Here is a 57,671-nt window from a genome sequence, read left to right on the forward strand (position 1 = left end):
GGACACCAATATAAGTTTTTACAACGAAAAATCCGCTTGTCGCCAACCGCTTCATTCAATCAAAATTAAGTTGTGGCGCCTTTTCAGCGCCCGCCGAAGCCTCAAATTTGCTCATGCGATTGAAACCAAAAACGGCGGCGAACATGTTGTTGGGAAAATGCCTAACGCTCTGGTTGTAATCTTGAACCACCTCGTTATATTGTTGGCGCGCCTCGTTAATCCTATTCTCGGTGCCTTCAAGTTGGATTTGTAAGCTTTTGAAATTTTCATTCGCTTTTAATTCTGGGTAGCGCTCCGCCACTACCATCAGTTTGCCCAAAGCCTGCGACAAGTTTCCTTGTGCGTTTTGAAACCTTTGCAGTGCCTCGGGCGTGAGATTATCAGCGTCCAGTTTTGTTTGCGACACCGATGCCCGCGCCCGCGTCACGGCCTCAAAGGTTTCGCGCTCGTGCTTGGCATACGCTTGGACAGTTTTAGCCAAATTTGGAATTAAGTCAGCGCGACGCTGGTAGGTAGCCTGCACATTAGCCAGCGCGGTGGTGGCAGCCTCCTGTTTGTTTACCAATCCGTTGTAAGAGCTACAAGCCCCGAAACATAGCAGGACAATAAGTACTACGAAGATAAGTGCTAAAGATTTTTTAGTTTTCATCTATATAACAATTTAAAAGTTTTCATATCACCAATGCCTTTTGTGCGTCTACCAGCCACCGCCAGCGCCACCGCCGCCGAAACTGCCGCCGCCAAAACTGCCGCCACTGGTGCCACCGCCCCAGCCTCCGCCACCGCCAAAGATAAAGGGTGGAAACCAATCGTCGTTGTCCTTTCGGCGATGACGCTTCTTTCGGGCCGATGGTTTTATTATACCCATCTTCTCAAGGATGCCGCAAATTATCAGTAGCACGGGCCGACCAAAAAATATCAAAAGCAGGAACATGATGACCAACCAGTCTTTCAAACTCGTCCCCTCGGACAGGTCCGCCCGCTCAATGCCAGCGCTCCCGGTTGCAAACTTGTTAAACATGGCCTTGGATGTCTCAAGCACCGCAAGGTCTATGTCGCCCACTTTCATATTCTTGACGATGCAAGCCCTGGCTATGTCATCACACTCAACATCCGTCAAATCGGCCTCAAGGCCTTTCCCGGGCGCGATGAAATACCTGCGATCGTTAACGGCTATGACGATTACCAAGCCACGCCGCTCCTTGCTTGTACCCACGCCGTATTGGTTTCCCAAATCTTCGGCCAACCGGAAACAATCTTGGTTCTTCACATTGCCCACCACGACAAAAACCGTTTGGACGCCACATTCCAGATGCAACCTCTTGAGATAGAAGTCTGAAGAATCGCGCGAGGCCGGCGTCAAGATATTCTCTGGGTCGCATACGTATCTGTCATGGTCTTGGAGATGAACCATGGGGATATTATCAGCAGACCAAATCTTTGCGTCAGCCGCAATGGCTGCCAACGCAAAAAAAAGCGCGAGGATGCTTTGCCCTATTTTGTTTGTCATCAAGAACGTCCTTTCAGAGTGCCACAATCATAAAACGGTTAGACATGTCACCTCTTGAGCTTGGCACACAACCACAAAATGATGACGGCGCCTACCACGGACGTGCCTATTTGGCCTGTCACGCCATGCCACTCGACGCCAATCCAGCCAAGCGCGTTGCCGCCCACAAAGCCTCCAGCGAGCCCCAAAAGCAAATTCACCAGACACCCTTGCCTCTCGCGCCCCATAATCAGGCACGCCACCGCGCCCGCCACGATACCTACGACAACAGTCCAAATCATAACCGTCTTTTTTACATATGGCAAAGATACATCATTTTTTGTTAACAATGCCAAAGGTTCTTCCATTTATTACAAGCGGGGCGGCTCTGAAACGAACTGTCTCGCCCTTTCGCCGATGGGTCAAACGCCCATCTTATATTGCAGGCGGTCAAGATCATGGTTCCACATGTATGTCACGCTTTCCTCATCGTCCGGCTCCGCGTAATCTGTTACGCGCAGCGCCAGCTCATCAGCGACATCCGGCGCCACCAAGGCTATTTCGGTGTAGGCCGAAGGGGCGTCCTCGTCCTCCCAACGGAACCTCAGCGATTGGTTTTTCACCTTTCTCAAGACAGTGGCGCGCCTGGTCTCGTATTCCTGCCCAGGTTTTCCCCATGTAAAAATGAGCTCCTCGCCCTCCTGCCTCACCTCTTCCGCTATCCATCGCGAAAGGCCCGCGGGGGTGGATATAAGTTCCCAGATTATAGATTTAGAGCGTGAGCGAAGAGTGCGCTCAATGGTAATCTTGTTTTTTTCCATTCAATGTTTTTTTTCATGGCGTTCGCCTTTAGAACAAAGCTTTTGCCTTTAGGTATAAGGATAGAATGATTGCTATTGTACATTCTCAATGTGCGCAAATATAGTTATTTTATGACAAACGACGATAAAAACACCGGAAAAATTTGGAAATGAGAAAATAATGTAATAACTTTGCACACGCTTTTCAGAAACAAAGAGAACTGATGGCGGGATAGCTCAGCTGGTTAGAGCGTCGGATTCATAATCCGGAGGTCGTGGGTTCGGGTCCCACCCCCGCTACATTTATTATTAAGGAGTTACATTAACGTAACTCCTTTTTTGTTTTCATTGGTGAACTTTTGGTGTCATGGACAGGGTTGCAAAAAGAAAGAGCAGAGAAAGTGATGGAAGATGCAGAATACTGGCGGTACTACAGGCATAACAATCCTAACACCTCCGATAGACTAATGAGGGAGTACAAACAGATTAGGATTAGATGATTAATATTCCTACCTCCATGGTTCTTTACAAGGACTTGTTGTCACTTTTTATCCTGTGATTAAACTACCTATAACGCATCATATTTGGGTAAGAGAATAACTACTTTTTTAGTTAATTACATAATATATAAGCATAACTAATAGCGCATAACTAATAGCGTAGGAATAGTTATTGAAGCTAATGCTTTGAAAAATGGTTTGCCTGAAAAATATAAATAGTCGACCCTCAAAAAGGCGACATCGCATTTTTGAAGGTCGACTAGTTAATAATTAAAGGAAGATTTAAATGTCTATTTTTTCATAAAGATAATTCGTTTTAAAGTTAAAATCATCGTAATTAATAAAAAAACAATGATAATGGGTAAAGTATAGAGTAAAGATTCTATGAAATCTAATTTTAGAAAGTATAAGAAAAAGGACATAAATCCATATGATATACAAAAGCCTATGATAAAGCAGTAGTTAAATGAAATGGGTTCTTTTAAAAGTTTTACTTCTTGATTGCAATGGTTACACCGAATACTATAATTAGTACCGTGTAAAAAGTAATGAGAACATCTGCTTATAGAGATATTCTTGTGGCAATATGGACATTCTCTGTTTCCCATCATTTCTGTAATAGATAGAGATTTTCTTATGCTGCAATAATAAGAAATTATATTTAAAGAAACAGCTATTAGGTATTAATTTTTGAATAAATCTTGTAGTTTTCCTCTCAAGGTACCAATAATGTAGCCTTTGGGGTTATTTTTCATCCTTGTTTTTTCTTTGAGTTCAGCAAGAATTCCGAGGATATTAGGGAGTTTTTGACACTCTTGGAACCTTCTAAAAGCAGAGTTATGTTAGGAAATTTATTGAAATATAAAAGTTTTGTCTATAACTACATAAAGCCATTACAAGAGCTTATAGCCTTTTATTTTGTTATATCCATCAAACAAAGTGAAGATACCCACTTGCAGCTTTATTCAAGATACGTTTGAGGGTTCCTTTGTTCTCCGTCGAATTATATCCTTTATCGGCATAGACAAGTGCTTTCCGTGGCAATTTAGCTTTCTTCAGGGGTGTTTCTAAGTGTTTAATATCACTTTCATTGGCTGCTGTCGTTTCCTCGGCAAGCACCATTCCGTTTTCATCCGTTACCGTGTGACGCTTGTAACCGAAGTGGAGCTTTCCCATCTTCTTTACCCAACGAGCTTCTGTATCTACGTTAGGCTTGACAACTTCTTTGAGCATCGCTTTCTCCGAAGCCTCTATGTTCTCACCCTCTTTTCTATCCTCAACGACTTCATAGCTCTTACGTCCACGGGGGCGACGGGGAGTATTCGTAATGCTGGCATCAACAATGGCACCACGCTTTACAATGATACCTTTAGCTTCTAATTGCCTGTTGAACTCATCAAGGAGCATATCGTATAAATCTGCCTCAACTAAGATATTGCGGAAACGACATACAGTAGTACTATCAGGAACAATATCTTCCATGCCAAGACCTGCAAAGCGACTAAAAGACAGGCGGTCGTTAACCTGATCTTCAACTTCTCCGTCGCTCCATAAGGTACAAAAATATTTGATATGGGAAAAGAAAGTAAAGAGTTTTGCAGAGGTCTCAAAATATTGGCGCATCAAGCGCGGCGAGATAACGCGTAGGGCGCGGGCAGGTCAAAAAAAAATGGGCCGCGCCACATGTTTGCAACCCGATTGCACTGGAAAAGGCGTAATTTTGCATTCAAAAAAACAAGACATGCTCGACAAAATCATCTCATTCAGCATACGCAACAAGCTCCTCGTGGCGATCATGACCGTCGCCTTGGTGGCGTGGGGCGTGTGGAGCGCGCTGCGGCTTCCCATAGACGCGGTGCCCGATATCACCGACAACCAAGTGCAAATCATCACGTCGTCGCCCACGCTGGCCACCCAAGAGGTGGAGCAACTGATCACGGCGCCCATAGAGCAGGCCATAGCCACGCTGCCCGGACTGCAGCACACGCGCAGCATTTCGCGATTCGGGCTGTCCGTGGTCACGGCGGTTTTCGACGAGGACGTGGACGTGTACTTCGCGCGGCAGCTCGTGAGCGAGCGGCTCAAGGAGGCCGAGGAGAAAATACCGCAGGGACTGGGCACGCCCGAGATGGCTCCCGTGAGCACCGGCTTGGGCGAGGTGTACCAATACATCATACACCCCAAGCCCGGCAGCGAGCGCAAATACTCGTCCAAAGACCTGCGCGAGATGCAAGACTGGATAGTGGCGCGGCAGCTCTACGGCACGCCCGGCGTGGCCGAGGTGAACAGCTTCGGCGGAGAGCTGAAGCAATACGAGGTGGCCGTAGACCCCAACAGGCTGCGCGCCATGGGCGTGTCCATCACCGACATATTCGACGCCCTGCGGCGTAACAACGAGAACACGGGCGGCGCCTACATAGACAAGGGGCCCAACGCATACTTCATACGTGGCATAGGGCGCGCGCGATCGCTGGACGACATACGCCGCATACGCGTGAGAAGCGAGCAAGGCACGCCCGTGACCATCAACGACGTGGCCGACGTGCGCATAGGCCACGCCGTGCGATACGGAGCGCTCACCTACAATGGTGAGGTGGATGCCGTGGGCGGTATCGTGATGATGCTCAAGGGCCAGAACAGCAACGAGGTGGTGAAACGAGTCAAGGCCAAGCTGCCCACCATCCAACGGTCGCTGCCAGACGATGTGACCATAGAGCCATACCTCGACCGCTCGGACCTTGTGGGGCGAGCCATCAACACCGTCGAGAGCAACCTCGTGGAGGGCGCGCTTATCGTCATTTTCGTGCTAACGCTCTTTCTGGGCAACATCAGGGGTGGCCTCATCGTGGCGTCGGCCATACCGCTGTCCCTGCTTTTCGCCCTCGGCATGATGAATCTCTTCGGGGTGAGCGCCAACCTGATGAGCCTCGGGGCCATAGACTTCGGTATTATCGTGGACGGCTCCGTGATTGTCGTGGAAGCCACCATGTGCCATCTCGCCGCCACCGCCGCCGGGACGAGACTCACACGCAGGCAGATGGACCAAGAGGTGTTCAGGTCTGCCTCGTCGATGTTGCGCGGGGCCGTCTTCGGTGAGATTATCATCCTCATGGTCTACATTCCCATACTGACGCTCGTGGGCGTGGAGGGCAAAATGTTCCGACCCATGGCGCAAACCGTGAGCTTCGCCATCATTGGCGCGCTCGTGCTCAGCATGACGTACATACCCATGATGAGCGCGGCCTTCCTGCCAAGGGCACACAAGCCCGGACGCACGCTCGCGGACCGCTTGATGGACCGGCTGGCTCGATTCCACCAACCACTTCTCGCGCGAGCCATACGGCTCAGGCTGTGGGTGATAGGCGCGGCCGTGGCACTCCTGGCCATGGCGCTGTTCACGTTCGCCCGCATGGGCGGCGAGTTCATTCCACAGTTGCAAGAGGGCGACTACGCCTTCCACTGCATACTGCCCCAAGGAGCGTCGCTGAAACAGAGCATGGAGACCAGCATGCAGGCCGAGCGCGTCATCCGGTCATTTGATGAGGTACGGATGGTAGTGGGCAAGACGGGATCCGCCGAGGTGCCCACCGACCCCATGCCACCCGAGGCCACCGACCTGATGATCATACTCAAGCCGCGCGACCAATGGAAGAGCGGTCGCACGTACGATGAGCTGGCCAACGACATAGAGAAACGACTGGAGGACATCCCGGGCGTGTTTTTCGAGAAAAACCAGCCCATACAGATGCGATTCAATGAGCTTATGACGGGCGTAAGGCAAGACGTGGCCGTCAAGATATTCGGCGAGAACCCGGACACGCTGGCCGAGTACGCCAAGCGGGTGGCTCGCGCCATAAGGTCGGTGGACGGCGTCACGGAGCCACAGGTGGAGCAAACCGTGGGCCTGCCACAAATAAACGTGACCTACGACCACGCCCGAATGGCCAACTACGGCATAGATATCAGCGACGCCAACGACGTGCTGTCCATGGCCTTCGCGGGGAAGAGCGCGGGCGTGGTGTTCGAGAACGAGCGACGGTTCGACTTGGTGGCCCGCCTCGACAGCGCGCACCGCGGCAGCATAGACGACGTGGCAGGCATGGTGCTGCCCACGCCGGTGGGGCTGGTGCCACTGTCGCAAGTGGCCGACGTGGCCTATCGCATGGGGCCGGCGCAAGTGAGCCGCGAGAATGGGAGCCGACGTGTCGTGGTGGGCTTCAACGTGAGCGGACGCGACGTGAGCCGCGTCGTGCGCGACATACAAGCCCGGCTGGACCAACAGGTGAAATTGCCATCAGGCTATTACTTCACCTACGGCGGACAGTTTGAGAACATGCGGGCGGCCAACGAGCGGCTCGCCGTGGCCGTGCCGCTGGCGCTGGTCATCATCTTCGTGCTGTTGTACATTGCCTTCAGGTCAGCCAAGCAGGCCACCATCATCTTCACGGCCATACCTATGGCGGCCATCGGCGGCGTGGCGGCCCTCGCGCTGTGCGGCATGCCGTTCAGCATAAGCGCGGGTGTGGGCTTCATCGCGCTCTTCGGGGTGGCCGTGCTCAACGGCGTGGTGCTCATCGGCACGTTCAACCAGATGAGGGCCGAGGGCATATCCAACCCACTTAGGCAAATCATGGAGGGTACCAAGACACGCCTGAGACCTGTGCTCATGACAGCCACGGTGGCCAGTCTCGGATTCCTGCCCATGGCCTTGAGCCAAGGGGCGGGAGCGGAGGTGCAACGACCGTTGGCCACGGTGGTGATAGGAGGGCTGGTCTCGTCAACCCTGCTCACGCTGTTCGTGCTGCCACTGCTATACCTCGCGGTCTACGCCAAGCGCCGAGCGTGGGTGGTGAGAACGCCCGGACGGACGGCGCTCGTGGTCATGGCGCTCGTAGCCACGGCAGTCCCGGCCATGGCACAAAACTCCACTCGGGCCTACACCATAGGCGAACTCACGGAGATGGCCATCAAGAACAACGGCACCGCGCGTGCCGCAAGACTGCGAACCGAGGCCGCGAGACTGGCCGAGGCTACCGCGGCCGACATGCCCAAGATGGACATTGGGGCGCAATATGGGCAGTATAGCAGCGTCAACAAGGATTACAGCGTGTCCGCGACGCAAAGCATACCGTTCCCCACCGTGTTCGCGGCCAGACGAAAGTTGTACCAAGCACAGACACAAGCCAAGCGCACGCAGGAACGGCTCGAGACCGTGGAGCTGAGACGAGGCACGCGAACGGCCTTTTGCCAGGCCTTGTACCTGCGACAAAGAAAAATTCAACTGGAACGCTTGGACAGCTTGTACGCCGACTTCGAGCGCGTGGCGAGACTGCGATTCGGCGCCGGAGACACCAAGCGAGCGGACATAGACGCGGCACGCACCAAGCGGGGCGAGATGGCCTTGCGCGCCAAAGAGAACGATGACGATTACGCCGCCGCCATGGAGACGCTTCGAGCCATCGCCGGCATAGAGGGCCGTTTCGACATAGAGCGACAAGGTCGCTACCGCCCCATGACCGCGGCCGACCTTGACACCGACACCGCCAGCGCGCCGGGCCACCCCTACGTGGAGGTGTCAAGAAACGAGGCGAAGGTGGCCAAGCTGGGCATAGACTTGGAGAAAGCAAACGCCATGCCTGAGTTTACCGTGGGATACACCAACCAATCGTTGGCCGGAATGCAGACCATCGACGGCGTGGAACGGTACGTGGGAACCGGCAAGAGGTATCATTTCGTGAGCGTGGGCCTGGCCATATCGCTGCCAACGGGAGCCTCCAAAGCCCGAAGGAGAGCCTTGGAGAGAGAAAAAGAGGCGGAGGAGACAGAGGCACGGCAAAGGCAAAGACAGCTTGACGCCGACCTCGCGAACGCCAAGCGAAGGTACGCCACGGCCTTGGCAAAATACGCGTACTACACCAACGAGGCCATGCCCACGGCAGAGCGCGTGCTCAAGGCCGCAAAGGCGGGATACCAAGCTGGAGAGACAGGATACGTGGAGTACCTGTACGCCATACAGGCGGTCACCGACACAAGGATAGAACTGCTCGCGAGCGTCAAGGAGGTGGACGCGGCGCTCATAGACACGCTGGCCCTCATGGGCAAGTGACGGGCGCCGGGGCCGGCCGAGAGCAAGAAGCGGCGCGAGACGGACAAAAAAATCGCGCCGCGCCAAATATTTGAAATACCCAAAAAGACAATGAGAACATACACAAAGACCAAGTGGGGCCTGATGGCGGCGTTAGCCATAGGCCTGACCATGACGGCGTGCAAGGACAAGGCGCCGAGAGAGCGAAACGAGAGCGAGAGCGCCCACGAGACGGCGCCCAGCCACGAGGGGCATGGCACGGAGACCACACTCACCCCCGAGCAAATGAGCGCGGCTGGCGTGACGACAGGCAACATGGAGCGAAAAGAGCTGACGGCCACGCTCAAGGCCAACGGCCAACTCATGGTGCCCAACACCAACAAGGCCAGCGCCAGCACGCTGTACAGTGGCGTGGTGAAAAGCCTGCTGGTGCAGGTGGGCGACCACGTGAGCCGCGGGCAGGTGGTGGCCACGGTATCAAACCCCGAGTTCGTGGAGCGGCAAAAAGACCTCTTGGCCATCAAGGGCAAACTGGCAATGGCCGAGCAGGAGCTGAAAAGGCAAAAGACGCTGAGAGAAAGTGACGCCGGAACGGGCAGAAACCTGCAACAGGCCCTCGCCGAGCTGCGCGTGCTGCGCGCCGAGCGAGCGGCCTTGGAAAAACAGGTGAGGCTCATGGGCATAGCCTCTGCCGCGCTCACCAACGCCAATATGCGCACCACCCTCGTCGTGAGGGCGCCCATCAGTGGCACGGTGAGCAACGTGTACGCCACCGTGGGCAGCTACATAGACCCATCAAAACCGGTCATGGACATGGTAGACAACTCATCGCTGCATTTGGACCTGCAAGTCTTCGAGCGAGACCTGCCCAAGGTGAGGATAGGCCAGACAGTGCATTTCACCATCACGAACAACCCCGTCGACGAGTACGACGCCACGGTGTACAGTATAGGCTCGTCATTCTCGGGCCAGAGCAAGACAGTGGCGGTGCACTGCAGGGTGAAAGGTAACAAGCGGGGGCTGATAGACGGCATGAACGTGACGGGCATAGTGAGCCTCACGCGAGCCACGACGACGGCCGTGCCCACAACCGCCGTCGTGGAGGACAGTGGCCGCGACTACGTGTTCGTGGTCAAGGGGGCGGCAAGCACAAGCAGTGGCAAGCGTGGCGCAACCACCTTCAAGAAAGTGGAGGTGATACGAGGCACCACCGAGGCTGGCTACTGCGCCGTCACGCCCGTTGCCGACTTGCCAGCCAACGCGCGCATAGCCACGCGGGGGGCTTATTTCATCAACGCCAAATTGGTGAACGCCGGCGAACACGAACACTGACCCACGTGACTGGCTGGCGGAGGCTCAATCCCGCGCGCGCCAGTCGCGAACCTCCTCGGCCAGCCGCAACACTTTGACACCATTGAGCGCGTCGATATACTCAGAGAGCATGGCGTCGAGCTGTCGGCGCACCTCGCGCGATGGGCGCGAGTCGCTGTCGCGCCCTTCATCGTGGGTGCGACGGCCCAACAGCGCGCTGACGGCCACGCCCATGCCAAGGTCGGAGGCGTCGCGATTGAGGGTGTACACGTCAGTGCCATCGTCTCTGTGCGTGTGGGCCACAAGGCGAGCGTCGACGAGCGCGCGCAGGGCACGCGTCAACTGGGCGTAGCTGTAATGGGTGGCCGAGAGCAAATGGTCGGCGTCGCAAGGCCCATAGCCAAGCCGCTGCCGATGGCACAGGTGGCTCAGCACCATGGAGGCCTTGCCCAAACGCTCCAAAAAGCTGTCCTCGCGGCTTTCCACGAGATACCCGTCGGTGAGCTCTTGGTTGGCCCGGCCAAGCTCGGCGAAACCGATGCAGATAAACCATGACACCTGCATCCACAGCATGAGCAGCGGCAAGGCGGCCAAAGACCCATAGACAAGGTTGTAGCTCGCGAACACCACTTGGAAATGGATGTAGACCGCTTGCAGCCCGATAACGCTCAAGCCGGCCAACAACGCGGGAAACCACACCATGGAGGGGCGCACCTTGGTGTTGGGCACGAAGGTGTAAAACAAGGTGAAAAACAGCGTAAGCACGGCCAAGGGCACCACGAAACCGATGACGCCGCGAAACAGCGGCGTGAGCAATTGGAAGTCGGGCAGACGGCCAAGCACGCTATAAAAAAACACGCTCAGGCCCGAGAACAAGATGATGACCAACGGCACGAGAAAGATGATAGACACATAGTCAAACGCCGCCTTGCCCCACGATCGCTCTTTCTTGACCGCCCAGATGCCGTTGAAGACACTCTCCACATTGTTGAACAGCGAGATGACGCTATAGAGCATGAACACCAAGCTCACGCCGATAACCACGCCTTGGTGGGTGTACTTGATGTACTGGCCCACCAATCGGATGATGGCGTCGGCCACGTATGGCTGGCTGGCGAACACGCGGCGCACCCACTCGGAGATGTAATCCTCGAAGCCGAAGCCGCGCCCCACGGCGAAAATCACGGCGAACACGGGCACGATAGCCATCATGGTGTTAAAGGTGAGCTGGGCCGCGTAGCCCCAATGGTTCTCCACGAACAGCCCCTTGAACACCATGTAGAGCCGTTGGGCCATGTACACCCAAGGATCTTGCCGAAACGACACGGTGCCCCTCTCCCAAATGCCTCGCTTGAAAAAAAAGATTATCCGGTTTGCGGACAGCGCCGGCGCGCCTCGGGAAACCCGCCCGCGCGCGTCGGTGCCCTTATTATCTGTCACTTGGTCTGCTTGTGGAGCTTGCTTGCCTGTCATAGCGTCAATGTCTTTAGTGGTGGTATTCTCTTCGTGGGCGAATACCTTTCGCCCCGCGCGCCATCGCGGCCGCTTGGCAAATGTATCATCTTTTTCGCTTTTACGCAAGAATATCAAGGTGAAAAATGCCTCTCGCCGTCTTTTCGCGGCGAGAGGAATGTCGCGGCGCGACGAAAAAACACACGCCAAACGCCACCGTTCTCAATGTTTTGGCGTATCTTTGCGGAAAGGACGAAATGAACAAGACAATTGGCAAAACAGAATATGAGTATTAAAGCAAAACCATTCATCAAATGGGTTGGCGGCAAAGGCCAGCTGATCGAACAATTGAAAACAAAACTCCCAGCCGACTTTGATAATTGGGAGGACGCAACCTATATTGAACCTTTTGTAGGCGGTGGAGCAATGCTTTTTTACATGCTACAACATTATCCCAATATCAAGCGAGCTGTCATAAACGACATCAATACAGATTTAACAGATTGCTATAAAACCGTAAGGGACGACGTGGAGCGCCTTATAAAATCTTTGAACGACATTCAAACGCAATATTTCGCATTGACAAATATAGACGCCAAACGCGAAATGTTCTTGAAAGTGCGTGAACGATACAACGAAAAAAAACTTGACCCAATAGAAAACACAACGAAGTTTTTTTTCCTGAACCGTACTTGTTTCAATGGATTGTACCGTGTAAACAAGAAAGGCCTGTTTAATGTGCCATACGGAAAATACAAACAACCGTTAATATGTGACGAGGAAACGCTCCGCGCAGACAGCGAATTGTTGAAACGAGTGGATATATTAAGCGGCGACTTTGAGCGGACTCTCGATTATGCACAAGGCAAGACTCTGTTCTACTTCGACCCACCGTATCGTCCACTTAGTGGCACGTCATGTTTCAACGATTACACCAAAGAATCGTTTAATGACACATCCCAAATAAGATTAAAAGAATTCTGCGACACCGTGGTTGCCGAGGGATACGACTTTATGCTGAGCAATTCTGATAGCAAAGGCAAAAACGAACAAGGTAATTTCTTTCAAACCTTATATGCCGATTACCATATAGAAAGAGTTATGGCATCACGCAATGTCAACGCGAACGCCGACAAAAGGGGGAAGATCACCGAACTTTTAATTCATAATTACGCGAAAACGGCAAGTAGTCTGAATAATAATAAAAAAGAACTTGTCATTTTCCATAATGCCAGCGAGCAACAAGCTTATGCTTAAAGATTTTGATATTTTTATTTCTCAGCTTAAAGAGACCAACCAAACATTAGACTTCTTCTGTGATTTTGAAAAAATTTCACGACATGTAAACGATATCAAGCTGAGCCTTTGCATGTTAAACAGTCTAATAGGAGCCATTGATTTACGAAAAAGCGTGGAAACTATTTGGCTAAGGGATCAATCCGCCTTCTCGGTTATGCCCATCCTCATTGCCGCAAGAAATTACAAGAACAAAAAGATATTAGACTCCGAAAGTAATTGCGTGGATATGGACGGTCTATTTTACTCAGTAGACTCTATCATGTCATTCCTTACAGGAACAGGACTGGGCGAGATTTTGCAAAAACGGGAAATAACCAATCTCGTTGACTATGTATTTGGTATTGAGACTGGCTTGGACACCAACGCGCGAAAAAACAGAAGTGGACACATCATGGAAAGAACTGTCTCCAATATATTCACAAACGCAAATATCACATTCAGGCGCGAAGTTTATTCAAGCGAATGGCCTGCCATCACACATGCATTAGGAGATGACCAGAAACGCTTTGACTTTGTAGTGGAGACACCATTCACGACATATTTGATAGAAGTCAACTTCTATAGCGGCGGTGGATCAAAACTTAATGAAGTGGCGCGCTCATATTCAGACATAGCGCCCAAGATAGATGCCATCGACGGATTTGAGTTTGTATGGATAACCGACGGCATTGGTTGGTGGGCCGCTAAAAATAAATTGCAAGAAGCGTATAATATTATTCCAAACGTCTACAATTTGACATCCGTGGAACAATTCATTAAAACCATCAAGAATAATTAAGGTGGAGCCAACATCCTTGCCGGTCAATTTATGAGGCCAAGTTTGGATTGGACTACGGGTATAGAACAGCAGAAAAATGTAAAAAAGATGACTATCATAAATTTTACAACGATAAACAGGTAGCGTATATACTTAACGGACTTTCCCGCCGCGCTGTTTCTTTAATTCAAAGAAAACAAAACATCACATAAACCAAAAAAAACATATTCTACCGAAAATGATATCATCTTATTATAAATCCAAGAACAACGATTTCCTTTTAGCTCACGGCAACTGCCTCAAGATCCTCGAAGAGTTTGACTTCAAGTTTGACATGATATTCGCAGACCCTCCTTATTTCCTGTCAAATGGCGGCATGTCATTGCAAAGTGGAAAGGTAGTCTGCGTGGACAAGGGAGACTGGGACAAAGGAAAAACACAAGAAGAAATAATGGCCTTTAACATGGAATGGTTGAAGTTGTGTCGTGACAAATTGAAAGACGGCGGCACAATATGGATAAGTGGCACCTATCATAATATTTTTTCCGTGGCAAACTGTCTCACGGCGCTTGGCTATAAAATCCTGAATGTCATAACATGGCAGAAAACAAATCCACCCGCAAACATATCTTGCCGCTTTTTCACATATTCCACAGAGTTCATCATTTGGGCCCGGAAGTTCAAGAAGATACCACATGTGTTTAATTATAACACCATGAAAGCCTTGAACAACGGTAAGCAAATGACAGATGTTTGGCGTATACCTGCCATTGGCCGGTGGGAAAAAACATGCGGCAAGCACCCGACACAGAAACCTTTGAGACTTTTGACACGGATCATCCTCGCTTCGACCAATCATACAGATTGGATATTAGACCCTTTTTGTGGCAGCTCAACAACTGGAATTGCCGCAAATTTGTGCGGACGAAGATATGCTGGCATTGAACTAAAAGCTGAATATTGCGCACTAAGCCAAAATAGGAGGGAGGAAATAGAGAATACTGACGGACGCATGTATCTGCAAAACCACATAGAGGATTTAAACATATATGACCATGAAAATACAGTTAATGAAAACATGGATTATTATGGTACACCACCATTTTAAAAAAATTGCCCATTATTAATTATAGTTGACATACCACCTACTAATCATAACCCATCACATGAGCCTCGCACACATACCACGCTCCACCCATCCCACCCACCGGCAGGCGCGCGGCTCAAAGAGCCATGCGCCTGTTTTTGTGTCGCGCGGTGTAGCTCACGTGCAGCCAACGAGGCACGGGCGCGCCTATGGGCTCCCAGATGAGCTGGTCGAAGTCGACGCGGGCCTTCACGAAGGCGTACATGCGGCGCCCCGTATCGGCGTCGGGCAGGACAATGTCGGCGGCCTCGCCCTTGGTGTGCTGCGACCCGGCCACGCCACCCACCATGAGGTTGAGCCTCGGCGTGCGAAAACCGCTCGATATTACGATCGGCCCAAACTGGCGGCGAAGGGGCTCCAGCACGTTCTGGGCCAAGAGGCGGAGCGACTGCTCCTGCTTGAGGTTGGGCATGTTGTCAATGTCTCGCTCGATGGCCATGCCCGAGCGCACCAGCTCGTAGAGCGTGAAATGCTCGGATAGATGCTTTCTCTGTTGATCTGTCATGATATTCTTGATTATTTTATAAAATGGTGTATAATGTCGCGCTCGCCTGCCAATCGGGCGTATCGGGCGAGCATGGATAAATCCGGGAAGCACCGCTCGCCTATGCGCGACACGATGCGGGCCATATGGTTGGGGGTGGGCCGGCCAACGACAGAGAAGATCCTGTCGGCCATCGCCTTGCGAGTGCACGGGCGGCCTTGCGAGTCGATGACGGCGCGCTGCATCCACGCTATGTTAACCATCTCGACCAAGTCGCGCTGCGTGCCCATCCAAACGAGCGAGCCACGCGGCTGGGACATGAGCCAACGCACGTCTGACAAGATGCGCGCCATGGGCGACGCGGCGGCGTTCATGGGGGGCGAGCAAATTGTGTGTTTAGTTTTTTCCATGTTCATCGTGATATTTTTTAAGTTGCGGGCGACTTTCCCTTTGTCATGGGGCGCCTCTTCTTGGTGTGGGCAAAGTTAGGGCGAAGCGCGTTTAACTCCAAAAAAACATTAAGCGTTTAAGATTAGTTAGAAAAACTGTGAAATGTAATTTCCACACCAAACTTGCCCGACCCTCATCCAGAACCACGCGCGCGGGCCGTTCAAGATGTAAAAAAAACAAACCAAAAAACAGACCCTCCGACACGTTGCCCGCGGACGCGAAAATCGCGAATTCCAACCAAGAAAGAGCCGCTCGCTTGGCGCGCGCCACACGGGCGCCATGCCATTGGCACCTATTGACGCGGCGTATCAGGCCCAATTGCGAGCCGGTTGGGTCTTGATGGCGCCGTGAAAAGTGCTTAAACAAGGCGCGATAAACACCCAATGGCAAGCATCGCAAATACAATTTTGTCAAAAACAATTTGTCCTCGCCAACAACTCGCTCGCATACAGGCGGTTGCCACGACGGCTCATTTTTGGCGTATTTGCGAGCCAAGGGAAGCCCGCTCAAGAACGCGCGAATTTTGAGCCACCTTTTGTCCGCTATTTTCATCGACGGAAACAGCCCGCGCATAGTGGCTTGACTATTTCCGAACGACACACTTGATGGCCGGGAAGATGGCCCGCGTGGAGGGCCAAGACATTTTGAGGCGCAAGACGATGGCCGTATCTTTGCAACGTCAAACAGACACAAACGAAGCTTCAAGAAACGCTGTGAGACCCATGAAAAACAAGTTTAACCCTTAAAAAAAGAAAGGAAAAACATTATGTCAATTCGTTATCGTAAAGTACAAGACAACCGAGAGAAAAGCAAAAACCGTGGCAAATGGTATGGCCGCGCCATCATCATGGACGAGATTTCCACCAAGGAGCTGGCCGACGAGATAGCCCACGCCACCACCGTGACCTATGCCGACGTGCTGGCCGTGCTGGCGGAGACCGCCGTGTTCATGCGCAACCACCTGCTCAACTCGCAGAAAGTCACCCTCGACGGCATCGGCTCGTTTCGCGTGGGCATGACCACCAGGCCAGCCGAGAGTTTCGAAAAATTTGACAGCGGCAACATCTCGGGCTACCACATTGTCTACACACCCGTGCGCACGTTCAATGTCACCGGCGTGAACAAGGCTGGCAACCGTACCGGCTTTTACGTGAAACCTCTCCTGCAAGGAGCCACGGCCAAGGAGGCGCCCTTGATCAAGAACGCCGCTTGCGCCAATCCTGACGCCAAACCCGGCCACGACAACGACACCACGACCGCCAAACCGGCCGAATAGGCGGAGCGGAACGGGGACTCGCGCGCGGCCCGGCCAAATCGGGCCGACGCCCGGCCAGCAGCTCTCGCGACAGCGATCGAACACGGCGGCCAACCCGTCACATACGGCGAGGCCGCCCTTCATTCCAACCTTTTAATATCAATGCCATGAAAAACAAACCAACGTGGAAAATCATGATACAGATACTCATCAGCGTGCTCACGGCCATAGCCACCACGCTCGGTGTCAACGCACAATGATTTTTACTTCGCGATTGTCAATCACAATTGTCAATTCACAATTATAAAAAAGCCGTTCGGTACGCATGAGACGCGCCGAACGGCATTTGTTTATTGACAATCGCCTAATTTAATTTGTCAAACCGCACTTATATTTTACCATCGAAGTTGTCGTCCCACATGTTGTCTTCCAGCTCAAAACGCTTGGCGTTGCCGTCGCCCGTGGCCGGGGTTTGTTCGTCTATGGGTATGCTTCTGTTATCCATCACGCCATAGCTCGCGCCCATCTTGATGACGTTGACGCGTGGCATGGCGTAAGCGCGCTTGCCGTTCGCGCGCGCCTTGTTGTTTGTGCTCTCTGTTTTCATATTGCGTTATTTTGCTATTTTCTTTCCTTTGATTACATAGACGCCGCTGGGCAGGGTGTCGAAGCTCGCGCCTACGTAGCGCCCATCAAGCGTGTAGATGCGCCGCGCGCCTTTCAACGCCTCGTCTTGCCGCAAGCGGTCCATCCCCATTGTCTCGTCTTCCATAAGGACGAAGAAGTGCTTGGCATTGCTCGGAGCATTGTTCTTTGGTTGGATGTAGCCACGGAATGGTGCCGCTGTGGCTGGCTTCATTGGCTTCGCGTTGCCAACGAGAGCCGCTGTCTTGTGCACTTTCCGCCATACGTCTATCCCTTTGCTGTCCGTGTTCAGCAACCAAGTGTTGAGATTGGCAGCCAATTCATTGTCAAGTCGCTCGGTGCCGCCCACGAAGTGGAAGTCCTGTTTAGGCTCAACAGCTTTATAACCTTGCGGCTTGAGCGTGCCGGCATAGACGTTGCGAAAAGCGGAAGTTGAAGGTGTCTCGGCGACTTCATTGCCATCATCATTTACCTTGACAGTACTACCCGACGCCGCAATCTCCACGTCAGTGGCGCCAAATTCCTTTGAGTTATGTTCCTTTCCGTCCACAACGCGCAGCAAGTAAGGCTTGTTGGCATCGAGCATGCTTTCATCAGGAATGGAACGGAACAAGTAATATTGCGTGTATTCCTTTTCTCCCTGAACAGGTGGGATGCAGTTGTCTTTCAGGTGTAGCTCGTAAGCGCGGATGCCTTTCGGCAATTTAACCTTGTAGGGCAGCAGCATGGTGAAGCAGTTCTTGCCGTCTTTCATGCCAGAGAAGTCACGATAGTTGGTGAGGGGCATTATTCCGCCATCTTCATCCTCTTCAAAAAAGAAAAAATCTCCATAATCATATGTTTTCGAGTCGTCAATATCCCACAACCAGTTCCAATCAGCGTAGCGAATCTTGCTTTGCTCTTCTCCCATTGGATCTGCGTCTACCTTCCATTTATTGTAGACAGCCTCGTTAGCCGTGAACTTTACGGGGAACTCGAAGTCGGCGCCATCCTGCACGCTCAGTTTAGCGCATGTGCCATCACTCTTTACAAAGTTCACGTCCTCTCCATCCTTGAAAGCGAAGTCCACGCCTTGGGGAAGGTAAACGATGGTGCGCGACAGCAATCCATTTGCGAAGTTAGCCTGCGTGTTTTGGTCATGCCGTGTCAATGTTTTATTATTTACCGCAGGGGCTTTTAGCGTATGTAGGTCAACGTACTCCAATAAAGGACAGTTGTTAAACACGCTATTGCCTATCTTGCAGCCGTCTGTTCCTTCCCATTTAATCCCTGAAAAACCAGTGTGATCAAAGGCAAAATCTTTTATCACTTTCACTTTATTGGATAGAATCAAGTCGCCCCTTAAATTCCAACATTGTAAAAAAGCGTTTTTCCCTATACTTTCCACTTCCGGAATGTTCATGGAGGTAAGGCTAAAGCAGCGTCTGAAAGCGTCGTCTTGAACACTTTTTACCGAGGCTGGGATAGTGATGTCTTTCAAGTCTCCACAAAAAGAGAACATGGCTTCAGGAACTGTCGTGATGCCATCCTGCAGGATTGCTTCTGTCAAGTTATAGCAATCGCCAAAGGCTACGTTACCGGAGTTGTTCTCGTAATATATCGACGATTTTTTTTCTTTGGGCAAATCGAACAACAGCTTATAACCTGCCAATGACGCATCTAGTTTTTTTCCTATATTTGCGGAAACCGGAACCGTCACGGTTTTCAGCTGGGAGCAATGCCTGAAACACATAGTTCCCAAGAATGTCACGTTTGGTATCTTGAGCGTTTTCATGCCGATGCATGACAAAAAGGCTGCATTGCCTATTGCCGTTGCGCCAGGGATGTTGACCTCTGTCAAACCGCTACCACGGAATGCCTGTTGTTCAATAGCCTTCAAGGATTTTGGGAAATTGATTTTTTGCAATGATTTTGTCATGAAAAACGCTTTGTATCCAATTTTTGTGATGCCTTCAGGAAGTTTCACCTCCGTGATGTTTTCTCTCTGCAAAGCCCTTTCGCCTATCTCGGTCACCCTCCATTCTTTACCCTCGTGAATGACAGGTTTGGTGAAATCTAATGTTCCACTCAACTGATTATCGTAGGCATACTCGTTATTTCCAGCACCCTCGGTTTCTTGTGTAAATTTTCTTTTGGACTCTACGCTGATGGTTTTTTTCGTTGCATCCAACACTTTGTAAACCAGACCGCCTGCTTCGAATTCATCGACAGCCCTTTGCGCCACCATTGGCAGGGTCATCATCAGGAGCAAAACGAGGAACATGCCGCGTCGTTTAGTCTTAAGCCTGTAAAGTTGTTTCATCTTTGAAAAAGTTTATATGTTTTGTGAATGTTCGGATGTGAGACAGGCGCGAACGGCCCATCGCGCAAGACCGCCCATGGCAATCGTGCGTCACGAAGTGGACTTGCCTTTGCGAACAAGGCAAGCGAGTGAGGAAAATATGTTAATATAATATAATAAAATAGGGGGGGGGGGTAACAACATTCGTTAACACTGTTGCCACCATTTTTCCACAGTTATTATACAAACGTGCGGCATCGGTATATGCGGATACATCGCCCATGCGCTGAAATATAGATTGTTATAAAATATTTGCAAAGATAGATAAAATTATTGTCACAAACAACTTTTTGCTAAAATATTTTGCAGATATCAATGTATATGCTAAATACTCTGAAAAAACCGAAATAAAACCGTGGCGGAAAATTGCCACCTTGGCCAAGAGCGGCCAAACGCCCTTGCGCATAAACCACGAGTCATGAAACGCGAGGTGATAATCGCGCGAAGCGACCGCGCTGTCCAATCCGCGCCGTCAGAAGACCAACGACATCCCCACCCGTGACATGACGAAGCCTGCCCCATACAAGGCAAGGCCACCCAAATCCGCCACCGCGCGTGAAACTCGGTGGCGGATTTGGGTGGCGAGAAAGTCGCCCCTCTCTCTCTCGCCAAGCTCCGCGCGCGTCGTTTGGCGCGCGCGGAGCCCTTGGCGCATGTCAAATCAGGCTGCCGCTATACAGCTCTTTCCTGATCTCCTCCTCATGGTCGTAGATAAAACGGGCCACGATGGAACTGAGTATGGCGGACGTGGGGAACTTTTCCGCGCCGGCATACTTGAGCCTGTCGAGCACGCTCTTGAGACTCTCGTCTATGTATATGGTGGCGAGACGGCCGCCGCCGGTCTTGTACTGCTGCGCCATGTCGAGGAAAAGCTCCCAGCTGTCCTTGGAGTCGTCCTTGACAATGTGATACTCTTTCATGGTGTTCTCCTTGGATGGCCTGCCCCTGCCATCGGCTGGCGAGGCGGCTGCCCCTGTCGCGCCGTCCGAATTGGCAGGGGTATGGCCAGAGGGCGCGGCAGGGTTGTCCGCGCGCTGACGGTCATGGAGAGACGCTGGCGTCACGCGTTCGGCATCCGCGGCACGTTCCGGGCCATGGCTTGACACCTGCGCTTGCTCTTGCCACGCACGCGATTGGGGCTCTCCATCGGTCGCCACCACGCTGTCATGCCGATCGTTCGCGCTGTCATCGGGCATGGTGTCGCGGCGTGGTCGCTCCTCCGCCGTCTCGGATTTCGACACGTCGTTACGCATATAGTCTGACACGCCGACAGACGCCTGTGTGGCGGCAACGTCAGCTGTCGGGCGTTGGGCCGCTCCCCCACCCTCTTCTTCGGCGGCGAGACCGCTTTCTTTTTTCTCAGACACGTTTAATGTTGGCTCGGCCACCATCGGCTCCTCATGGTCGGCACTCTTGGTCTCTGCCGTTTTTTGCTCTTCGTTTGCGCCATTGGCGTTGTCGTCAATCGTTCGCTTGGCGTAATTAGACGTACCCTCTTGCAGGTCGTGTACAAGTCCCTGTATTCCTCCGGGAAGCACCACTCTTGTTCTTTTTTTAGCCATAGGTTTATATTTTTATATATTTATATTTTTATATTTATATGCGTCTGCGCAAATATTTAAAAATGCATTTATACTTATGCATTTATATTTGGGGCATCACGCAATTTGCTTTGACGATTTTATCATTACACGAGCGTCGTGATACAAGTATGCCAAGCCATGTGCCAACCATTGTCAGCGGGCCTTAATCGTCTGGCCGTATTATCCGCCGCGTCTATTCTATAAACAAGCACGACCAAGCGTTTGGCCACGATTTGCCGACAACATGCCAACGCTCTGGCGGGCAACGCGTTGCCCGCGCCCCACCCTACTCTTTCATGCGACGTATCATAAAGTCGAAAGCGGGCTTGACAGCCTCACGTTGCGCCGGCGAAATCTCGAACGTATTGATACGTTTAAGCACCGCCCGCGCGGTGATGCGCGGCGTCACCGACCCCAGCTGCTTGAAGATGGCGTCTGTCTGTTTCCACATTTTCAGCTCGTCAGCAGTTCCTATGCGAACGTCTATGCGGTTGGGCACGAAAAACAATTTGGCGTCCATCTCGGGCACCGCGCTGCGTAAGGCGTTGATTACCTGCACGAAAGTGCCCGTAGAATCGAGCGTCTTCTCCTCATACTCGTATGGGCACACTATAAAATCAGCCTCCGTGAACATGGGCACCAAACCGTCCTCAGACACGTTGCCCGGCGAGTCGAACAGCACGAAGCCCTCCGTCTCCGAGGCCGACTCCATGAGTTGGTGCATGGTGTCGGGGTCTTGCACGTCAAAGCCCTGCACCGTGTACGGCTCCTCCACGCCCTCGTATATCTCCATGTCCTTGCGTCGTTGCATCGAGATAGACTTTTGCAGGTCGGTGTCTATGATGCAAACATCATGCTTTTTCCATGCAAGATAGTTGGCGAAAAGTATGCACAGGGTTGATTTTCCCACTCCACCCTTCTGATTGGCGAACACGATCTTGCGATTTTTCATATCATCCTATATATTAATGTAAAAAGACAAACAAATATATCCATGTGCAAATATAAGCATTTTTATTTGTTCAGGCAAACATATTTTAAATTAAATATGCCATTAAACATAAATATTTTCAGATATTCAAATTTTAAAATAAAAGATTATTTATGCTTTCACATATACATATATAGATATAAACACATTTGTATTTATTTATATATTAAAACAAAGACATCCAAGCCGACGCAAAAGTGACAAAACAACACACCAAGACAACAAACCGCTTATAATCAACCGCTTACATATGTATAAATAAATACACATATGTTTATATACACAAACATAGATATACATATATATAAATACAACAAAACAAAAACACTAATATATTTATATATACGTAATTTTATATATGGCAATATCAATATATACAAAAAATAAAAATGTCAATATATAAAGAAAGACAAATATAAAAAGACAAAAATATAGATATTTAAAAATACACAACTATACATAACTGTTTATATATATAAATAAGAAAATACAAAATCGAAAATATATAAAAATAAAAACATACAAAGATAAATATATAAATAAACAAAAAATGCGCAAGAATGTGCGCCGTGGCAAAACAAAAACACGAAAACAGGTGTCACGCACCGAAATAGATAAATAAATGTATACGGAAAGATATAAAAACGTACAAAAATAAAAATACAAAAAGATATAAACATACATATTTAAATATATATTTAATTATAAATGGAGATATATTTAAATATAATACATCTTTTATTTATACATGCTGATATATACATATATAAAAACATAAACAAATATATACGCACGAATATACAACGATGATAAAATCGATAACAAAAAGAAAAAATATTTTTTTTCAAAAGATTATTATATCATTATATATGTCTTTAGTTCATTGATATTAGTAGGGTTGTGTAAGTGATTGACACACCGTGTCTTACGACTGCGATTGGCGACAAGTTAGTAAGGTGGTGCGACATATAGGGAGCATTCGCGCGACATATTAGTAAGTTTGCTGCGACATATTAGTAGCATGTTTCAGACGGTGGCGACATATAGGGAGCATCTTGGCGACAAATAGGGAGCATGTCGGTGCGTTTTTGACAATATTTTTACATAATTAATACAAAAGCGCAAAATCTTGTTTGTTCCAGCAATCAGGCAGCAAAATATATGTAAAAAAGTGATATTTCTCAACTTGTTTATAATAAGCGCGTTGCGTACAAGTGCGACATATTGGTAGGGTAGGGCGTAAACCGAAATCGCAAAGATGGCGACATATAGGGAGTATGTTCTTCTTTATTTACAAAAACGATTATACGTTGAGCCTTTCCCATTATTTACGCGAAATGAATGGCAAGCGCGCGCGTTTTTCCTCCAATTCCTTGCCCAAGCCTAAAAAGATGGCTCAAAGAGCGATTATTTTCGGCCGAGGACCTTGCTGGCTCAAAATATTCGAGAAATGAGCAGGCTTTTTTATCAAAAAACAGCATGCGCGGCCATGTTTTTCGCTACATTTGGGCACTCAACACCTTCATGCCAATCGGCCCACAAACAGCATACATACATATCCCGAAATATTGAAGCATCAATATTTGTAATACATTTGTAATCATTATGTTATACTGTAAAATGCAATTGGTAGCAGCGCCAATCATCCGTCTACCTTGATTAACACTGAAAAACTATCGTGCTCAATTTGTCAGCCCCTCGTCGACAACCATTTTTCGTACACTAAAAATGTGCTGAAAAAACAGTCCAAAAAACAGGGACCAACGCCGCGAGTCTTGCCATCGCTATCTAATCACGTAGTGATTAGTGCTCAATCGCACGCCGTTTAAGTATTAAACGCGCCGTGATCGGCGCTCAAACGCGTGGCGATCGGCGTCTCGTCGCGGCATGCGCGCGCGGCCGCGCCCCTGCTTTTTTAGAGCGGCCGCCCTCGCTCCATCTTTTTTCGCGCTGCCGCTCGCCGCCGGCGCGCGCCGGGCATGGACGGTTGCCGCCGTGGCGGTGGGCCGCGCGGCGAAGTGGGGTGGGGCGGCGTGGCGACAAACATGGCAAAAAAGCGCGCCCTCCCGCTTGCGCATTGATTTATAGTTGCTATCTTTGTGAAGCAAACACATAAATGTCAGAACCATGCAAATCATCATATCGTGCGCCAAGACGATGATCGAGCGCGCCAATCCCCAAGTCGCTCCCATGAGCCGTCCCCGTTTTATGGCCGAGGCCCAGACCATAGCCGGCGAGATGGCTCGTTGGTCGGCGCAAGACGTGGCGCGAGCGCTGCGTTGCAATTCGCAAATAGCGGCCCAGACCCTTTTGCGCTATCAAAGTATCGTAGCCCACGCCAGCGAGGCAGCCTCACTGTCTGGCTACGGCATGCCTGCCGCGTTGGCGTACCATGGGCAAGCGTTCAAGCACCTCAAGGCCGATACCTTTTTGGCAGGCCAACAAGAATACGCGAACGAGCATTTGTGGATATGCTCATTCTTGTATGGGTTGTTGCGCCCGTTTGACACCATCATGCCCTATCGTTTGGAAGGCTCCGTCAGGCTACAGGTAACCGATGGCAAAACGCTCTTCGACTATTGGCGCACGCGCCTCACGAGCGCGCTCATCGACAGTGTCAAGGCCGACGACGGCATATTGGTGTTTTTGGCGGCCGAAGAGATGAAACGTCTTTTCGATTGGCGGCGTGTGCAAGAAGAGTTGACAGTGGTTCAGCCATTGTTCTACGAGGACGAGGGCTCGCGCCTGAAAACGGTCGTCGTGCGCGCCAAGAGTTGCAGGGGCGCCATGACGCGATACATATTGCTCAACAGACCATGCACCATCGAGATGTTGCGCGGTTTTGAGCTGGATGGCTATCGGTATAGACCGAACTATGGAGAGGAGCTTTTCCCACATTTTATCAAAGGTTGACCACTCTCCAGCCCATCGCCATTCCATCAGAGCGCCGCTCGCCGGTTGTTCGCATGCGTTCTTCACCACGTGCCGGGCGCGAAGCATTTGCCGAGCCCGTGCGCGGCAAATGTGGCTAAAAAAGCGCGCGAATGCGTTTTTTCAACTATTTTGGCCAAATAATGCCGATTATTTAAAAATTTTTGCTTAATATTGCAATCGCGACATTATCTCGGCGGAATTTCATTGGTGAGAACCGCCGTCGACGCCGCGATGGCGTCTCGCCAAGCGGATGTCGTTATATAGAAATTTTCTAAACATAACATATTATGGATATTGACCAAACCATGCAAGACGCGTTTAACGCGCAAATCAAGGAAGAGTTGTACTCGTCTCACCTCTATCTCCAGATGGCATACTGGTGCCGCAAGGAAGGTTGGCCAGGCTTCGCGCACTGGCTTTTCAAGCAGAGCGAGGAAGAGAGGGAGCACGCCATAGAGATGGCCAATTTCGTGACCGACCGCGGTGGCGAGGTTACCCTCACCGAGCTGCCCAAGGTGGAGATTACTTGGGAGTGCCCTAAATGCCTGTTCGACACCGTGATGGCCCATGAGCGGCAAATCACGGAGCGAATATACCAGTTGGCGGAGAAGGCCGAGGCCCAGCGCGACCGCGCCTCCATCAACTTGGTGGACAAGTACGTGGACGAGCAAGTGGAGGAAGAGGCCACCGTGCGTGGCATTCTCAACATGTTCAGCCACGGCGACCAATCGAGCGTGGCAATCATAGATGGCTTGGTAGGCAAACGCTAAGCGCCGGCAAGATGAGACGGCGCACCCTGTGGATAGTCGTTTCGGTGGCAATGGCCCTCGGCGTGGTGTATTTCTTTTTCGACCCCGCCGGCTCGCGCCTTTTTCCCCGATGCCCGTTCCTGTCGCTCACCGGCCTGCGGTGCCCCGGGTGCGGTTCGCAACGCGCCTTGCACAGCCTGCTTCACGGAGAGATAGCCCGCGCCGCCCATTACAACTTGCTGTTGACGCTCTCTTTGCCTTTCGTCGCCGCGGCGATCGTGGCCGATACCAATCGCGATCGGTGGCCGAGGCTTTACCGCCGCGTAAACAGCCAAGCCGCCATCTATGCCGCGCTCGCCGCGACATGCCTGTGGTGGGTGGCGCGCAACGCGCTGCAACTGTGAGCCGCGGCCCAAACACAATCATTTTATAAAACAACAAACCATATGAATCCAAACGCCAATACCCCCGCCGACGGTCGTTTTTATGACGATGGCCGTCAGCCCTCGTCTAACAACGAGCAGCCCAACATGGGCGCGAGCGACCCCAACGCTTCCTACGCCAACCAGACCGCGCATCCCGCGGCCGACCCCATCCCCACCAGCAGCTGTGGCACCTCCACCACGGGCTACCAATCGCCGCGGCAGCCTAATGACACGCCCCCCATGCCCAAGACATGGCTCGCCGAGTCTATCTTGGTCACGTTGTTCTGCTGCCTGCCTTTTGGCATCGTGGGCATTGTCAACGCCGCCGCCGTGAGCGGAGCCTACACGGCCGGCCGATATGAAGAGGCCCTGCAAAAGAGCCAATCGGCAGGCAAGTGGACCAAGATAAGTTTTTGGTGCGGCTTGGTGGGCATCGCGCTGTACATCATCGCGATTGTCGCCATGGGTTTCAACGGTCTTCTTGGCGATTGACAGTCGTCATCGCGTCACACTCACTCGCTTCGCGTGCCCACTACATCGTCTTGTGGGCCGCGCGCGTCGTGTTTTCACGCCAAACATTTGGCGGAGCGACAGAAAAGTTATATATTTGCACTTGTTAAACCATTCACCATTTTTGTAAGACTATTGCCTATCGACGCACATTTACTTCATCAATCAACGTTAAGAAAATGAAGAATCTCGCAACGATGACCGACGAGGAATTGGCATTATGCTATATGAACGGCAACAATCAGGCGTTTGATATATTGTTGGCGCGCAACCAATCGAAGATTTTTTCATACATATTGTATGTGGTACACAACCAAGACGCGGCCAACGACCTGTTCCAAGAGTCGTTTGTAAAAATCATCGTCAAGCTCAAACATGGCAAGTACGCGCCATCCGGCAAGTTCAGCTCATGGTGCATGCGCGTGGCCCACAACGTGATAATGGATTGGTACAGAGAGAAAAAGTCCGAAAACATAGCGGAGCCCACAGAGGGCAACGACCTCTCTAATATCAGCCATGACATGCTGTTGGACAGCTGCGTGGAGAGCCGTTTCGTCAACGACCAAGTGCTTGCCGACGTCAAGCGCATGATGGAGCACCTGCCCACCACGCAGCGCGAGGTGGTGTTCATGCGCTTCTTCCAGCAGATGTCGTTCAAGGAGATAGCCGCCACCACCAACGTGAGCATCAACACCGCCTTGGGGCGCATGCGCTACGCCCTGCTCAACATGCGGCGCATGGCTCGCGAGCACCATGTGCACCTGCAGATGATGTAGGTTGCGATAGAGGCGATAGGTAGTCGCGGCTGTCGCGCGCGGCGTTTTCACAGCCGTTTGGCTGGCATCAGTCTTTTCAGGTTGCTGATGGTCTCCACTGGGTTTGGCGCGCCAAACACGTAGCTGCCGCTCACCAACACGTCCACGCCCGCGTCCACGAGTCGCGGCGCCGTCTCGCCGTTCACGCCGCCATCCACCTGTATGAGGGCGTTGGAACCGCTCTCGTCTATCATGCGGCGCAAGGCGCGCGCGCGCCTGATGGAGCTCTCTATGAATTTCTGCCCTCCAAATCCCGGGTTCACGCTCATCAGCAACACCATGTCGGCGTCTTCTATGACATCCTCGAGCATGGCCACGGGCGTCGATGGGTTGAGCGCCACGCCAGCCCTCATGCCCTCCTCGTGTATCTGGTGTATGGCGCGGTTCAGGTGCACGCAAGCCTCGTAGTGCACGGTCATCATCATCGCGCCCATCTTGGCCGTTCGCGTCACGTAGCGCTCGGGCTGGGTTATCATGAAGTGCACGTCCAGAGGTTTGTCGCATATCTTGCGCACGGCCTCCATCACCGGGAACCCGAACGATATGTTAGGCACGAACGTGCCGTCCATCACGTCGCAGTGCAGCCAGTCGGCCTCGCTGCGGTTTATCATGTCCATGTCGGCGCGCAGGTTGGCGAAGTTGGCCGAGAGCATGGATGGGGAGACAATAGTAGGCATTGAAAAATTAAGGTTGCGATATTTGGTTAACAAATGGTCAAATACGAATATGGAATGTCATGATAGCGCCATGTCAGTTCATGCATTGTCGCGCGGGGTTGTCATGAGCGTCGTTGGCGCCATAGGCGTGGGCTATGTTGCGCACGATGTAGATAGACATGTCAGAGGGTCTTGGGTCCTTGGGCGTAGAATTTTTCATAGGCTGCTGTGTATATATATGGTGATAACGCCTTGCGGGTGGTTTTTATTACGTTTACGGCGAAATATATTAATTCTTCGTGTTTTTTAATGGCGTATTGGTTGCGGAAATAAAATAACTTTCGTAATTTTGTGTCATAACACATTTTGAACCATTAAATATAACATTTATGAACAAAATTTTACGCATTTCATTGTTGGTAACGCTCTGCATGTTTTTTGGCATGAGCTACGCCCAGACAAAATTCAATTTTGACGACGACGCCAATTGCTACAAGATGTTTGGGCTGAAAGGCCTGTCTAAAAACAAGGTTAGCGATGGTGATTTCACCGAGACAAAGACGAGTACGGCCGTAAACGGTATAACGCTGACGGTAAGTGCCGCCAAGGGCAGCGGTGTTCCCAATCGAATATGGAACAAGGCGCCTCGTTTGCGTCTGTATAGCGGCACGCTTACCGTGGCATCGAGCGATGCCCATATCAAGAAGATCGTGTTCCAGTTGCACAGCATGCCCAAAAGCGCTAAGTGGGGAGATGGAAAAAATAAGCAGAAAAAATACGAATACAAGCCTTGCACGGTCAATGTGGGTGCGTTGTCAGCGTACGAGAAAGACAAGTCCAAGGACGTGACGTGGACCGGCGACGCCCCGTCGGTGGAGCTTACGGTGATGGCCAACACACAGATAAGTAATATTTTGGTATACACCGACGCTCCTGTCAAGGTGGAGAAGGCCGCCGACATCGCCGCTTTCAAGGCCCTTCCTGTCAACACCGTGGCCGAGCTCACGCTCACCAACGCCCAAGTGGTATACGCATGGAAATCGAAGAGTGGCATCGAGCAGGCTTTCGTGCGCGACGCCACGGGCGCGCTCGTCTTCCACGCGACGGGTCTTGCCCTCAAGGCCAACCAGACGCTCAACGGCACCGTGACGCTGGGGCGCGACAAATACAAGGATGTAATCGAGGCCGTAAAGGTTGACGGCACCAACGCCGACAAGCTCTCCGTGACAGACGGCGCCGCCGCCGAGCCCAAGGCCATCGCTATCGGCGAGGCCGAAGCCAACCTGTACGACTTGGTGAAACTCACGGATGTCAGCATAGTAGAAGATAACGGCAAATTCTTTGCCGTGTCCGGCGCGGACAAAATGCAGATTTATAACGGTTTCCATCTCGGCCTCGAATTGTCCGCGGGCGAGCACCGGAATGTCGTGGGCATATTGTCCGTCTTTAATGGCAAGGCCCAAATCCAGCCTGTCAGCGCTCCCATCGCCACTGGCGTCCATGGCGTGAAGGTTGCCCATGAGAGCGACGCTCCCGCCTATAACATGGCCGGACAGCGCGTGGGCGCCGATTACAAGGGTGTGGTGATACAAAACGGCAAGAAGTTTGTGCGCAAGTAACGTCCGCCGCAAAACCCCAAAAAAAATCCACCGCTCGTAAGGGCGGTGGATTTTTTTTGGGCGCTTGGCTTGGCGTTCGCGCCGCGCGCGGCCGCGTCAGCCTTTCATTCGCCGCATGCACTGCCGCAGCGAGTCTGTCCAATAGGGAATGTCGAGGCCAAAAACTCGTTTTATCTTTGTCTTGTCAAGCACCGAGTAGGCGGGGCGTCTCACCGGCGAGGGGAACTCGTCGCTGTGGCATGGGCGTATGTCGCAATCCGTGTTGCCTGCCAACCGGGCTATGTTCACGGCAAAATCGTACCAGCTGCACACGCCCTCGTTGCTGTAGTGGTACACGCCCGAGTGGCCCACGTACTTGCGGTTCTCCACGATGTCGAAGATGGCCGCGGCCAAATCGAGCGCGTAGGTGGGCGTGCCGCATTGGTCGAAGACCACGTTCAGTTGTGGCTTGGAGGCCGTGAGGCTCATCATGGTCTTGACAAAATTGTGGCCGAACTCAGAGTAGAGCCATGCCGTGCGTATGATGACGTGGTCGGCTCCCGACCGCTTTATGAGCTGCTCGCCGCGCAGTTTGGTCTGTCCGTACACACCCGTGGGCGTGCCTTGTTGGTCTTCGCGGCATGGCGTGTTGTACGGCTCGGCCCCAAACACGTAGTCGGTGCTCACGTGCACGAGCAGTCCGCCCACCTCGGCCATCGCCTCGGCGAGATAGCCCGGGGCCGTGGCGTTGAGCCGCTCCACGATGTCGCCGGCCGTCTCCGCGGCGTCCACGTTGGTCCACGCGGCGCAGTTGATGACGCACTTCACTTGGTTTTGTCGCACCATTTGCCTTATGTCGTCCGCGCTCGTGATGTCAAGGTGCGTGTATCCCTCGCACACGTCCGTGAAGATGTAATGGTCTTTGCTCTCCCGGGTCACGGCCTGCATCTCGCGCCCCAACTGCCCGTTGGCCCCGGTCACTAATATGTTCATGTCTTAAAGGTATAAATCGTTGTCGTAATCGAAGAGGTCGGCCGCGTCTCTCAGGCGCGGGTGGTGGCTGTCTTTGGCCGAGAGCGTCACCTGCTGGGCCGGCACCCGCCAGTCGACGCCTATGTCGGGATCGTCCCACGCGATGGCCCCCTCGCTCTCCTTGTCGTAGAAATTGTCGCACTTGTATTGGAAAACCGCCGTCTCGCTCAGCACGCTGAAGCCATGCGCGAAGCCGCGCGGCACGAACAGTTGCCGCTGGTTGTCGGCCGACAGCTCCACAGCCACGTACTGCCCGAACGTGGGCGAGCCGCGCCTGATGTCCACGGCCACGTCGAGCACCGTGCCCACGACGGCCCTCACCAGTTTGCCTTGGGCGTGACGGCCGCGCTGGTAGTGCAGCCCCCTTACCACGCCATAGGTGGATTTAGACTGGTTGTCTTGCACGAAGCGCGCGGGTCGCACACGCTCGTCAAATTCTCGCTGGTTCCACGCCTCGAAAAAATAGCCGCGGTCGTCGTGGAACACCCGTGGCTCTATGATAACCACGCCCTCGAGGGCGGTAGGGATGATTTGCATATTAAAATTTTTTGATGACTCATGCAAAGGTAAAAAAAAATGGCCAAACGGCGCGCCAACAACCTAAAAAAAGCCCAAAAATTGTCTCGTTAGCATATATCTTCGTATCTTCGCGGTTGAAAAGCGGCAGTTATTCGCCACATCTATTTAAAAACATAAATTTATCATGAATCTCAAGACATTCTTACTGTCTGTCGTCGCCGCCGGCATTGCCAGCCTGGCCTCGGCACAAACCCAAGTCGTGGCCCATCGTGGCTACTGGAAATCCGAGGGCGCCGCGCAGAACAGCGTCGCCTCGTTGCGCGCCGCCGCGGCCATCAAGGTGTACGGGTCGGAGTTTGACGTGCAGCTCACGGCCGACAAGAAAATCGTCGTGAACCATGACGCCGACTTCCAAGGGCGCGTCATCGCCAAGACCAAGCTGGCCGACTTGCGCAAGCTCCGGCTGGCCAACGGCGAGCCGCTGCCCACACTCAAGGAGTATCTCAAGGCCGGCAAAAAGTTGCCCCGGCTCAAGATGGTATTGGAGATAAAAGAGCAAGTGGACAAGTCCGCCGAGGACTTTATGGTGGACAAGGCCGTAGCCATGGTCAAGGCCATGCGCATGGAGAAACAAACCGACTACATATCGTTCAGCATGCGCGCGTGCGAGCGGTTGGCCCGGCTCGCCCCCGGCTCGTCGGTGTCGTATCTTGGTGGCAAGCTCTCGCCAGCCCAGCTCAAGGCCAAGGGCGTGAACGGCATGGACTACCACTACAACGAGTTCAAGAAAAACCCACAGTGGGTGGCCGAGGCACACGCCTTGGGCATGACCGTCAACGTGTGGACGGTGGACGACATGAGCGTGGCGCGCCAGATGCGCGACCTCAAGGTGGATTTCATCACCACCAACCTGCCGCTTGAGGTAGCCGGGATAGTGAAGTGAGCCGGCCGCGCGGCCGCTCGCTTGGCGACATGAAAAGAGGTTGGCGCAGGATGCTGCCAACCTCAAAACGGTCTATTTCGCTAAAAAACTTAATTAAAATCACTAAACGAAATCGCCGTAATAACCCAAAAGCAAATATAACCTATCTTTTCCAAGATAGCAAATATTTTAGCAGTATAATTGCTTTTTTAACAATTAGCCTGTTCGCTCGCCCTTCCTCTCGCGTGTCTTTTTCTGTCAATTGGTTCGTCAAGACGCGCCATGCGGGTTAACCGTGAGCGCGTGGCTGAGGCTTGGACGGCATTTAGACCGGCAAACGCCAAGGCCCAATCGCGCGCTGATTGGGCCTTGTGAGCGTGGAGTGGGGCGCGCGCCAATGGCGTGGGCGTTTCACTTGATGACGTTGACGCGCCATGTCACGCCAAGGTCGAGTATGGACTGCCTGTCTTGTAAGCAGCCGTCGGGATTGGTGTTTTTGCCAAAGCAATAGCTGTAGTTGGCGTGCAATCGCACGTTCTTGTTCTTGAGGGGGTAGTATTCCATGCCGGCTCCCACACGCGTAATCTCTGTTCCCTCGTACAGGGCGAGGTCCGCGCGTGGCTTGTCTTGGTGGTCCGTTTGTTCCGGCGAGGGCTTGGAGGGGTCGGTGTCTTTGCCGGCGCGGTTCACGTCGTAGCTCGCCTTTGCCCACAGGTTGAGTCGTGGCGTGGGCTGGTAGTCCACGCGGGCGGTCATGGAGCAATCTTTGAAGAGGAACGTTTGGCCCGTAGTGGCTCTGTTCATATAGTCTATGCCAAGCCGCAAATTGCGCGTCAGGCGCAGGCTGTTGCCAAAAGACAGGTAGTTGATAAACCTTCCGGGGGCGTACTCCATGAAGTTGACAGACCAGTCGGTGCGCAGTATGCCGTGGTTGCCATACCATATCAGGTTGTAGGCATACATGTCCGAGGCCTTGCCGCCGCTCCGGTTGTACGCCTTCTGGAAGGGGCTTTCCACCATTTGCAAGTAGAATTGGTCTTTGCGGTTGGTGGTTTGGTAGCCCAGCCACCAGCCCCACTCGTAGCATGGGAAGTTGTAGCAAAACTCGAAAAGCTGGAAGCAGTCTATGGGCGCGGGGTCAAATTCCCACGGTCCGCAAAGCACCGCCCATTTTCCACCCGACAGCGTCCAGTTGGTGTTGACGCGATAAGTGAGGAAGAGCCAGTCTATGGCGTCGAAGAAAGTGTATTCTTTGTTGATGCCATTGAGCCGTTGCCGGTATTTGTAGGAGAATTTGGGCGAGAGGTTTCCGTTGATGAGGATGTTGAGGTTGTTTCCTTTGAAACCGGTGTTGTTCGCGTTTTTCACTCCGTTGATCGATTCTCGCCGGTAGTCCGCGCGCGCCTCCACGGAGAGTTTCGCGTCCGCGCTTTCCTGCGCGTGGAGCGCGGTGGTGAAAAAGAGCGGCAAAAGCAGGTATGTTCTTAATTTCATAATGTGTTTAATAAAAAATAGAGTGGCAGCTTGTTTGCTGTCTATACATCGCCTCCAAAAGACGGTGTGATAGCTTTAGTATTCGCCTGTGCGCAGCAGTCCTTTCTTGTTCCAAAGGCCATACACCTCGCTGACAATGTCTGATGTGATGAAGGTGGAGAGCTTCTCTTTGCTCATGAAATCGATCAGGGTTGAAAACTCTTCTTTGGTGAGGACGATTTCGAGTTGCATTTGTTTTTCGTGAGAATAGCCTCCGATAACCTCGTGCAGCGTAACGCCACGGTTAATGTGATTGATAACGAAGTCTTGTATTTTCTGATAGTCTTTGGAGATGATATATACACGGGTCTTAGAATTGATGTCTGCCATAAAGTGGTTGAGTATTAATCCATTGAGCCATGTTCCAATGAGGCCGATGATGACCAGTTCCACGGGGTTTATGGCAAATGCGGTGCAACAAATGGCACCTCCTGCCAACATCACGGCCGTGCCAAGTTTGACGTGTAGATACTTGTTGAAAATCTTGGCGAGGATGTCAAGTCCACCCGTTGAGGCGTTGATGCTGAACAGTATGCTCTGTGATGCGCTCAGGATAAGGACAAAACAGAGCAAGTCGAACCACGGGTTGGCGACGGCCTGCCCGGCTATGTAGGTGGTGAAGAGCGAATCGTGCATGGGCACGATGGAACCGATAAAATCAATCATTGGGCCCAATATCAACGCGGTGTAGACGGTTTTGGCGCCAAACTCGTTGTCAATGAGCAGAAACGAGAGCACAAGCAAGATGGCATTGATAATGAATATCATCGTGCCTACAGAGACGAAAGGTAGCAACTTGGCAAGAACCAAGGACAAACCGGTGATGGAGCCTATAATGAGCTTGCTGGGAATGAGGAAGAAATAAACGCCCATGGCGGCCACAAACATACCTGCTGTCATAATGATTAGTTCCATCCAGAACTTACGGGTGCAGACTATTTGGCCGATTTGCCTCATTGAGTTTTGTAGTTTCTCGGCGATAGTCGTATCGCTTTTTGGTTTGTTGTTCATATGGGTTTAAGTTAATAGTTTCAGGTTTATAGTTCGGGCAACTTGTATCGCGCAAGTCTTTGAGTTTTCTCTTCGATAGCGTTAACATGATGGCGATCAACAACGAAGCTGTGCAAATTTAGCGTGTTTTTATCAATTCGCAAGTTTTTGATGATTTTTTTTAGGATGAAAACGCGAGAAATATGCCCTTGGGGTGAAAGATTTTTTGGCGTACAGGCAAGTATCGCTTAGAAATTAATTAATTTTGTGGTTGTTATTCAATGAGCATTGTACCACATAAACACCATTTGAAATGATAATCAAAGTATCTGGAATGTGCCATGCCGATAACATGCGCGAGGCGTCGGCATTGGACGTGGACATGATCGGATTGGTTTTTAACCAGCGCAGCCCTCGCAATGTGCGCATGCGCTCTTCGCGAGCGGGCATCCTTCCTGATTACTGCCAGGCTGGCATGCTTGCCACGCCGTGTGCCGACAAGGAGCGCGCGGCCGACATGCGCAAGCGTCCCGCCCGCGTGGGAATGTTCGCCGACGAAATGCCGCAGACCATCGTCTCTCGCGTGTACGCTTTCAAATTGGACTGTGTGCAGCTGCGCGGTGACGAGAGCCATGTGATGATAGAGAATTTGCGGCGCACCTTGGTGCCCGACATCGCGCCAGATATCAAGGTGCTCAAGACCGTGCGCTTGGGCTCGGCGGCCGACTTGGCGCAATGCTCCGCTTACGAGGATGTGGTGGATATGTTTGTCTTCGAGGGCTTGGGCGTCGAGGAGGCAGGCCGCCGGCCGTTCGATTGGACGTTGTTGGACGCTTACCGCGGCCACGCGCCTTTCTTGGTGGGTGGCGGCATAGGCGTCGATGATGCTGCGCGCGTGCGCAAGATAGCCCATCCGCGGTTCGCGGGAGTGGATGTGGGAGCTTGCTTCGAGACAGAGCCGGGGATGATAGACACGGCCAACTTGCGCCGCTTTATAGAGGATGTACGGGGCTGAGATTGCCCGATACGATAAACGGCAGGATGGCGATGGCATGAAAAAGATAGTGATTATAGACAATTACGACAGTTTCACGTATAATCTGGCGCATTTGGTCAGGTCGCTTGGGGCTGACGTGGATGTTTTGCTCAACGACCGTTTTGTCATGGACGATTTGGCGGTTTACGACAAAATCATTCTTAGCCCGGGGCCCGGCGTGCCGCGAGAGGCCGGCCAACTGATGGAGGTCGTACGCCGTTACGCGGGGCGGAAGCCCATTCTTGGCGTGTGCTTGGGCCACCAAGCCATAGCCGAGGTGTATGGCGCGCGGTTGGAGAACCTTGGCGCGGTGTTTCATGGCGTGGCCACCGAGGGTTCGCGCGTGGATGGAGAGCCGCTCTTCGAGGGTGTGCCAAAGAAGTTTTTGATGGGTCGTTATCATAGCTGGGTGGTGAGCAGAGAGGGCTTTCCCGATTGTTTGGAAATAACCGCCGACACGCCCGACGGCCAAATCATGGCCTTGCGCCACCGCCACAAGGACGTTCGAGGCATACAGTTTCATCCAGAGAGCGTGCTCACGCCGATGGGAAGGCGGATTGTAGGCAACTGGCTGGCCTTGTGAATAGTGAACGGCGTGTTTTATATGGCCTTGCAGCACCAGCGCGTCACCTTGAGCATTACGCCCAAGCCGGGAACCTCTTTTAGCAGGAAATAACGCTTGTTGGAACGCACCAGCCTGCCACGCAAGCCTTTTAGCGGTCCGTAGGCCACTACCACCTCGGCGCCGGCCTTGAGCCGCGCTTGCTCCTCGCTGAGGTATTTTTTCTCAAGTATGTCGGGGTTGCACATGGCTTGGAACTCTGACATTTGACGGTCCGGAATTTCGTAGAAACGATTGGATCCCACCTCTTTTTTGATGACGCTTATGGGATAGCGTATGTCTTGGATGAGATGGCGCAAGGCCGATTCTTCGTCTTTTTTCTTGATAAAGAGCAGGTTGCGCACCACGGGCCGTAGATGTTGCTTGACATGTCGACGCGAGTCTTCCACGCCAACCAGCTCCATGGGTATGAAAATCTCGTAACCGTGCGCTTGGAGAGTGTCGGCTATTTCTTCCTGGCGCGAGCAAAAGATGCGTAGCGCGTACCACGGCGAGTTGTCGGGGGCGCTGTTGGCTTCTGTGGCGCCTGTCATGGTCTTGCCGTTCACGGTATGTGGTGGCTGTGCTTGTGTCATTTTTGATCAAAATTTAACAAGGTGTCATCATGAAATGTGTAGTCTATTGTCATTTTTTACATTTTGCGTCGCAACCGTCAACAAGTCTTTTTTTTTGTCGCGTGGCCGTCTTTTGTCAGTCCATACGGACCACCGCGAGCCTTGCCCAAGACGACGGCCAAATCGAGAAATGGGCACGCGGCCGTTCGCGACAGGTCGTAAAAGCTGAGTTGCAAAAATAGTTTTTTTTTCTTTGGCTGCCAAACAAAAGTAGGCTAAGTGTTGGAATTTTTCCTTTTTATTGCTGTGCAGAGCGGCGATTTAGGGATAACCCTATGTTAAAGTAGGGAAAACATCCACGGCGTTTGGCATTTTAAAGTTATCTTTGTAAACGGTTAAAAAGAAGAGATTTATGAAAAAGACCTTTGTTTTGTTGGTGGCGGCCGGCGTCTTGTTTTCCGGTTGCGACAGCTATGCTGGCGCGGGCGCCTATGGTGGGTGCCAAATAGGTTCTATCCTTGGGTCGGCCATAGGTGGCATTGTCGGTGGCGGTAGAGGTTCTGACATCGGCGCCATCGTTGGCATGGCCGGTGGCGCCGTCGTGGGTGGCGCCATTGGCAGCGTGGCCGATCAGAAGCGCGAGCGCGAAATGGAGGCTTGTGAGCGTGGCCGCGCGGCTCGCCCGGCCGCCCGGCCGCAACGTGACGAAATGTACCAGGCCGGCGTCGCCGCCGCGCCGGGCCACGGCGACGACGGCTATGGCAGTGGTTTCGACGAGACAAACAGTGGCGATGACAGGTTGTACGATTTTAATTCGACAGACCGAGCGGACAATTACAATGGGCGGCAGCCGTGTGCGAGAAATCCCCAAGGGTGGAGCGTTGACGGCATCGCCGAGGGCGTGAGCTATAAGCCCGCGCTTGAAATTCGCGACGCTCGTTTCGTGGATGGCAACGAGAATGGTGTCATGGAGCGTGGCGAGACGTGCAAGCTGATATTTGAGGTGATAAACAGAGGCGACAGCGTTTTATATGATTTGACGCCCACCGTGGTTGAGGCTTCGGGCAATCGTGACATTTACATTTCGCCAAGCGCGCGCGTGGAGAGCGTCATGCCCGGAAAAGGCATTAGGTACACCGCCTTCGTTCAAGCCGGCCCGCGGTTAAGAACTGGGAAGGTAAAGTTGCGCGCCAGTGTGGTCCAAGGGTCGAAAGCCATCTCCAGAGTCTGTGAGTTCAACATACCAACCAAGAGGTAGCCGCTTTATCCTTTCATGTTGGTATGGGTGCGTGGGCGTGTGGGCGGATTGGCGTTAATTTTGTGGGGCCGAGCCAAAACTTGCCCGGCAAGCTAATTGTCGTTGTTTTGTTTTTCGTTGGCCATTCTTGTCAGTTTTTTCATGGCGGGTTTGTGCGGCTGACTGTTTCTCGCGGCCTCTCGAGCCATCATCTTTTTGTCGTTCTTGCCAATGGCGCCGTGGCTTTTCTTGTTGGTCTTGTTTATACCGCTCTTTGAGGGGTCGTTTTTGTCCACCCTGTTGTGCGGGGCGCTTGCACGGCGTGTTTGTGTGGCATGCTTGCGGTCTGGCGTCGCGTCTACATAATCTACGGAGCCGCCAATTAGCTCGGCCATTTTTAAATCTATCAATGGCAGCACTTGCTCGCTTTGGTCCATTCGGTAGGGCGGCCTAATCTTGTCTAACCGTTCCACCCTTACCATGGCCACACCTTGCGCGAGCATGCCTAACGCTCGCGCGGCGCCCCAGCTCAGGTCGATGATGCGCCCGCGTCTTAACGGTCCGCGATCGATGACGCGCACCACCACCTCCTTGTTGTTGGAGAGATTTGTCACCTTGAGCATCGTGCCAAAAGGATAGGTGCGATGGGCGCACGTCAAACTGTCGTGATGCAGCCTTTCGCCGCTGGCCGTCCTTGCCCCGGTGGCTTTCTTGGAATAATAAGAGGCTTTACCCCTGTGCGTTTGTGCCGCTACGGGAGTAAAGCCTGTAAAAATGATAATTATAAATAATAAGGTTACTCTATAATTCACGCGCTAAGGTTTTACACAATGCCTTGCGCCATCATGGCTTTGGCCACCTTCATGAATCCGGCTACGTTGGCGCCCTTGACATAGTTGATGTAATCGCCATCTTGCTTGCCGTACTTCACGCATTGCTCGTGGATGGAGTGCATGATGGCGTGTAGTTTCTTGTCAACTTCCTCCGCGGTCCATTGCAGGCGGATAGAGTTTTGTGTCATCTCCAATCCTGACGTGGCTACGCCACCCGCGTTGACGGCCTTGCCCGGGGCAAAGAGCTGCTTGGCTTGAGCGAACTTGTCGACAGCCTCGTTGGTGCATCCCATGTTGCTAACCTCGGCGACGCACAATGGCTTGGTAGCCAATATCTTTTCGGCGTCGTCGCCGTTAAGCTCATTTTGTGTGGCGCATGTGAGATAGATCTCCGCTTTTTGTTCCCAAGGCTTGCGACCGGCAACAAACTCGGAGCCCTTGAACTTCTTGGCGTATGGCGCGCAGATGTCCTCGCCGCTTGAGCGAAGCTCCAACATGTAGTCGATTTTCTCGTTGTCGAGGCCTGCCGGGTCGTAGATGTATCCGTCAGGACCACTGATGGTGATGACCTTGGCGCCGAGCTGCGTGGCCTTTAGGGCGGCGCCCCAAGCCACGTTGCCAAATCCGGAGATGGCAACGGTCTTGCCCTTGATGTCGATACCCTTGGTTTGCATCATCTCGTTCACGAAATAGAGCGCGCCATAGCCCGTGGCTTCCGGGCGAAGGATGGAACCACCCCACTCAAAGCCCTTGCCTGTAAGCATGCCTTGGAACTGGTGTGTGAGTTTGCGGTATTCACCGAAAAGGAAGCCTATCTCACGCGTTCCAACGCCGATGTCGCCTGCGGGGACGTCCTCATCGGGACCAATGTGATGGAAAAGCTCTTGCATGAAAGCCTGGCAGAAACGCATTACCTCTGCGTCGGAACGGCCGCGGATAGAGAAGTCGGAGCCACCCTTGCCGCCACCCATGGGCAACGTGGTGAGCGCGTTCTTGAATGTCTGCTCGAAGCCAAGGAATTTCATGATGCTAAGGTTCACCGAGTCGTGGAAGCGAAGTCCGCCTTTGTATGGGCCGATGGCTCCGTTGAATTGTACGCGGTAACCCGTGTTTACGTGCACCTCGCCATTGTCGTCTGTCCATGGCACGCGGAACATATACACTCGTTCCGGCTCAACGAGACGCTCAATGAGATGAGCTTTTTCAAACTCGGGATGCTGGTTGTATACATCTTTAATAGATTCCAGCACCTCTTTTACTGCCTGAAGAAATTCAGGTTCGCCAGCGTGTTTCCACATCAGGCCTTTTAATACTTGTTCAACTTCCATAGTACAAAGTAGTTATTACAATTTAATACTTTAAAGGTTAGTAAGGTTGGAACTGCCTCCCAATCAGTGTTGTTTCATAATGTCATTAAGACGACGCAAATATAATTGTTTCTGAGATAGACTCCAAATAAAACACAGAGAATTTTGCGGATTTAACTTACATTTTGTTTGTGTGCGTTACCATTCTTAAAATGTTTGTTTGGTGATGTTGCCATGTTGCCAAAGGTAAAAAAGGGACGCTTGACGCGCCTTATTTATAGAGGTGGCTCGTGGTTGGCGGTCCTCGTTGTCGCGTTTTGAACCTTGGGAGGCGAGCGAGGGGAAACGCACGTCGCGAGACAGTCGCTTGCCGCCCCCATGCGCCCTGATAAATCCGGGTGGCCACGCTTGACCCAAGGGGATGCTATGAAGGGGGGGCGAATGTATGTTAAAGATGAGGTGGCGAAGCCGTGGAACGTACCTATAATTGATGATGATGATTTACCGATATTTGGGTATTTTGCGCGATTTGTCTTTTTACTATCTTTGCAAAATCTAATTTAAATTAATTTTCGCATGAAAAAACTCTACTTCTTTTTAATGTTATCCTTGTTTATTGGCGGTGTGGCGAGAGCCCAGTCGGGCAAGGGCGTCATCAAGTTTAAGACCGGCAAGTTCGATCCCGAGAGTGGTAAGATAAAAGGTTTCAGGTGCGACATCCTCGTGAGGATGGACAACCCCACGGACCCTGACCTAAACACCAAGGCCCCCATCATAGGCAAGGACATCACCATAGAGGGTGGGGAGTTGGAGAACGCCTTGCCCAAAGGTGTGGCCGACCAGAAATTCAACCTTTGGGTTACCGCCCCCGAGGTGACGTTGCGCGGCGACTTCGTGGACGTGAGCTTGGCCAATTGCGACATGCAAGAGATAGACATAAGCGGTTGCCCCGACCTGTACAGCATACGCGTGAACGAAAACCCCATACACAAACTCGTCATAGGGACCAATCCCAAGCTACAGCAGGTGTGGGCCAGCTATTGCAAAAACCTAAAGGAACTTGACATATCCAAAAATCCCCTTCTCAACTCCGTGTCGGTCCAGGGGTGTGACGTGGAGCGGCTTGACCTGAGTACATGCCCGCTTATCACCAACCTGAACGCCGGCGAGAACCCGCGCCTGCACACCATAGACGTGACCTGCCTGCCGTTATTGCAAGAGCTGTGGGTGAACAAGAACAACATGACATCGCTCGACGTGTCGAAGAACCCCGAACTCGAATGGCTGGAATGCAGCGGTAACAAATTGCGAGGTCTCACCGTGGAGCACAACCCCAAGCTGAAATTTTTATCTGTGTGGGACAATGGTATCAAGGGGAAAGAGATGGACAACCTTATCAACTCGCTGGTACAGGAAGACGGCGAGATGGAGCGCGAATTCTGTGTCTATAACGAGCGATCCGGCAACAAGAACCTCTGCACCGAGGACCAAGTGGACGCCGTGGTTGAAAAAGGCTGGACAGCCAAGCAAGCCGTTTGGCAAAAGTTTGGCGACCAAGAGTTTTTTCAATGGGATATATTCTCGGGAACAAAAGTCCCGGACGGAATGTCTCGCGCCATGGTCTCGCGTGGTGGCGACGGCTCTTGGTACGACCTGCAGGGCAGGCGCGTGCGCAAGCCTTTAGCGAAAGGCGTTTATATTTATAATGGTAAAAAAATAGTAATCAGCAAATAGAATGACCTCATGTCGGGCAGGCAAGGAAAAACTTGCCTACGCCCGGCTTTAATAGCACCATGACAACAGACATTTTTCCCCTTGCGTGGCAGCGAGCGGCGTGGCCGCTCGTGGCGGTTTGCGCGATGTCGCTCGCCTCGTGTGGCGACGAGTACGCCAACGACCGCTCTGTCTCGTCGGCCTACGTGCTGGACGTGAGCAGTCCCTCGCCCGCGTCGTTCGACAAGACAGAGAGTGGCAACTACACTGTCAAGAGCTACCGTCAGAGCGCGGACAAGAAACAAGAGTTTCCGGTGGCGTGGGCCGTGACGGGCTACGACGCCAACGACGACAACGTGTTTAGCATGGACGAGAAGCCCGATTGGCTCATCTCGCTGAGCAAGACGCGCGGCGAGGGTGGGCTGGAGGTGGAAAAAGGCAACGCCAAACTTGCGCCCACCCGTCTCGTGGACCATCTCGCCCCACGCAACGAGGCGCTGCGGCAGGCTGCGGAGCGAGGCTCCGCCGCGGAGCGCTATGACCTGTCGACGCATAAACCTGATGGCAGCCCCGCGCCGCGAAACACGGCTAATTGCTACCTCGTCAGTGCACCGGGCCATTACAAGCTGCCTCTTGTGTACGGTAATTCCATAGCCGATGACAAGACCAACGAGCGAGCTTATATCACCAAGAACAAGGGCAAGGGCATACTGTCTCACTTTGTGGACCACGAGGGCAGGCCCATAGAGACACCATACATCAACGCGCAAAACGCTGCCCAACCGGCGGTGGCCGTCAAGGTGATATGGGCTGACGAGCCGGCATTGGTGACGAATGCCTCCATACAAGGGAGGGGCGTCGACAGCTACTTGTGCTTCGACGTGGCGCGCGAGCGCATCAAGAACGGCAATGTGGTGGTGGCGGCGGTAGACAGCAAGGGCGTGTGCCTATGGTCGTGGCACTTGTGGTTCGCGCCCACCGACGCACTCGACGTGGTGACATGCCTAAACAAAGACAACGTGCCCTACAAGTTCTCGAAAGAGACGTTGGGATGGAAATACACCGAGTGGAAAGATCCTGTGGACGACCACGCGCGAACGGTGAGGGTGAGGATAGAGCAAGTGACCGACAGTCCGGACCGCCAAACCGATGTCGTCACCATCACGCAGAAAAGTGGAAGCAAGCGCGATGGCTACTCCACGTTTTATCAGTTTGGCCGCAAGGACGCTTTCCCCGGCATTGACAAAGGCCTGGCCGTGAGGGGGAAATACCGCAAGAACGCCGGCGATGTCATTTCCATCCCGAAAAGTATACAGAACCCCGCCTACTTTTACATAGACGGCGAGAGTTGGGGCAAGGATTTCGGATGGCTCAACCTGTGGTCGATGGACAACACTGGCACTGGCATCAATGACAATCCGGTGGTCAAGACCGTTTACGACCCATGCCCACCAGGCTTCCGCCTGCCGTCGGCCGGTGCTTTCACGGGATTTAATTTTACCGGACTGTTTACCGGGCGCGAGGAAATCAACGCCTCTGGTTCATGGAAAAGGGGGTGGCAATTCAATGGCAGGGTAAACGGCCATGCCGCCACTGTGTATTTCCCAGCATCGGGCTGCCGGAAGCATAACGACGGCTGGCGAAAGGACATAGGCCGCAGAGGATACGACAGGGAAACCAAAGATGTGTACAACGAGCAGTGGGTGGGCTATTACTGGACGGCCATGCCGTCAAGCCCAACTATTGGACGGGCCATGTACCACACGCCGAACGCCGTGGCGCCTATATTCGCCCATTACAGGGCCTCGGGTTTCTCCATACACCCCGTGGCCGAATAAGCCCCAAGCATTTTTAACCATCCAGATCACCAAGACAAGCATGACTACAAGAAGACCATTAGCCAGCGTGATGAGAAATGTCGCGCTAACTTGCGCTCTTTTCATGGCCCCCACCGCCCTCTTTGCCCAAATAGACGGCAGGGTGGTGGCCAAGGGAACTAACGCGCCCATTATGGGGGCGAGCGTTAGCGTGACAGGCAAAAAGAAGGCTGGCACCGTGACGGACAAGAATGGACGTTTCAGCCTGAGTGCGCCACCCGGAACCACCATCAAAATATCGCACATAAGTTACAGGGCCATCAAGGCGCAAGCCAAGGCCTCGGGCACCTATTACCTCGCGCCCAGGGTGAACACGCTGAACGATGTGGTGGTGACGGCGCAAGAGGATCACGGGCTGTCGAGTGCCTCCACCATCAGAAGGCACGCCATGGACCACTTGCAGCCATCAAGCTTCGGCGACTTGCTCGAGCTGCTGCCGGGAGGGAGGGCCAAAGACCCCCAACTGAACGTGCCCAACATCATCAAGCTGAGGGAGGTGCCTGTCAGGGACAAGAGATACAACACCACATCGCAAGGAGTGCGGTTTATCATAGACGGCGCGCCCATCAGCACCAACGGCAACATGCAATACCTGGACGGAGCCGACGACCGCACGTCCACGAAGCGCAACTTTGCCAACGCTGGCGTGGACATGCGCACATTGGGAACGGACGACATTCAGGAGGTGACCATCGTGCGAGGCATACCTTCTGTCAAATATGGAGATCTCACCAGTGGTCTCGTCAAGGTGAAACGGCGCAAGGGAGGCAACGACATATCAGCGAGGTTCAAGGCTGACATGAACTCCAAGCTCTTCTACATAGCCAAGGGCGTAGAGTGGAAGCCGGCCAAGTTCTCAATTAATTTCAGCGCGGACTACCTCAACAACAAGTTTGAGCCGCGCAACCCGTTGGAGAACTACCAACGGCTCACGTTCTCCGTAAGATTTAACAAGGCATGGAGCACCAACTCGCACGACATCAGCTCCGCGCTTAACCTCGACTATGGCGGATCGTTTGACAATGAGAAAGTGGATCCGGAGTTTAACCACGGCGGCGAGGACAAATACGTGTCGGAATACAACCGGTACGCGGCAAGCTGGACATTCAATCTCAACAGTAAGAAGGAGCGTTCCTATTTCAGGGACTTGGAACTGACGGCTTCTTACTCTTACCAAAAAGACTGGCTGGCGCGCACGCGAAGGGTCAACGTGACCAGTGGCACGCCTTCTGCCATGACCATGACGGAGGGAGAGAGCGACGCCGTGTTCATCACCCCATACCGTTATACCGCCACGCACACCGTGGACGGCAGGCCCACGAACCTCTTTCTCAAGGCCAACGCCACATTCGCCGTGCCAAAAACAAAACATCCCAACAGTCTCATCGTGGGCGTGGATTACGACATGGACCGAAACTTGGGTGCCGGCCAAGTGTATGACCGGTTGCACCCTGTGTATACGGGCGCCTCGTTCAGGCCGCGCAAGTACTCGGACATTCCCGCCACGCAGATGCTGTCCGTATACGCCGAGGAGCAGGCCACTTTTGCCATAGGCGGCAACCGTCTCGAGATAGAAGCGGGAGTGCGCGGCGAGACCATGCTGGGACTTGGCAAGAGATTTGACATCAGAAACAAAGTATACGTGGACCCACGCGTGAACATGGGCTGGACGTTCCCACAGATAGACTTGGGGCAAGACCCACTTGTCTTCACGCTGACGGGCGGAGTGGGCAGGCACACCATGTTCCCGACCATAGACCAGCTCTACCCGGAGCCGGTGTACATGGACTTGGTGGAGATGAACTATTTCCATACCAACGCGAGTTACAGGCGCATGTACCTTATGACATACGTCATAGACCCCACCAATAACCACTTGGCCCCCGCGCGAAACCTTAAATGGGAGATAAGGGGCGACATGGATTGGGGCGGAAACCGACTCACGCTGACATACTTCAGAGAGGACATGAAGTCTGGCTTCAGGTTTATGGACGTGTTCTCGCCATTCGTTTACAGGGAGTTTGACACGGATGTCATAGACCATGAGACGGTAAAGGCGCGTCCCGACGTAAACAATCTGCCGTACAAGACCGTGGCCGACCTGCGCTATTACAGCGACACCTCCAACGGAAGTCGCACGTTCAAGCAGGGAATAGAGTACACCTTGTCCACCATACGCTTCCCCATCGTGAACACGCGACTAACCATCACGGGGGCGTGGTTCAGGACAGAATATCACAACTCTCTCCCCATTCAGTACAAGCCATCGTTGCGTCTGAACGGCTCCGCGCTCAACTTGGTGGGCATATACAAGGATGACGACGGCTACATACGAGAGATGACAAACACCAATTTCACTTTCGACACCGACATACCACGACTGAAATTGGGCTTCAGCCTTTCCGCGCAGTGCGTGTGGGTAACTGGCGAACAATCCATGAAAAAAGAAAACGTTCCCCTGCAATACATGGACGAGTCGGGGAAAGTGAGGCCTTTCGTCGAGGCCGACAAGCACGATGAGTACAAACAGTTTTTGGTGAGGCACCAATACAGCATGGCGGCGTTTGAATGGCAGACCATACCTTTTGAGATGAACCTCAACCTCAAGGCCACCAAGAAATTGTTCGGCGACAAGATGCGCATCGCCCTGTTCGTGAACAAACTGTGGGACGCGCACCCGGATTACGTGCGTAAGGGCATGACGCTGCGCCGATATGTCACCCCTTATTTTGGACTGGAAACTAACATAAAATTATGAAAAAAATTTTTCTTGCCATCGCAATCGCGGTCATGGCCATGACAACGCAAAGTTGCTTGCACGGCTACGAGGACTACGAAACCACAGCCGTGGTGGAGGTGGTCATTCCGGACAGCATAGAGTTGGTGCAAATGCAGGGTACGATAACCCTGCGAAACCTTAGCAATGGATACAAATACTCCTCGTCGGCGTTCAACCTGTCGAGCGTGCAAATGGATCTCATGCGAGGCGCTTACTCGCTGGAGGCGGAGGGAACGCTTAGGTTTGTGAACAAAAAAGACAAAGAAAAAAACAAGGAGGTGAAATATTTCCGTTCCTCATCCGACTATGTGGAAATAACGGACCATCCCACCACGATCAAGGCCAAACTTATCTTCATGTAATTTATGGACATACGCAAGCACATACTATTGGCGGCATTTATCGGCATATCCTGTGAGACTTGGTGCTCTCCCAAAGACACCACCGCCGTAGCCGAGCACAACGACAGGTGGATAAACCTGCTCGCGGCATACAGGGACAACCCCTCTTTCATGGACGGAGCTTTCCGGACATCGTACTCCGAACTGGGGCTTAAGGTCGACTTTGGCCATGAGAGCAAAGCACTCATCCAACAAATGGGCGATCGGCACCTGTTGGGAAAGGCCTACGTGGACTCTTACCTCAAGTTGGGCAAGAAAGGAACGGTGTGGGGCGGGGCTTCCTACCAAATGGGAGAAAAGCGAAACTTACGTTTTTGCTCCACCTCTGACTATGAGTTGCTTTACCCCTACGTGATGGCCGACACCGTGGGCGGAAACATGCGAAACGAGCAATATGCCTTTTTCGGCGGGTACTCGCTGACGACGGGCAGGTGGGCGATAGGCGCGAACCTCAAGTTCAGGGCCGAGCACGAATACCGCATGATAGACCCGCGACCGCGCGGCATAGCGACAGACTTGCGCATGGCCGTGGGAGCCAACGTGTCTTTGTGGAGATACAGGGTGGGCTTGGGCGCCGGCGCGAATATATACAAGCAAACGAACGACGTGGAATTTTACAATGAGCTGGGCGTGAAGCCCGAGTACCACATGACGGGGCTGGGCACCGACTACCTGCGCTTTGCGGGAGCCAACCGCACGTGCTATTACAAAGGGTTGGGATTCGCGACAGACTTGCGCCTGCGCCCAAGGAGCGGCTCGGGAGTCTTTTTGTCGGCCGAATACCAACACACGCCCTACAAGAAGATACTCACGGACCTCAACGCGCTGCCCATATCCACGTTGTACGTTGACCAATCGCGTCTGCTTTTGGGCTGGAAGCAAGAAGGAAGAATAGGATGGAGCGTGTTTGGCGCGATGGACGCGCGCCGGCGCCAGGGCGACGAGCATATAGCCGGAAGTGCTTCGGGGTCCGAGTACAAGTCGCTCATCACGCTGACCATGTACAGACATTATCTATATGATTATTATGTGGGAGCCGCCATGCACATAGGGGGCAAGCACAGGTGGACCCTTGAGGCCAAGGCCGGACAACAAGAACAAAGCTCGCGCTATATCATGCTGGAGCGCCTGATGGAGGTGAGAAAGGCCTACGTCCAAGCGAATTTGCAATATGTCGCGAGAATAGCGGGATGCGTGTTTTGCGAATGGGACTCGGCCATCACGAGAATGGTCAACAAATCAAGCAGGCGCGTTATGCCATACGCCACGATGGACAAGCTCACCACGGCGTTGACAGACGACACTTTTGCCGTGATGGCGGGTAGCTACACAAGCGTGTCCTCACGAATAAAAATAATGTACCAGCCCAAAATGTGGAAAGGAGCGGGGCCATTTGTCGAGGTGGGGGGTAGCCACGCCAAACTGTCAGACCGAGTGCATGCCGAGTTAAAGGCCACTGTAGGTGTGGCTTTCTAAGAAATATTGTTTTACCAATTAATAACCAAAGAAAAATGTATATGAGTCGATTAAAAACATCTATGGCTGTCGTGGCCTTCATGGGCTTGCTCTCAGCGTGCAGCGACAACGCGGACGAATTTTTGAACACAGATTCGAGGATGGCCAAAAATTTATCAGCCAACGTGTCAAGGGAGATAGTAAGCCATACTTTCACCTTTGACGTGCCGGCGGAGACCAAGAATGCGGACTTCGTGGACTGTAAGGCCATCTTGACCAACGTGGAAACGCAAAAGAAGGATACCATCAGCGTCTTCACAAAAAAAGGCAATCAATATACGGGCGAGCTGTCCATACAGGAGGGCACGTACAACATCGAGATGCAAGGCAAGGTGAAATATATCATCGATGTGAACAACTACAAGAAGAAATTGCCAAAAGCCATGATTAAAAAAAATATCAGGGAGGTGGAGGCTATGGTGAAGACAGACATGCCACCCATCAACATACAAAAGGGAGGTGACAAGAACACCAATGTGAGGCTGAAAGTGCGCAACCGTCACGAGGGCCTGCTCATCTCGGAGATTTTCTACGCTCACACCACAGACCCCGAAGGACACATATACGTTGACGACACATACATGAAAATAGCCAACAACAGCGACACGGTCATTTACGCCGACGGACTGGCGTTCGTGGAGACGTTTTTCACCAGCGACGACAAGCACGACTACCAGCCAGACATCATGAGCCAGGCCATGACCATCAATACCATATACGTGATACCCGGAAGCGGCAAGGAACATCCCATACAGCCCGGCAAGGAAATCACCATCGCGCTCACGGCAGAGGACCATACCAAGCATAACCCCAACTCCATAGACTTGAGCAAAGCCGACTTCGAGATTTACGACCAAAGCGAAGGCGACAAAGACATGCCCAACGTGCCCAACATGTTGAACTGGTATCCCGGTTTCACGGGTACTTTTGCTTTTCACGATAGGGGAGTGAAATCTTATGCCATTGTCAGCCCGATGGCAATGTATAAACAAAATATGGAAAATTTCCGCTACCAGTTCCAGTACCGTTTCAGCTTTAACGGATTTGGGATGGACATGAATGAGAATGAGTTTTTCATGCCAAACGCTTGGGTCGTGGATTGCGTGAATCTCTCCGTTGTCGGAGGAAACCATCAGTGGTTGTGCGCCTCGGAAACACTTGACAAAGGATATGCCCACTGTGGGGTGACCGACTTCGATGACGGACGATACAACCACTCCGTGGTGCGCAAGCGCGAGGGCCACAATTACGTGGAGGAAGACGCCAATATCAAAGGAGCTCCCGTGGAGTCGGAATGGTGGATAGACCAAAACTTGTCCCTTGGCGGCAAGTGGATAGACACCAACAACTCGTCAGAAGACTTCGTGAGCAACTCATGCCCCACATTCATGCAGATGAAATTGAAGAAGACGGGCATCAGGAGAATACACATGTAAACATCTTATATAAAGTCAGAGAGGAGGAGGGCAGCCGTCCTCTTCCTCTCATCAACCAATCCACATGAAAAAAAATATTCATCTCGCATTAATGGTTGTCGTCGTTCTTCTTTGCTCGTGCGTCAATGACGAAATGCCGGAGCAAGAGGCAAGAATGGTCAAACACACCATCTCGCTCACGATGCCATACGACGTGCAAGACCCCAAGCCGTCGAACGTCAGGGCCGAGCTGACAAACATACAAACCAAAAAGACCTACGAGGCCACTCACTTCAAGATGTCAGGGGGGATGCTCACTGACGAAATATCGTTGCCTGAGGGGCTCTACAGCGTAAAGGTGGACGGCAACCTGACGTACAAGATGGAAATCGTGGACCCGACCAAAAAGACCAACAAAAAGAATGCCGTTAAAACTCGCACGCTCAAGGCCACGCTCAAGGCCACGCGCGAGAACGTGAGAATAAAAGCCAGTGACAGTGTCGAGGACACGCGCTTGGCCCTCAACGTGTACAGCGCAAACGAGGGATTTCTCATCACGGAGATATATTTTACGGGTAGCACCACGCCAGACGGATACATGTACACCGACGACCAATACATCAAGTTCGGCAACAATAGCGACACGGTGATGTACGCCGACGGTTTGGCATTTATAGAGACCTTCTTCACCAGCGACGACTTGCACGACTACCAGCCCAACATTATGGACAAGGCCATGACCATTGTGACCATCTATGTCATACCCGGCTCCGGCAAGGATGTCCCCGTGAAGCCCGGGGAGGAGATCACCATCGCCATTACCGCCGAGGACCACACGCTCATAAACCCCAACTCCATAGACTTGAGCAAAGCTGACTTTGAGATTTACGACAGCTGCACGCACCCCGAAGGCGACCACGACGTGCCTGGCGTGCCCAACCTTGACAACTGGTACGGGGGCTTCGAGGGATGTTTCGTGTTCCACACGCGAGGTGTCAAGTCGTATGGCATAGCTCGCCCCATGGTGGACAAAAAAACGTACATGACCCAATTCCGCTATCATTTCGGCTACATATTCAGGCAGGGAGACTTTGTTGTCCCGATGAACGAATATGAGTATTACATGCCCAACGAGTGGGTGCTCGACGCGGTCAACCTGTCTGTGCCGGCGGCGCACGAGTGGCTGCTCACGTCACCGCGCTTGGACAAGGGCTACACTTATTGTGGACACGTGGACTTCGACGAGACGCGCTACACCCACGCGGTGATACGCAAACGGGTGGGACACAAGTACGTGGAAGAGTCGGCCATCATCAACAACGTACCCGGCACTTGGATGGTGGACCAAAATTTCGGCGAGAAAGGCAAATGGATAGACACCAACAACTCCACCGAGGATTTCGTGCCAAACGCCCAACCTTCCTATTTCGCCAAGAAACTCAGAAACCTTTAACCTGTCAAGCGGCGCGACCGCAAGACCAGAACCTTTTTTAAAACAAAAATGACAAAAACACTGTTCATACAAGCCCTTGTCGCACTGTCTGCCGTGTGCTTTCAGGCCCAAGCCACACCCGTCAAGATAGACAAGACCATCCGTTATGGAAAGCTTGCCAACGGCATGAGCTATTATATCCGCCACAACGCCCAAACCAAGGGTATCGCCGATTTTTACTTCGCCCAGCGCGTTGGCTCCATTCTTGAGGAGCCGCGCCAGCGAGGCTTGGCCCACTTCTTGGAGCACATGGCGTTTAACGGCACCGTGCACTTCCCTGGCACCGACAGCCGCCCGGGCATCGTCAAATGGTGCGAGAGCGTGGGCATCAAGTTTGGCACCAACCTCAACGCGTACACCAGCGTGGACCGAACGGTGTACAACATCTCGGCCGCCCCCGTCAAACGCGAGGGCATCATCGACTCGTGTCTGCTCATCATGCACGATTGGAGCCACAGCCTGCTGCTCGAGGACAAGGAGATAGACAAGGAAAGGGGAGTGGTGCAAGAGGAATGGCGCTCGAGACGGGCGGGGATGGCCATGCAACGATTGGCCGAGGAGGCCATGCCCATCATATACCAAGGCAGCAAGTACGCGGACAGCATGCCCATTGGCGATATGGGCATCGTGATGAATTTTCCCTACCAAGACCTCAGGGACTACTACCACAAATGGTACAGGCCAGACCTGCAAGCCGTCATCGTGGTGGGAGATATCGACGTGGACCGCATGGAGAAAAAAATACGTGAGCTTTTTGGAGGCATACCAATGCCCCGAAACGCGGCCCCGCGGCCAATCTTCCCAGTCCCTGACAACGAGAGGATGATCGTGCACACGGCCGTGGACAAAGAACAGCCCACCGTCAACTTCTCGCTTTACATGAAGCGAGACGTCACGCCAATGGACAAGCGCGCGAGCGTGGAGAATTACAAGGACGGATACCTCACCAGCCTTGTGCGCATGATGCTCAACGACCGTCTTGACGAGCTTACGCAAGACAGCGGCACGCCTCTTATCTCCGCGTCAGTGGGCGACGGCCATTTCTTCTTGGCCAACACAAAAGACGCGTTCGAAATATCAGGCGTTTTCAAGGAGGGACGCGTCGAGGAGGGCATCCAAGCCGTGGTGGGAGCCGTGCAACAAGCCAGGCAAACAGGATTTACCGCGGCCGAGCTGGAACGTGGCAAGGCCGTGTTGATGAACTACGCCAAGGTGGATTACGAGGACCGAAACGACAGGCGCAACGCCGACTTTGTGGAGCAATGCGTGGAGAACTTCCTTGAGGGTGAGCCTATTATAGCTCCCGAGGACGAGCTGGAGCTTGTGCAGGCACTTGACAAGACCGTCACCATCGCCGACGCGAACCGCATGGCACAAGAGATAATCACCAACAAAAACGAGGTGGCCACGCTGTACGCCCCAGACAAGGCGGGGGTGACTCTGCCATCCCACGACCGCATACGCCAACTTGTGGCCCAAGCCCAAAAGTCAAGCTATGCGCCATACGCCGAGAAAGCCATCGCCGAGAAGCTCGTGGCCCATCTGCCCACACCGGGGAGCATCGTGCGCGAGAAACCATACAAATATGGGTATACAGAGATTACGCTCTCAAACGGCATGCGCGTATACGCCAAAAAGACCGATTTCGAGACGGACGAGATTTTGATGAACGTTTTCAGCAAGGGAGGCAAGGACATGTACGCGAACCAAGACATGCCAAACCTTACATATCTCATATCGGGCGCGACAGCGGGAGGAATAGGCGATTTCACGGCTACGGGCCTGGAGAAGAGACTCGCTGGAAACACCGCCGACCTCATGCCCTTCATCAACGATGAGACAGAGGGCATGAAAGGCAGCGCGACCAAGAAAGACTTGGAGACGCTTTTTCAGTTGGCCTACCTTTATTTCACCGCCCCGAGACGAGACACGGCGGCTTTCAACAATCTCATGGACCAACAAAAGGAGTTTCTCGCCAACGCTTGTGTTAACCCTCTCATAGCGTACAACGACACGCTGCACGCCACGGCCTATGGCACCGACAGGCTTGAGTCGATGAGCCAAGACAAATTGAGACGCGTAAGCTACGACCGTGTCATGCAGATTTACAAGGAGAGATTCGGAAACGCCGCCGATTTCAGTCTCATCCTCACGGGCAATATAGACATGGACAGTCTCAGGCCTTTGCTGTGCCAATACATGGCGTCCTTGCCAGCCACGGGAGAGCGCGAGGATGTCGGGCGGCTCGGGGCGAGGTTGCGCGATGGCAAGATCACAAAGAAATTCATTAAAAGTCAAAAGACGCCGTCTACCATAACAACAATCGTCATCAAGGGAACCATGCCCTACTCGGACCGCAACGACTTGCTCATGGACGCCATCGGCCAGCTGTTGCGCATGGCCTATACCGACAAGGTGCGAGAAGACAAGGGCGGAGCTTACAACGTGGAGGTGAACGGCAGCCTGGAACGCCATCCAAGAAACGAGGCCCTGCTGCGCATCGCGTTCAGGACAGATCCAAAAAAATACGACAAGATCATTCCCATCATCTACCAACAACTCCATCTGCTTGCCAAACAAGGACCGTCACAAGCCGACTTGGACAAAGTGAAGGCTTATGAGCTGAAGGTGTACCATCAAGTGCTTCGGATGAACAATTATTGGGAATACGTGGTATACAACGACCTTTACAATGGTGTTGACCTTGACACAAATTTCTCCAACATTGTCAAAGAGACAACTCGCGACGACATCAAGAGCGTGTTGGCCAACCTTTTGGCGCAGGGTAACCAAATAGAGGTAACAATGACTTCAAACTGATAACAACACTTTAAACTTAAAATTATTATGAGACAATTTCTTTACACAGTTCTGATCTCTTGCGCGTTGTTTTGCGCGCAAGAGTCTATGGCAAACGCCAACTCTCCCCAAAATGTCACCCGGGCAACCGCCAAACCCAAAAAAGAAGACATGGGGATCATGAAATTTAAAAAGGTAGATCCCAAGACAAGACGGCCTATCTACATGACATTCACGCCTGCGCCCAAACGCGAGCGCAACTTGTTTCTTGAGGGAGACCCAATCATCAAATGGGAACTTCCCGGATATGGCAACCAAGAAAACATGGAAATATGGGGAGAGGGCACCTTCATCATCAGGGGCAACGTGGAAACACTTGATTTCAGGCAATGCTATTGCATCACCGACATAGATCTCACGGGCAACAAATACCTCAAGGAGGTCACTATCGGTATCGTGGGGTGTGACGAGCTGAGGATACCCGAGACGGTGGAAAAGCTCAAGGTCGTTAAAACACACATGAAACAAATCGTGATACCGGAGAACAGCCAATTGCAAAAAGTGGAGCTTTACCAAAATCAAGATTTTGAGGCCGTGAACATGGGCAAGTGCGACAACCTTACCTCTTTTGACGTGTCATACTGCCCCAAGCTCACCAAGCTCGTGTTCTCCGACTGCAAAAAACTCAATTTTGTCGACATGTCTGGCTGCAAGGGTCTTGGCCCCGACATGAGGATAACGGACATGCCCGATTTGGAACAGGTCTACATGGAGAACTGCAACTTCAAGACCGTGGACATGTCCAACTGCCCCCAACTTAAGGTGGTCAGCGTCATCGGCAACCCTCTTGATGGCGACGCCTTGGACAAGCTCGTGGCCACGCTGCCCACAATCCCCGGGGAACTCGATGGCAAGCACGCTTTGTTGCTAAAAAAAGAGGGCGACAACATGAAGTGCACAAGTGAACAAATGAAAGCCATGAAAGACAAGGGCTGGATGCCCATAAAAATCGTAGGAGAGGATTTCTTGCCCATGACCGACTCTGATTGCACCGGCGTTCGTGGTCTCAACATGGACAATCCCAAGGAAGACTTGTGGTTCAACATGCAAGGACAGCGCATACAGAAACCCACGGCCAAGGGGCTTTACATCCACAACGGCAAGAAAATATTGATTTCACAATAAACAAGGTATCGTGCTCGCGGTGTCTCCCGACGCGCTCGCGTGAGGCGCGCGGCACGATAAAAAGCAGACAATGTCACGGCGGCGAGGAGAAAAGCGCGCCGCGCGCGAATGGAGCGCGCCCGATAACCACCGCCCACATATTATCCATCACGCATGAGAAGTACACTGTTTACCATGACGTTCCTGCTCATGGGCCTCTGTCTTCGCGCCCAACAAGTGTCTCCCGGCGAGGCGCGGCGCGAGGCGGAGGCTTTCGCCATGGCGCGCCATACGCGGACGCGGGCCCAAGCCCATGAGAGCGTGTCGCTCGCTTTCAAGTCTGACGATGACGGTCGTCCCACCTCCTACTATGTCTTTAACGTTGACGGTGGGCGGGGCTTTGTCATCATATCCGGCGACAAACGAACGCCCAAAATTCTTGGGTACGCGGACAGCGGCCAAATAGACCGGCGCGACATGCCCGCCCCGATGGCCCTGTTGCTCAAGTCGTACCAACAAGATATACAAGCCATGCGTCGCGCGCCGTCCGCGCGTCGCGCCGTCCGCGCGTTGGCGTCTACGTCCGCGCGCCACGCCGTGGAGCCCATCGTCAAGTCTAAATGGAACCAATTGTGGCCTTATTATCTGCAATGCCCAATGGCGGACGGCAAGCCCACCCCCACGGGATGCGTGGCGACGGCCATGGCGCAAGTGATGTTCGCCCAGCGATGTCCGTCCACGCGGACCACGAGGCCCATACCGTCGGACCGTTACGAAGCCCACGCCACGGGCAAGGATTTCATGCCACGCCACGCTTTTGAATGGGACAAGATGCTCGACGACTACAAAAAAGGCAGCTCCGACGAGCAAAACCAAGCCGTGGCCTATCTCATGCGGCAATGTGGCGCGGCGGTCATGATGGACTATTCGCCGTATGGGTCCACCGCCCCCGACAATCTCATAGTGCCTGCCCTCGTCAATTATTTTGGCTATGACGCTGACGCCACGCTCGTCATCAGAGACTTTTATACCACCGAGGAGTGGACGGACATGATTTACGACGAGGTGGCCGCCGGTCGGCCGGTCATATACGTGGCATCCTCGCCCACAGACGGCACGCACGCTTTTGTGTGCGACGGCTACCGCCAAGGAGATTATTTTCATGTCAATTGGGGATGGGGCGGCTCGCGCGACGGTTACTTTCGCCTGTCCGTGCTCAACGCCTACGCCCCCGACGGTATAGGCAACACCGAGGGATACACCATCTTTCACTCGGCGGCCATAGGCCTGCGACCCGAGGATCATGTCGTGACACGCCCATTGGTGCAGGTCACCGGGCTGGCGTTCGAGTCGCGATTGGTCAAGCGCGACGATCCTGCCCAAGACTTCAAGCCCCTGCGTTGCTCGTTCTCTTACAAAAACATCATGGCGGTACCCATCCGCGTGGAGGTTGGATTGGGCCTGTTCGTGGGTGGCAAGCTGGAGCGCGCGCTCATCGAGCGGGCGCAAACGCTCGAGCCCGGCGAGGAGGCCAAAATGGAGGGCGTGACCTTGGGATCTATCGGCGTTCGCCACGACGGAGCCGCCATAGCTCCGATATGCCGCACCCAAGGCGACGACAAATGGATGAAATGTACCAACACCGACGCGTTCTC

The 57,671-nt window shown here is 52.7% G+C and carries 47 protein-coding genes, 1 tRNA gene and 1 pseudogene (1 of these 49 running past the window's edge); 28 read left to right on the forward strand and 21 right to left on the reverse strand.

The window, feature by feature from the left end:
* Nucleotides 1-55 precede the first annotated feature (55 nt).
* The 4 genes from HMPREF1640_RS00325 to HMPREF1640_RS00340 all read right to left on the reverse strand — a co-directional run bounded on the left by HMPREF1640_RS00325 (nucleotide 56) and on the right by HMPREF1640_RS00340 (nucleotide 2,310).
* Nucleotides 56-649, reverse strand: coding sequence for a LemA family protein (locus HMPREF1640_RS00325; RefSeq protein ID WP_036891427.1), 594 nt, complete (start codon nucleotides 647-649; stop codon nucleotides 56-58).
* Nucleotides 650-697: 48 nt separating this feature from the next.
* Nucleotides 698-1,510 (reverse strand): TPM domain-containing protein, encoded by an 813-nt coding sequence (locus tag HMPREF1640_RS00330; protein ID WP_036891428.1) that lies wholly within the window; start codon nucleotides 1,508-1,510, stop codon nucleotides 698-700.
* Nucleotides 1,511-1,557: 47 nt separating this feature from the next.
* Nucleotides 1,558-1,791 (reverse strand): transglycosylase, encoded by a 234-nt coding sequence (locus tag HMPREF1640_RS00335; protein WP_036891429.1) that lies wholly within the window; start codon nucleotides 1,789-1,791, stop codon nucleotides 1,558-1,560.
* A gap of 120 nt (nucleotides 1,792-1,911) precedes the next feature.
* The gene (locus tag HMPREF1640_RS00340) at nucleotides 1,912-2,310 is read right to left on the reverse strand and encodes an START-like domain-containing protein (protein WP_036891430.1); all 399 of its coding nucleotides are present in this window, start codon (nucleotides 2,308-2,310) and stop codon (nucleotides 1,912-1,914) included.
* Between the two features lie 205 nt (nucleotides 2,311-2,515).
* On the opposite strand from HMPREF1640_RS00340, the gene HMPREF1640_RS00345 reads away from it, so the two are divergent.
* Nucleotides 2,516-2,589, forward strand: a tRNA-Met gene (locus tag HMPREF1640_RS00345).
* 1,157 nt (nucleotides 2,590-3,746) lie between these two features.
* On the opposite strand, the pseudogene HMPREF1640_RS00350 reads toward HMPREF1640_RS00345, so the two are convergent.
* A pseudogene (locus tag HMPREF1640_RS00350) lies at nucleotides 3,747-4,412 on the reverse strand (IS5 family transposase); the annotation flags it as partial.
* 118 nt (nucleotides 4,413-4,530) lie between these two features.
* On the opposite strand from HMPREF1640_RS00350, the gene HMPREF1640_RS00355 reads away from it, so the two are divergent.
* Both HMPREF1640_RS00355 and HMPREF1640_RS00360 read left to right on the forward strand, forming a co-directional pair.
* Nucleotides 4,531-8,895: a CusA/CzcA family heavy metal efflux RND transporter gene (locus HMPREF1640_RS00355; protein WP_036891431.1), complete on the forward strand. Its 4,365-nt coding sequence runs from the start codon at nucleotides 4,531-4,533 to the stop codon at nucleotides 8,893-8,895.
* A gap of 90 nt (nucleotides 8,896-8,985) precedes the next feature.
* Nucleotides 8,986-10,206: an efflux RND transporter periplasmic adaptor subunit gene (locus HMPREF1640_RS00360; protein ID WP_036891432.1), complete on the forward strand. Its 1,221-nt coding sequence runs from the start codon at nucleotides 8,986-8,988 to the stop codon at nucleotides 10,204-10,206.
* Between the two features lie 24 nt (nucleotides 10,207-10,230).
* Here HMPREF1640_RS00360 and HMPREF1640_RS00365 read toward each other — a convergent pair whose 3' ends face one another.
* Nucleotides 10,231-11,766 carry a YihY/virulence factor BrkB family protein gene (locus HMPREF1640_RS00365; protein ID WP_231565805.1) on the reverse strand — a complete coding sequence of 512 codons (1,536 nt, stop codon included), beginning with the start codon at nucleotides 11,764-11,766 and terminating at the stop codon, nucleotides 10,231-10,233.
* Between the two features lie 156 nt (nucleotides 11,767-11,922).
* Between HMPREF1640_RS00365 and HMPREF1640_RS00370 the strand changes: the two genes are divergently transcribed.
* The 3 genes from HMPREF1640_RS00370 to HMPREF1640_RS00380 all read left to right on the forward strand — a co-directional run bounded on the left by HMPREF1640_RS00370 (nucleotide 11,923) and on the right by HMPREF1640_RS00380 (nucleotide 14,801).
* Nucleotides 11,923-12,894: a DNA adenine methylase gene (locus tag HMPREF1640_RS00370; RefSeq protein WP_036891433.1), complete on the forward strand. Its 972-nt coding sequence runs from the start codon at nucleotides 11,923-11,925 to the stop codon at nucleotides 12,892-12,894.
* On the forward strand, nucleotides 12,887-13,714 hold the full coding sequence (locus HMPREF1640_RS00375; RefSeq protein WP_036891476.1) for a type II restriction endonuclease: 828 nt from the start codon (nucleotides 12,887-12,889) through the stop codon (nucleotides 13,712-13,714). Before HMPREF1640_RS00370 ends, HMPREF1640_RS00375 begins: the two co-directional genes overlap by 8 nt.
* Nucleotides 13,715-13,931: 217 nt before the next feature.
* A complete protein-coding gene (locus HMPREF1640_RS00380) occupies nucleotides 13,932-14,801 on the forward strand; it encodes a site-specific DNA-methyltransferase (RefSeq protein ID WP_036891434.1) in 870 nt (289 codons plus the stop codon).
* Between the two features lie 115 nt (nucleotides 14,802-14,916).
* Here the strand turns inward: HMPREF1640_RS00380 and HMPREF1640_RS00385 are convergent, their stop codons facing one another.
* Nucleotides 14,917-15,345 (reverse strand): D-Ala-D-Ala carboxypeptidase family metallohydrolase, encoded by a 429-nt coding sequence (locus HMPREF1640_RS00385; protein ID WP_036891435.1) that lies wholly within the window; start codon nucleotides 15,343-15,345, stop codon nucleotides 14,917-14,919.
* Between the two features lie 11 nt (nucleotides 15,346-15,356).
* The gene (locus HMPREF1640_RS00390) at nucleotides 15,357-15,734 is read right to left on the reverse strand and encodes a hypothetical protein (RefSeq protein WP_156098641.1); all 378 of its coding nucleotides are present in this window, start codon (nucleotides 15,732-15,734) and stop codon (nucleotides 15,357-15,359) included.
* Nucleotides 15,735-16,540: 806 nt separating this feature from the next.
* On the opposite strand from HMPREF1640_RS00390, the gene HMPREF1640_RS00395 reads away from it, so the two are divergent.
* Together HMPREF1640_RS00395 and HMPREF1640_RS13065 are read left to right on the forward strand one after the other, a co-directional pair.
* Nucleotides 16,541-17,050, forward strand: coding sequence for an HU family DNA-binding protein (locus tag HMPREF1640_RS00395; RefSeq protein ID WP_052051632.1), 510 nt, complete (start codon nucleotides 16,541-16,543; stop codon nucleotides 17,048-17,050).
* Between the two features lie 146 nt (nucleotides 17,051-17,196).
* On the forward strand, nucleotides 17,197-17,289 hold the full coding sequence (locus tag HMPREF1640_RS13065) for a smalltalk protein (RefSeq protein WP_156098642.1): 93 nt from the start codon (nucleotides 17,197-17,199) through the stop codon (nucleotides 17,287-17,289).
* A gap of 128 nt (nucleotides 17,290-17,417) precedes the next feature.
* Here HMPREF1640_RS13065 and HMPREF1640_RS00400 read toward each other — a convergent pair whose 3' ends face one another.
* The 4 genes from HMPREF1640_RS00400 to HMPREF1640_RS00420 form a co-directional block, all read right to left on the reverse strand.
* Nucleotides 17,418-17,636, reverse strand: coding sequence for a hypothetical protein (locus HMPREF1640_RS00400; protein ID WP_036891436.1), 219 nt, complete (start codon nucleotides 17,634-17,636; stop codon nucleotides 17,418-17,420).
* 6 nt (nucleotides 17,637-17,642) lie between these two features.
* The gene (locus HMPREF1640_RS12665; protein ID WP_081935220.1) at nucleotides 17,643-19,976 is read right to left on the reverse strand and encodes a leucine-rich repeat domain-containing protein; all 2,334 of its coding nucleotides are present in this window, start codon (nucleotides 19,974-19,976) and stop codon (nucleotides 17,643-17,645) included.
* Between the two features lie 695 nt (nucleotides 19,977-20,671).
* Nucleotides 20,672-21,577 (reverse strand): hypothetical protein, encoded by a 906-nt coding sequence (locus HMPREF1640_RS00415; RefSeq protein ID WP_036891438.1) that lies wholly within the window; start codon nucleotides 21,575-21,577, stop codon nucleotides 20,672-20,674.
* 307 nt (nucleotides 21,578-21,884) lie between these two features.
* Nucleotides 21,885-22,550 (reverse strand): ParA family protein, encoded by a 666-nt coding sequence (locus tag HMPREF1640_RS00420; RefSeq protein ID WP_036891439.1) that lies wholly within the window; start codon nucleotides 22,548-22,550, stop codon nucleotides 21,885-21,887.
* 2,166 nt (nucleotides 22,551-24,716) lie between these two features.
* Between HMPREF1640_RS00420 and HMPREF1640_RS00430 the strand changes: the two genes are divergently transcribed.
* From HMPREF1640_RS00430 to HMPREF1640_RS00450, 5 genes are all read left to right on the forward strand, one after another.
* A complete protein-coding gene (locus tag HMPREF1640_RS00430) occupies nucleotides 24,717-25,502 on the forward strand; it encodes a YaaA family protein (RefSeq protein ID WP_036891441.1) in 786 nt (261 codons plus the stop codon).
* A 308-nt stretch (nucleotides 25,503-25,810) separates the two neighbouring features.
* The gene (locus HMPREF1640_RS00435) at nucleotides 25,811-26,293 is read left to right on the forward strand and encodes a ferritin (protein WP_036891442.1); all 483 of its coding nucleotides are present in this window, start codon (nucleotides 25,811-25,813) and stop codon (nucleotides 26,291-26,293) included.
* An 11-nt stretch (nucleotides 26,294-26,304) separates the two neighbouring features.
* Nucleotides 26,305-26,676 carry a DUF2752 domain-containing protein gene (locus tag HMPREF1640_RS00440; RefSeq protein WP_036891444.1) on the forward strand — a complete coding sequence of 124 codons (372 nt, stop codon included), beginning with the start codon at nucleotides 26,305-26,307 and terminating at the stop codon, nucleotides 26,674-26,676.
* 42 nt (nucleotides 26,677-26,718) lie between these two features.
* Nucleotides 26,719-27,189, forward strand: coding sequence for a CD225/dispanin family protein (locus tag HMPREF1640_RS13585; RefSeq protein WP_231565806.1), 471 nt, complete (start codon nucleotides 26,719-26,721; stop codon nucleotides 27,187-27,189).
* A 197-nt stretch (nucleotides 27,190-27,386) separates the two neighbouring features.
* A complete protein-coding gene (locus tag HMPREF1640_RS00450) occupies nucleotides 27,387-27,983 on the forward strand; it encodes an RNA polymerase sigma factor (protein WP_036891445.1) in 597 nt (198 codons plus the stop codon).
* A gap of 47 nt (nucleotides 27,984-28,030) precedes the next feature.
* On the opposite strand, the gene rpe is transcribed toward HMPREF1640_RS00450, so the two are convergent.
* A complete protein-coding gene (gene rpe, locus HMPREF1640_RS00455; protein WP_036891446.1) occupies nucleotides 28,031-28,699 on the reverse strand; it encodes a ribulose-phosphate 3-epimerase in 669 nt (222 codons plus the stop codon).
* Between the two features lie 73 nt (nucleotides 28,700-28,772).
* On the reverse strand, nucleotides 28,773-28,898 hold the full coding sequence (locus HMPREF1640_RS13860) for a hypothetical protein (RefSeq protein WP_255327702.1): 126 nt from the start codon (nucleotides 28,896-28,898) through the stop codon (nucleotides 28,773-28,775).
* 169 nt (nucleotides 28,899-29,067) lie between these two features.
* Here HMPREF1640_RS13860 and HMPREF1640_RS12470 point away from each other — a divergent pair, with 169 nt between their 5' ends.
* Nucleotides 29,068-30,297, forward strand: a complete 1,230-nt coding sequence (locus HMPREF1640_RS12470) for a hypothetical protein (RefSeq protein WP_052051634.1) — start codon at nucleotides 29,068-29,070, stop codon at nucleotides 30,295-30,297.
* Nucleotides 30,298-30,393: 96 nt separating this feature from the next.
* Here HMPREF1640_RS12470 and rfbD read toward each other — a convergent pair whose 3' ends face one another.
* Together rfbD and rfbC are read right to left on the reverse strand one after the other, a co-directional pair.
* On the reverse strand, nucleotides 30,394-31,269 hold the full coding sequence (gene rfbD / locus HMPREF1640_RS00475) for a dTDP-4-dehydrorhamnose reductase (RefSeq protein ID WP_036891450.1): 876 nt from the start codon (nucleotides 31,267-31,269) through the stop codon (nucleotides 30,394-30,396).
* A 3-nt stretch (nucleotides 31,270-31,272) separates the two neighbouring features.
* Nucleotides 31,273-31,845, reverse strand: a complete 573-nt coding sequence (gene rfbC / locus HMPREF1640_RS00480; RefSeq protein ID WP_036891451.1) for a dTDP-4-dehydrorhamnose 3,5-epimerase — start codon at nucleotides 31,843-31,845, stop codon at nucleotides 31,273-31,275.
* A 166-nt stretch (nucleotides 31,846-32,011) separates the two neighbouring features.
* Between rfbC and HMPREF1640_RS00485 the strand changes: the two genes are divergently transcribed.
* Nucleotides 32,012-32,770, forward strand: coding sequence for a glycerophosphodiester phosphodiesterase family protein (locus tag HMPREF1640_RS00485; RefSeq protein WP_036891452.1), 759 nt, complete (start codon nucleotides 32,012-32,014; stop codon nucleotides 32,768-32,770).
* A gap of 390 nt (nucleotides 32,771-33,160) precedes the next feature.
* Here HMPREF1640_RS00485 and HMPREF1640_RS00490 read toward each other — a convergent pair whose 3' ends face one another.
* Together HMPREF1640_RS00490 and HMPREF1640_RS00495 are read right to left on the reverse strand one after the other, a co-directional pair.
* Nucleotides 33,161-34,243 carry a porin gene (locus tag HMPREF1640_RS00490; protein ID WP_036891453.1) on the reverse strand — a complete coding sequence of 361 codons (1,083 nt, stop codon included), beginning with the start codon at nucleotides 34,241-34,243 and terminating at the stop codon, nucleotides 33,161-33,163.
* 75 nt (nucleotides 34,244-34,318) lie between these two features.
* Nucleotides 34,319-35,293, reverse strand: coding sequence for a YitT family protein (locus HMPREF1640_RS00495; protein WP_036891455.1), 975 nt, complete (start codon nucleotides 35,291-35,293; stop codon nucleotides 34,319-34,321).
* Between the two features lie 292 nt (nucleotides 35,294-35,585).
* Between HMPREF1640_RS00495 and HMPREF1640_RS00500 the strand changes: the two genes are divergently transcribed.
* Nucleotides 35,586-36,287, forward strand: coding sequence for a phosphoribosylanthranilate isomerase (locus HMPREF1640_RS00500; protein ID WP_036891457.1), 702 nt, complete (start codon nucleotides 35,586-35,588; stop codon nucleotides 36,285-36,287).
* A gap of 37 nt (nucleotides 36,288-36,324) precedes the next feature.
* Nucleotides 36,325-36,891: an aminodeoxychorismate/anthranilate synthase component II gene (locus HMPREF1640_RS00505; protein ID WP_036891483.1), complete on the forward strand. Its 567-nt coding sequence runs from the start codon at nucleotides 36,325-36,327 to the stop codon at nucleotides 36,889-36,891.
* Nucleotides 36,892-36,908: 17 nt separating this feature from the next.
* Here HMPREF1640_RS00505 and HMPREF1640_RS00510 read toward each other — a convergent pair whose 3' ends face one another.
* The gene (locus HMPREF1640_RS00510; protein WP_081935221.1) at nucleotides 36,909-37,505 is read right to left on the reverse strand and encodes a UpxY family transcription antiterminator; all 597 of its coding nucleotides are present in this window, start codon (nucleotides 37,503-37,505) and stop codon (nucleotides 36,909-36,911) included.
* Nucleotides 37,506-37,896: 391 nt separating this feature from the next.
* Between HMPREF1640_RS00510 and HMPREF1640_RS00515 the strand changes: the two genes are divergently transcribed.
* Nucleotides 37,897-38,742 (forward strand): hypothetical protein, encoded by an 846-nt coding sequence (locus HMPREF1640_RS00515; protein ID WP_036891459.1) that lies wholly within the window; start codon nucleotides 37,897-37,899, stop codon nucleotides 38,740-38,742.
* A gap of 92 nt (nucleotides 38,743-38,834) precedes the next feature.
* Here HMPREF1640_RS00515 and HMPREF1640_RS12670 read toward each other — a convergent pair whose 3' ends face one another.
* Entirely contained in the window at nucleotides 38,835-39,533 is a 699-nt protein-coding gene (locus tag HMPREF1640_RS12670; RefSeq protein ID WP_081935222.1) for a septal ring lytic transglycosylase RlpA family protein, read from the reverse strand.
* Nucleotides 39,534-39,544: 11 nt separating this feature from the next.
* Nucleotides 39,545-40,882, reverse strand: a complete 1,338-nt coding sequence (gene gdhA / locus HMPREF1640_RS00525) for an NADP-specific glutamate dehydrogenase (protein WP_036891461.1) — start codon at nucleotides 40,880-40,882, stop codon at nucleotides 39,545-39,547.
* A gap of 555 nt (nucleotides 40,883-41,437) precedes the next feature.
* Between gdhA and HMPREF1640_RS00535 the strand changes: the two genes are divergently transcribed.
* From HMPREF1640_RS00535 to HMPREF1640_RS00580, 10 genes are all read left to right on the forward strand, one after another.
* Complete coding sequence (locus HMPREF1640_RS00535) at nucleotides 41,438-42,595, forward strand: leucine-rich repeat domain-containing protein (RefSeq protein WP_036891464.1); 1,158 nt, start codon at nucleotides 41,438-41,440, stop codon at nucleotides 42,593-42,595.
* Between the two features lie 59 nt (nucleotides 42,596-42,654).
* Complete coding sequence (locus tag HMPREF1640_RS00540) at nucleotides 42,655-44,412, forward strand: hypothetical protein (RefSeq protein ID WP_052051635.1); 1,758 nt, start codon at nucleotides 42,655-42,657, stop codon at nucleotides 44,410-44,412.
* A 40-nt stretch (nucleotides 44,413-44,452) separates the two neighbouring features.
* Nucleotides 44,453-47,209 carry a carboxypeptidase-like regulatory domain-containing protein gene (locus HMPREF1640_RS00545; RefSeq protein ID WP_231565807.1) on the forward strand — a complete coding sequence of 919 codons (2,757 nt, stop codon included), beginning with the start codon at nucleotides 44,453-44,455 and terminating at the stop codon, nucleotides 47,207-47,209.
* The gene (locus HMPREF1640_RS00550; RefSeq protein WP_036891466.1) at nucleotides 47,206-47,592 is read left to right on the forward strand and encodes a hypothetical protein; all 387 of its coding nucleotides are present in this window, start codon (nucleotides 47,206-47,208) and stop codon (nucleotides 47,590-47,592) included. The genes HMPREF1640_RS00545 and HMPREF1640_RS00550 overlap by 4 nt, the downstream gene beginning before the upstream one ends.
* Nucleotides 47,593-47,595: 3 nt before the next feature.
* On the forward strand, nucleotides 47,596-49,107 hold the full coding sequence (locus HMPREF1640_RS00555) for a DUF6850 family outer membrane beta-barrel protein (protein ID WP_156098643.1): 1,512 nt from the start codon (nucleotides 47,596-47,598) through the stop codon (nucleotides 49,105-49,107).
* A 41-nt stretch (nucleotides 49,108-49,148) separates the two neighbouring features.
* A complete protein-coding gene (locus tag HMPREF1640_RS00560) occupies nucleotides 49,149-50,582 on the forward strand; it encodes a DUF4876 domain-containing protein (protein WP_197051462.1) in 1,434 nt (477 codons plus the stop codon).
* A 64-nt stretch (nucleotides 50,583-50,646) separates the two neighbouring features.
* Nucleotides 50,647-52,014, forward strand: a complete 1,368-nt coding sequence (locus HMPREF1640_RS00565; RefSeq protein WP_036891467.1) for a DUF4876 domain-containing protein — start codon at nucleotides 50,647-50,649, stop codon at nucleotides 52,012-52,014.
* 48 nt (nucleotides 52,015-52,062) lie between these two features.
* Nucleotides 52,063-54,873 (forward strand): pitrilysin family protein, encoded by a 2,811-nt coding sequence (locus tag HMPREF1640_RS00570; RefSeq protein ID WP_036891468.1) that lies wholly within the window; start codon nucleotides 52,063-52,065, stop codon nucleotides 54,871-54,873.
* A 27-nt stretch (nucleotides 54,874-54,900) separates the two neighbouring features.
* The gene (locus tag HMPREF1640_RS00575; RefSeq protein WP_156098645.1) at nucleotides 54,901-56,037 is read left to right on the forward strand and encodes a hypothetical protein; all 1,137 of its coding nucleotides are present in this window, start codon (nucleotides 54,901-54,903) and stop codon (nucleotides 56,035-56,037) included.
* A gap of 153 nt (nucleotides 56,038-56,190) precedes the next feature.
* Nucleotides 56,191-57,671, forward strand: the 5' portion of a protein-coding gene (locus HMPREF1640_RS00580; protein WP_081935223.1) for a C10 family peptidase. It continues 496 nt past the right edge of the window; only the first 1,481 of its 1,977 coding nucleotides appear in the window; the start codon lies at nucleotides 56,191-56,193; its stop codon lies beyond the right edge, outside the window.

The sequence above is a fragment of the Prevotella sp. S7-1-8 genome (genome assembly GCF_000758925.1).
GTDB lineage: Bacteria > Bacteroidota > Bacteroidia > Bacteroidales > Bacteroidaceae > Prevotella.

Bases quoted from the DNA above. Each gene is read 5' to 3' on its own strand.
- HMPREF1640_RS00325 (WP_036891427.1), bottom strand. From the start codon at position 649: ATGAAAACTAAAAAATCTTTAGCACTTATCTTCGTAGTACTTATTGTC.
- HMPREF1640_RS00330 (WP_036891428.1), bottom strand. From the start codon at position 1,510: ATGACAAACAAAATAGGGCAAAGCATCCTCGCGCTTTTTTTTGCGTTG.
- HMPREF1640_RS00335 (WP_036891429.1), bottom strand. From the start codon at position 1,791: ATGATTTGGACTGTTGTCGTAGGTATCGTGGCGGGCGCGGTGGCGTGC.
- HMPREF1640_RS00340 (WP_036891430.1), bottom strand. From the start codon at position 2,310: ATGGAAAAAAACAAGATTACCATTGAGCGCACTCTTCGCTCACGCTCT.
- HMPREF1640_RS00355 (WP_036891431.1), top strand. From the start codon at position 4,531: ATGCTCGACAAAATCATCTCATTCAGCATACGCAACAAGCTCCTCGTG.
- HMPREF1640_RS00360 (WP_036891432.1), top strand. From the start codon at position 8,986: ATGAGAACATACACAAAGACCAAGTGGGGCCTGATGGCGGCGTTAGCC.
- HMPREF1640_RS00370 (WP_036891433.1), top strand. From the start codon at position 11,923: ATGAGTATTAAAGCAAAACCATTCATCAAATGGGTTGGCGGCAAAGGC.
- HMPREF1640_RS00375 (WP_036891476.1), top strand. From the start codon at position 12,887: ATGCTTAAAGATTTTGATATTTTTATTTCTCAGCTTAAAGAGACCAAC.
- HMPREF1640_RS00380 (WP_036891434.1), top strand. From the start codon at position 13,932: ATGATATCATCTTATTATAAATCCAAGAACAACGATTTCCTTTTAGCT.
- HMPREF1640_RS00385 (WP_036891435.1), bottom strand. From the start codon at position 15,345: ATGACAGATCAACAGAGAAAGCATCTATCCGAGCATTTCACGCTCTAC.
- HMPREF1640_RS00390 (WP_156098641.1), bottom strand. From the start codon at position 15,734: ATGGAAAAAACTAAACACACAATTTGCTCGCCCCCCATGAACGCCGCC.
- HMPREF1640_RS00395 (WP_052051632.1), top strand. From the start codon at position 16,541: ATGTCAATTCGTTATCGTAAAGTACAAGACAACCGAGAGAAAAGCAAA.
- HMPREF1640_RS13065 (WP_156098642.1), top strand. From the start codon at position 17,197: ATGAAAAACAAACCAACGTGGAAAATCATGATACAGATACTCATCAGC.
- HMPREF1640_RS00400 (WP_036891436.1), bottom strand. From the start codon at position 17,636: ATGAAAACAGAGAGCACAAACAACAAGGCGCGCGCGAACGGCAAGCGC.
- HMPREF1640_RS12665 (WP_081935220.1), bottom strand. From the start codon at position 19,976: ATGAAACAACTTTACAGGCTTAAGACTAAACGACGCGGCATGTTCCTC.
- HMPREF1640_RS00415 (WP_036891438.1), bottom strand. From the start codon at position 21,577: ATGGCTAAAAAAAGAACAAGAGTGGTGCTTCCCGGAGGAATACAGGGA.
- HMPREF1640_RS00420 (WP_036891439.1), bottom strand. From the start codon at position 22,550: ATGAAAAATCGCAAGATCGTGTTCGCCAATCAGAAGGGTGGAGTGGGA.
- HMPREF1640_RS00430 (WP_036891441.1), top strand. From the start codon at position 24,717: ATGCAAATCATCATATCGTGCGCCAAGACGATGATCGAGCGCGCCAAT.
- HMPREF1640_RS00435 (WP_036891442.1), top strand. From the start codon at position 25,811: ATGGATATTGACCAAACCATGCAAGACGCGTTTAACGCGCAAATCAAG.
- HMPREF1640_RS00440 (WP_036891444.1), top strand. From the start codon at position 26,305: ATGAGACGGCGCACCCTGTGGATAGTCGTTTCGGTGGCAATGGCCCTC.
- HMPREF1640_RS13585 (WP_231565806.1), top strand. From the start codon at position 26,719: ATGAATCCAAACGCCAATACCCCCGCCGACGGTCGTTTTTATGACGAT.
- HMPREF1640_RS00450 (WP_036891445.1), top strand. From the start codon at position 27,387: ATGAAGAATCTCGCAACGATGACCGACGAGGAATTGGCATTATGCTAT.
- rpe (WP_036891446.1), bottom strand. From the start codon at position 28,699: ATGCCTACTATTGTCTCCCCATCCATGCTCTCGGCCAACTTCGCCAAC.
- HMPREF1640_RS13860 (WP_255327702.1), bottom strand. From the start codon at position 28,898: ATGAAAAATTCTACGCCCAAGGACCCAAGACCCTCTGACATGTCTATC.
- HMPREF1640_RS12470 (WP_052051634.1), top strand. From the start codon at position 29,068: ATGAACAAAATTTTACGCATTTCATTGTTGGTAACGCTCTGCATGTTT.
- rfbD (WP_036891450.1), bottom strand. From the start codon at position 31,269: ATGAACATATTAGTGACCGGGGCCAACGGGCAGTTGGGGCGCGAGATG.
- rfbC (WP_036891451.1), bottom strand. From the start codon at position 31,845: ATGCAAATCATCCCTACCGCCCTCGAGGGCGTGGTTATCATAGAGCCA.
- HMPREF1640_RS00485 (WP_036891452.1), top strand. From the start codon at position 32,012: ATGAATCTCAAGACATTCTTACTGTCTGTCGTCGCCGCCGGCATTGCC.
- HMPREF1640_RS00490 (WP_036891453.1), bottom strand. From the start codon at position 34,243: ATGAAATTAAGAACATACCTGCTTTTGCCGCTCTTTTTCACCACCGCG.
- HMPREF1640_RS00495 (WP_036891455.1), bottom strand. From the start codon at position 35,293: ATGAACAACAAACCAAAAAGCGATACGACTATCGCCGAGAAACTACAA.
- HMPREF1640_RS00500 (WP_036891457.1), top strand. From the start codon at position 35,586: ATGATAATCAAAGTATCTGGAATGTGCCATGCCGATAACATGCGCGAG.
- HMPREF1640_RS00505 (WP_036891483.1), top strand. From the start codon at position 36,325: ATGAAAAAGATAGTGATTATAGACAATTACGACAGTTTCACGTATAAT.
- HMPREF1640_RS00510 (WP_081935221.1), bottom strand. From the start codon at position 37,505: ATGACACAAGCACAGCCACCACATACCGTGAACGGCAAGACCATGACA.
- HMPREF1640_RS00515 (WP_036891459.1), top strand. From the start codon at position 37,897: ATGAAAAAGACCTTTGTTTTGTTGGTGGCGGCCGGCGTCTTGTTTTCC.
- gdhA (WP_036891461.1), bottom strand. From the start codon at position 40,882: ATGGAAGTTGAACAAGTATTAAAAGGCCTGATGTGGAAACACGCTGGC.
- HMPREF1640_RS00535 (WP_036891464.1), top strand. From the start codon at position 41,438: ATGAAAAAACTCTACTTCTTTTTAATGTTATCCTTGTTTATTGGCGGT.
- HMPREF1640_RS00540 (WP_052051635.1), top strand. From the start codon at position 42,655: ATGACAACAGACATTTTTCCCCTTGCGTGGCAGCGAGCGGCGTGGCCG.
- HMPREF1640_RS00545 (WP_231565807.1), top strand. From the start codon at position 44,453: ATGACTACAAGAAGACCATTAGCCAGCGTGATGAGAAATGTCGCGCTA.
- HMPREF1640_RS00550 (WP_036891466.1), top strand. From the start codon at position 47,206: ATGAAAAAAATTTTTCTTGCCATCGCAATCGCGGTCATGGCCATGACA.
- HMPREF1640_RS00555 (WP_156098643.1), top strand. From the start codon at position 47,596: ATGGACATACGCAAGCACATACTATTGGCGGCATTTATCGGCATATCC.
- HMPREF1640_RS00560 (WP_197051462.1), top strand. From the start codon at position 49,149: ATGAGTCGATTAAAAACATCTATGGCTGTCGTGGCCTTCATGGGCTTG.
- HMPREF1640_RS00565 (WP_036891467.1), top strand. From the start codon at position 50,647: ATGAAAAAAAATATTCATCTCGCATTAATGGTTGTCGTCGTTCTTCTT.
- HMPREF1640_RS00570 (WP_036891468.1), top strand. From the start codon at position 52,063: ATGACAAAAACACTGTTCATACAAGCCCTTGTCGCACTGTCTGCCGTG.
- HMPREF1640_RS00575 (WP_156098645.1), top strand. From the start codon at position 54,901: ATGAGACAATTTCTTTACACAGTTCTGATCTCTTGCGCGTTGTTTTGC.